At 42.3% G+C, this 57,671-nt stretch carries 54 protein-coding genes and 1 pseudogene (1 of these 55 running past the window's edge); 11 read left to right on the plus strand and 44 right to left on the minus strand.

Features of this window, described 5'->3' with window-relative positions:
• On the plus strand, positions 1 to 467 hold a 467-nt coding region (locus RFK25_RS00640; RefSeq protein WP_332410687.1), incomplete at its 5' end, for an IS3 family transposase.
• Between the two features lie 53 nt (positions 468 to 520).
• Here RFK25_RS00640 and alr read toward each other — a convergent pair.
• The 5 genes from alr to RFK25_RS00665 form a co-directional block, all read right to left on the minus strand.
• Complete coding sequence (gene alr / locus RFK25_RS00645) at positions 521 to 1,624, minus strand: alanine racemase (protein ID WP_332410689.1); 1,104 nt, start codon at positions 1,622 to 1,624, stop codon at positions 521 to 523.
• Entirely contained in the window at positions 1,617 to 1,976 is a 360-nt protein-coding gene (gene acpS, locus RFK25_RS00650) for a holo-ACP synthase (protein ID WP_332410691.1), read from the minus strand. The genes alr and acpS overlap by 8 nt, the downstream gene beginning before the upstream one ends.
• Positions 1,977 to 2,058: 82 nt before the next feature.
• A complete protein-coding gene (gene secA / locus RFK25_RS00655; protein ID WP_332410693.1) occupies positions 2,059 to 4,584 on the minus strand; it encodes a preprotein translocase subunit SecA in 2,526 nt (841 codons plus the stop codon).
• Positions 4,585 to 4,710: 126 nt separating this feature from the next.
• Positions 4,711 to 5,592: a fructokinase ScrK gene (gene scrK / locus RFK25_RS00660; RefSeq protein WP_105118265.1), complete on the minus strand. Its 882-nt coding sequence runs from the start codon at positions 5,590 to 5,592 to the stop codon at positions 4,711 to 4,713.
• Positions 5,593 to 5,785: 193 nt separating this feature from the next.
• Positions 5,786 to 7,675 (minus strand): sucrose-specific PTS transporter subunit IIBC, encoded by a 1,890-nt coding sequence (locus RFK25_RS00665; RefSeq protein WP_332410698.1) that lies wholly within the window; start codon positions 7,673 to 7,675, stop codon positions 5,786 to 5,788.
• 204 nt (positions 7,676 to 7,879) lie between these two features.
• On the opposite strand from RFK25_RS00665, the gene RFK25_RS00670 reads away from it, so the two are divergent.
• Together RFK25_RS00670 and RFK25_RS00675 are read left to right on the plus strand one after the other, a co-directional pair.
• On the plus strand, positions 7,880 to 9,334 hold the full coding sequence (locus RFK25_RS00670) for a sucrose-6-phosphate hydrolase (RefSeq protein WP_332410700.1): 1,455 nt from the start codon (positions 7,880 to 7,882) through the stop codon (positions 9,332 to 9,334).
• Positions 9,315 to 10,280 (plus strand): LacI family DNA-binding transcriptional regulator, encoded by a 966-nt coding sequence (locus tag RFK25_RS00675; protein WP_332410702.1) that lies wholly within the window; start codon positions 9,315 to 9,317, stop codon positions 10,278 to 10,280. Before RFK25_RS00670 ends, RFK25_RS00675 begins: the two co-directional genes overlap by 20 nt.
• Before the next feature lie 66 nt (positions 10,281 to 10,346).
• Here RFK25_RS00675 and nusB read toward each other — a convergent pair whose 3' ends face one another.
• The 6 genes from nusB to uvrA form a co-directional block, all read right to left on the minus strand.
• The gene (nusB, locus tag RFK25_RS00680) at positions 10,347 to 10,766 is read right to left on the minus strand and encodes a transcription antitermination factor NusB (RefSeq protein WP_172028939.1); all 420 of its coding nucleotides are present in this window, start codon (positions 10,764 to 10,766) and stop codon (positions 10,347 to 10,349) included.
• Positions 10,756 to 11,148 (minus strand): Asp23/Gls24 family envelope stress response protein, encoded by a 393-nt coding sequence (locus RFK25_RS00685; protein ID WP_029174634.1) that lies wholly within the window; start codon positions 11,146 to 11,148, stop codon positions 10,756 to 10,758. The genes nusB and RFK25_RS00685 overlap by 11 nt, the downstream gene beginning before the upstream one ends.
• 26 nt (positions 11,149 to 11,174) lie before the next feature.
• Positions 11,175 to 11,732 carry an elongation factor P gene (efp, locus tag RFK25_RS00690; protein WP_332410704.1) on the minus strand — a complete coding sequence of 186 codons (558 nt, stop codon included), beginning with the start codon at positions 11,730 to 11,732 and terminating at the stop codon, positions 11,175 to 11,177.
• A gap of 64 nt (positions 11,733 to 11,796) precedes the next feature.
• Positions 11,797 to 12,858 carry a M24 family metallopeptidase gene (locus RFK25_RS00695; RefSeq protein ID WP_332410705.1) on the minus strand — a complete coding sequence of 354 codons (1,062 nt, stop codon included), beginning with the start codon at positions 12,856 to 12,858 and terminating at the stop codon, positions 11,797 to 11,799.
• Between the two features lie 120 nt (positions 12,859 to 12,978).
• A complete protein-coding gene (locus RFK25_RS00700; RefSeq protein WP_332410706.1) occupies positions 12,979 to 14,325 on the minus strand; it encodes a DUF1266 domain-containing protein in 1,347 nt (448 codons plus the stop codon).
• Between the two features lie 121 nt (positions 14,326 to 14,446).
• Positions 14,447 to 17,272, minus strand: a complete 2,826-nt coding sequence (uvrA, locus tag RFK25_RS00705; protein ID WP_332410708.1) for an excinuclease ABC subunit UvrA — start codon at positions 17,270 to 17,272, stop codon at positions 14,447 to 14,449.
• 772 nt (positions 17,273 to 18,044) lie between these two features.
• On the opposite strand from uvrA, the gene RFK25_RS00710 reads away from it, so the two are divergent.
• Together RFK25_RS00710 and RFK25_RS00715 are read left to right on the plus strand one after the other, a co-directional pair.
• On the plus strand, positions 18,045 to 18,989 hold the full coding sequence (locus RFK25_RS00710) for a magnesium transporter CorA family protein (RefSeq protein ID WP_105118273.1): 945 nt from the start codon (positions 18,045 to 18,047) through the stop codon (positions 18,987 to 18,989).
• Positions 18,990 to 19,004: 15 nt separating this feature from the next.
• Entirely contained in the window at positions 19,005 to 19,661 is a 657-nt protein-coding gene (locus RFK25_RS00715) for a DUF1129 domain-containing protein (RefSeq protein ID WP_332410709.1), read from the plus strand.
• Positions 19,662 to 20,057: 396 nt separating this feature from the next.
• Here the strand turns inward: RFK25_RS00715 and rpsR are convergent, their stop codons facing one another.
• From rpsR to RFK25_RS00735, 4 genes are all read right to left on the minus strand, one after another.
• Entirely contained in the window at positions 20,058 to 20,297 is a 240-nt protein-coding gene (gene rpsR, locus RFK25_RS00720; RefSeq protein WP_002939250.1) for a 30S ribosomal protein S18, read from the minus strand.
• Positions 20,298 to 20,328: 31 nt separating this feature from the next.
• Positions 20,329 to 20,823, minus strand: a complete 495-nt coding sequence (locus tag RFK25_RS00725; protein ID WP_172050674.1) for a single-stranded DNA-binding protein — start codon at positions 20,821 to 20,823, stop codon at positions 20,329 to 20,331.
• 11 nt (positions 20,824 to 20,834) lie between these two features.
• Positions 20,835 to 21,125, minus strand: coding sequence for a 30S ribosomal protein S6 (gene rpsF / locus RFK25_RS00730; RefSeq protein WP_002942403.1), 291 nt, complete (start codon positions 21,123 to 21,125; stop codon positions 20,835 to 20,837).
• 171 nt (positions 21,126 to 21,296) lie between these two features.
• A complete protein-coding gene (locus RFK25_RS00735) occupies positions 21,297 to 22,286 on the minus strand; it encodes a lipoate--protein ligase (RefSeq protein ID WP_014736331.1) in 990 nt (329 codons plus the stop codon).
• A 133-nt stretch (positions 22,287 to 22,419) separates the two neighbouring features.
• On the opposite strand from RFK25_RS00735, the gene RFK25_RS00740 reads away from it, so the two are divergent.
• Together RFK25_RS00740 and RFK25_RS00745 are read left to right on the plus strand one after the other, a co-directional pair.
• Positions 22,420 to 23,580 (plus strand): DUF6688 domain-containing protein, encoded by a 1,161-nt coding sequence (locus RFK25_RS00740; protein WP_332410710.1) that lies wholly within the window; start codon positions 22,420 to 22,422, stop codon positions 23,578 to 23,580.
• A 115-nt stretch (positions 23,581 to 23,695) separates the two neighbouring features.
• Positions 23,696 to 23,921 (plus strand): annotated as a pseudogene (locus RFK25_RS00745) (transposase); the annotation flags it as partial.
• 189 nt (positions 23,922 to 24,110) lie between these two features.
• Here RFK25_RS00745 and RFK25_RS00750 read toward each other — a convergent pair.
• From RFK25_RS00750 to RFK25_RS00770, 5 genes are all read right to left on the minus strand, one after another.
• Positions 24,111 to 24,950 carry an HAD family hydrolase gene (locus RFK25_RS00750; RefSeq protein WP_171999726.1) on the minus strand — a complete coding sequence of 280 codons (840 nt, stop codon included), beginning with the start codon at positions 24,948 to 24,950 and terminating at the stop codon, positions 24,111 to 24,113.
• 138 nt (positions 24,951 to 25,088) lie between these two features.
• Positions 25,089 to 26,849, minus strand: coding sequence for a dihydrolipoyl dehydrogenase (gene lpdA, locus RFK25_RS00755; RefSeq protein WP_332410714.1), 1,761 nt, complete (start codon positions 26,847 to 26,849; stop codon positions 25,089 to 25,091).
• A gap of 190 nt (positions 26,850 to 27,039) precedes the next feature.
• Positions 27,040 to 28,425: a dihydrolipoamide acetyltransferase gene (locus RFK25_RS00760; RefSeq protein ID WP_332410716.1), complete on the minus strand. Its 1,386-nt coding sequence runs from the start codon at positions 28,423 to 28,425 to the stop codon at positions 27,040 to 27,042.
• A gap of 217 nt (positions 28,426 to 28,642) precedes the next feature.
• Positions 28,643 to 29,638: an alpha-ketoacid dehydrogenase subunit beta gene (locus RFK25_RS00765; protein ID WP_014638601.1), complete on the minus strand. Its 996-nt coding sequence runs from the start codon at positions 29,636 to 29,638 to the stop codon at positions 28,643 to 28,645.
• Positions 29,639 to 29,787: 149 nt separating this feature from the next.
• Positions 29,788 to 30,756, minus strand: coding sequence for a thiamine pyrophosphate-dependent dehydrogenase E1 component subunit alpha (locus RFK25_RS00770; RefSeq protein WP_002942391.1), 969 nt, complete (start codon positions 30,754 to 30,756; stop codon positions 29,788 to 29,790).
• Positions 30,757 to 30,989: 233 nt separating this feature from the next.
• On the opposite strand from RFK25_RS00770, the gene RFK25_RS00775 reads away from it, so the two are divergent.
• The gene (locus RFK25_RS00775; RefSeq protein ID WP_105118280.1) at positions 30,990 to 31,649 is read left to right on the plus strand and encodes a trimeric intracellular cation channel family protein; all 660 of its coding nucleotides are present in this window, start codon (positions 30,990 to 30,992) and stop codon (positions 31,647 to 31,649) included.
• A gap of 42 nt (positions 31,650 to 31,691) precedes the next feature.
• On the opposite strand, the gene RFK25_RS00780 is transcribed toward RFK25_RS00775, so the two are convergent.
• The 12 genes from RFK25_RS00780 to RFK25_RS00835 form a co-directional block, all read right to left on the minus strand.
• A complete protein-coding gene (locus RFK25_RS00780) occupies positions 31,692 to 32,837 on the minus strand; it encodes a carbohydrate-binding domain-containing protein (protein ID WP_332410718.1) in 1,146 nt (381 codons plus the stop codon).
• Between the two features lie 164 nt (positions 32,838 to 33,001).
• On the minus strand, positions 33,002 to 33,679 hold the full coding sequence (locus tag RFK25_RS00785) for a colicin lysis protein (RefSeq protein WP_332410720.1): 678 nt from the start codon (positions 33,677 to 33,679) through the stop codon (positions 33,002 to 33,004).
• Positions 33,680 to 33,977: 298 nt separating this feature from the next.
• Positions 33,978 to 34,331 (minus strand): 30S ribosome-binding factor RbfA, encoded by a 354-nt coding sequence (gene rbfA / locus RFK25_RS00790; protein ID WP_332410721.1) that lies wholly within the window; start codon positions 34,329 to 34,331, stop codon positions 33,978 to 33,980.
• Positions 34,332 to 34,452: 121 nt separating this feature from the next.
• A complete protein-coding gene (infB, locus tag RFK25_RS00795) occupies positions 34,453 to 37,251 on the minus strand; it encodes a translation initiation factor IF-2 (RefSeq protein ID WP_332410722.1) in 2,799 nt (932 codons plus the stop codon).
• A gap of 17 nt (positions 37,252 to 37,268) precedes the next feature.
• Positions 37,269 to 37,577: a YlxQ-related RNA-binding protein gene (locus tag RFK25_RS00800; protein ID WP_024418495.1), complete on the minus strand. Its 309-nt coding sequence runs from the start codon at positions 37,575 to 37,577 to the stop codon at positions 37,269 to 37,271.
• Positions 37,564 to 37,860 (minus strand): RNase P modulator RnpM, encoded by a 297-nt coding sequence (gene rnpM / locus RFK25_RS00805; protein ID WP_172022661.1) that lies wholly within the window; start codon positions 37,858 to 37,860, stop codon positions 37,564 to 37,566. The genes RFK25_RS00800 and rnpM overlap by 14 nt, the downstream gene beginning before the upstream one ends.
• 16 nt (positions 37,861 to 37,876) lie before the next feature.
• A complete protein-coding gene (gene nusA / locus RFK25_RS00810) occupies positions 37,877 to 39,031 on the minus strand; it encodes a transcription termination factor NusA (protein ID WP_332410728.1) in 1,155 nt (384 codons plus the stop codon).
• Between the two features lie 39 nt (positions 39,032 to 39,070).
• Positions 39,071 to 39,541, minus strand: a complete 471-nt coding sequence (gene rimP / locus RFK25_RS00815; RefSeq protein WP_172022657.1) for a ribosome maturation factor RimP — start codon at positions 39,539 to 39,541, stop codon at positions 39,071 to 39,073.
• A 214-nt stretch (positions 39,542 to 39,755) separates the two neighbouring features.
• A complete protein-coding gene (trmB, locus tag RFK25_RS00820) occupies positions 39,756 to 40,391 on the minus strand; it encodes a tRNA (guanosine(46)-N7)-methyltransferase TrmB (RefSeq protein ID WP_332410729.1) in 636 nt (211 codons plus the stop codon).
• Positions 40,388 to 41,182: a cell cycle regulator CcrZ gene (ccrZ, locus tag RFK25_RS00825; protein WP_332410730.1), complete on the minus strand. Its 795-nt coding sequence runs from the start codon at positions 41,180 to 41,182 to the stop codon at positions 40,388 to 40,390. The genes trmB and ccrZ overlap by 4 nt, the downstream gene beginning before the upstream one ends.
• 54 nt (positions 41,183 to 41,236) lie before the next feature.
• Positions 41,237 to 42,274 (minus strand): ABC transporter permease, encoded by a 1,038-nt coding sequence (locus RFK25_RS00830; protein ID WP_332410731.1) that lies wholly within the window; start codon positions 42,272 to 42,274, stop codon positions 41,237 to 41,239.
• On the minus strand, positions 42,271 to 43,005 hold the full coding sequence (locus RFK25_RS00835) for an ABC transporter ATP-binding protein (protein WP_332410732.1): 735 nt from the start codon (positions 43,003 to 43,005) through the stop codon (positions 42,271 to 42,273). The genes RFK25_RS00830 and RFK25_RS00835 overlap by 4 nt, the downstream gene beginning before the upstream one ends.
• Positions 43,006 to 43,066: 61 nt before the next feature.
• Here RFK25_RS00835 and RFK25_RS00840 point away from each other — a divergent pair, with 61 nt between their 5' ends.
• Entirely contained in the window at positions 43,067 to 43,480 is a 414-nt protein-coding gene (locus tag RFK25_RS00840; RefSeq protein ID WP_332410734.1) for an HIT family protein, read from the plus strand.
• Between the two features lies 1 nt (position 43,481).
• Positions 43,482 to 43,778, plus strand: a complete 297-nt coding sequence (locus tag RFK25_RS00845; RefSeq protein ID WP_332410736.1) for a chemotaxis protein — start codon at positions 43,482 to 43,484, stop codon at positions 43,776 to 43,778.
• A gap of 37 nt (positions 43,779 to 43,815) precedes the next feature.
• On the opposite strand, the gene RFK25_RS00850 is transcribed toward RFK25_RS00845, so the two are convergent.
• The 10 genes from RFK25_RS00850 to RFK25_RS00895 all read right to left on the minus strand — a co-directional run bounded on the left by RFK25_RS00850 (position 43,816) and on the right by RFK25_RS00895 (position 54,099).
• Positions 43,816 to 45,048 (minus strand): LCP family protein, encoded by a 1,233-nt coding sequence (locus RFK25_RS00850; protein ID WP_332410737.1) that lies wholly within the window; start codon positions 45,046 to 45,048, stop codon positions 43,816 to 43,818.
• Entirely contained in the window at positions 45,048 to 45,572 is a 525-nt protein-coding gene (locus RFK25_RS00855; protein ID WP_332410738.1) for a GNAT family N-acetyltransferase, read from the minus strand. The genes RFK25_RS00850 and RFK25_RS00855 overlap by 1 nt, the downstream gene beginning before the upstream one ends.
• Before the next feature lies 1 nt (position 45,573).
• Positions 45,574 to 46,005 (minus strand): tRNA (adenosine(37)-N6)-threonylcarbamoyltransferase complex ATPase subunit type 1 TsaE, encoded by a 432-nt coding sequence (gene tsaE / locus RFK25_RS00860; protein WP_332410854.1) that lies wholly within the window; start codon positions 46,003 to 46,005, stop codon positions 45,574 to 45,576.
• 102 nt (positions 46,006 to 46,107) lie between these two features.
• Positions 46,108 to 47,772, minus strand: coding sequence for a DAK2 domain-containing protein (locus RFK25_RS00865; protein ID WP_332410739.1), 1,665 nt, complete (start codon positions 47,770 to 47,772; stop codon positions 46,108 to 46,110).
• Between the two features lie 2 nt (positions 47,773 to 47,774).
• Positions 47,775 to 48,140, minus strand: a complete 366-nt coding sequence (locus RFK25_RS00870; RefSeq protein WP_002939192.1) for an Asp23/Gls24 family envelope stress response protein — start codon at positions 48,138 to 48,140, stop codon at positions 47,775 to 47,777.
• A gap of 124 nt (positions 48,141 to 48,264) precedes the next feature.
• Positions 48,265 to 49,167: an ABC transporter permease gene (locus tag RFK25_RS00875; protein WP_105118296.1), complete on the minus strand. Its 903-nt coding sequence runs from the start codon at positions 49,165 to 49,167 to the stop codon at positions 48,265 to 48,267.
• Between the two features lie 13 nt (positions 49,168 to 49,180).
• Positions 49,181 to 50,137, minus strand: a complete 957-nt coding sequence (gene opp4B, locus RFK25_RS00880) for an oligopeptide ABC transporter permease (protein ID WP_332410741.1) — start codon at positions 50,135 to 50,137, stop codon at positions 49,181 to 49,183.
• 1 nt (position 50,138) lies between these two features.
• Positions 50,139 to 51,080, minus strand: a complete 942-nt coding sequence (locus tag RFK25_RS00885; protein ID WP_105118298.1) for an ATP-binding cassette domain-containing protein — start codon at positions 51,078 to 51,080, stop codon at positions 50,139 to 50,141.
• 3 nt (positions 51,081 to 51,083) lie between these two features.
• A complete protein-coding gene (locus RFK25_RS00890; protein WP_105118299.1) occupies positions 51,084 to 52,082 on the minus strand; it encodes an ABC transporter ATP-binding protein in 999 nt (332 codons plus the stop codon).
• A gap of 223 nt (positions 52,083 to 52,305) precedes the next feature.
• Positions 52,306 to 54,099: an oligopeptide ABC transporter substrate-binding protein gene (locus RFK25_RS00895; RefSeq protein ID WP_332410744.1), complete on the minus strand. Its 1,794-nt coding sequence runs from the start codon at positions 54,097 to 54,099 to the stop codon at positions 52,306 to 52,308.
• Between the two features lie 213 nt (positions 54,100 to 54,312).
• Here RFK25_RS00895 and pbp3 point away from each other — a divergent pair, with 213 nt between their 5' ends.
• On the plus strand, positions 54,313 to 55,554 hold the full coding sequence (gene pbp3, locus RFK25_RS00900) for a D-alanyl-D-alanine carboxypeptidase PBP3 (RefSeq protein WP_332410746.1): 1,242 nt from the start codon (positions 54,313 to 54,315) through the stop codon (positions 55,552 to 55,554).
• Between the two features lie 211 nt (positions 55,555 to 55,765).
• Here pbp3 and sufB read toward each other — a convergent pair whose 3' ends face one another.
• Together sufB and sufU are read right to left on the minus strand one after the other, a co-directional pair.
• A complete protein-coding gene (gene sufB, locus RFK25_RS00905; protein ID WP_332410748.1) occupies positions 55,766 to 57,181 on the minus strand; it encodes a Fe-S cluster assembly protein SufB in 1,416 nt (471 codons plus the stop codon).
• Between the two features lie 136 nt (positions 57,182 to 57,317).
• On the minus strand, positions 57,318 to 57,671 hold the 3' portion of the coding sequence (sufU, locus tag RFK25_RS00910; RefSeq protein WP_332410749.1) for a Fe-S cluster assembly sulfur transfer protein SufU. Its footprint extends 87 nt past the window's final position; only the last 354 of its 441 coding nucleotides appear in the window; its start codon lies beyond the right edge, outside the window; it ends in the stop codon at positions 57,318 to 57,320.

The raw sequence follows: 57,671 nt of genomic DNA on the forward strand, positions 1-57,671 counted from the left end.
TGACTGAGTTCGCTCTGCCAAATTGTGCTGAAAAACTCTATCTTTCTCCTGTTCTGGATGGCTATAATAGCGAAATTATTGATTTTACCTTATCCCGCTCTCCAAACCTCATACAAGTCAAGACCATGCTTGAGAAGGTCTTCCCTGAGGAAACTTACCCAAATACCATTCTCCATAGTGACCAAGGTTGGCAATACCAACATGAAGTCTATCACCGTTTTCTTGCAAGTAAAGGCATACGTCCTTCCATGTCTCGCAAGGGAACCAGCACAGATAATGGCATGATGGAGTCCTTCTTTGGCATCTTGAAAACAGAAATGTTTTACGGATTTGAGAAAAATTTCAAGTCTCTGGATCAACTGGAGCAAGCTATCACCAAGTATATTTTTTACTACAACAATAAACGCATTAAAGAAAAACTAAAAGGACTTAGTCCTGTTCAGTACAGAACTAAATCCTTTCAATAATATTTTTTGTCTAACTTTTTGGGGTCAGTACATACTTCCTAGCATGGTTTTTTTTATTCGAAAAAGCGTGGTAAACGGTCAGTTAATAGGCAGACAACCTCATAATTGATAGTACCAATATAGTCTGCCCAATCTTGAACGCTAATGCTATTTTTATTATCTTGCCCGATTAAGGTAACTCTTTCACCGATTGGATAGTAGTCTGGTAAGCGAATGGTAATTTGGTCCATAGAAATCCGCCCTACTATTTCACAAGGTTTGCCATCGACTAAAACATGAAAACCTTGCAAACTTCTTACCATTCCATCCGCATAGCCAATCGGAACGGTGGCAATCCACTCTGTTTCTGAGCTAGTATAAGTAGCTCCATAACCAATTACAGTTCCAGCCTGAACCTGCTTGACATGGACAATTTCCGAAACCAGGGACAAGGCTGGTTCCACCGAAAATGGTAATTCTAGGGTCCTCCCACTTGGGTTCATTCCGTAGAGAATATTGCCCAGACGAACCAGATTAAAGACAGTGTCTGTATGCCAAATGCTGGTCGCAGAATTGCTGGCATGAACCCAGCGTGGCAAACGTGGCAAGAGAGCCAAATAAGCTTTAAAGCTAGACAACTGTTCTTGGAATTGCCTTTCATCTACCTCGTCTGCTGTTGCAAAATGGGTAAAAATACCTTCTAGCTCAAACTCTAAATCATCTAACAAATCCAGAGCCTGTTGCAATTCCTCTTCACTTCGAAAACCAATTCGCCCCATACCCGTATCGATTTTTAAATGAACTGCTAGTCCAGAAAAATCCAAATCTAGCTTAGCTACTTGGGTCAACCATTCTAAACTAGCAACTGTCACGCTAATATTTAACTGATGAGCTAGGTCTAAGAAGTTCGGAGGCACAATACCTAAAATCAAAATAGGATCTTCAATACCTGCCCTACGCAATTCTAAAGCCTCGTCCAAGTTAGATACGCAAAAACCAGTTACCTTACTGGATAATTTCCTTGCTACTGCAACTGCCCCATGGCCGTAAGCATTAGCCTTAACAACCGCGAAGGCAGCGGTCTTATTTGGCAAACCACCCATCACTTTTTCCAGATTAGCGACGATAGCATCTAAATGAATACCTACTTGCGTGGGGCGATGTTCACTCTCAATCATCTTTCTCCTCCAAAATAACACTAGCCTGGGCAAAATTTCCTGAATGACTAATGCTTAACCATACTTTCCCTGAAAAATGTCTAGAAACTAAGCAAGGGACACCGTTACTAGCATTTGAAATCTCAATATCTCGAAAAGTAACCTTGCCAATCCCAGTACCTAAAGCCTTAACGAAAGCTTCTTTAGCGGCCCAACGGCCCGCCAGATATTCCAGCTGGCGACGACCTTGTAACCCTTGATACCGTTCAAATTCTCTTTCTGTTAAAATCCGTTTGGGAAAATCACTATGTTTCTTTCTAGCACGCTCAATCGCCTCTATTTCTTGAAGGTCAATACCATGCCCAACTATCATTGAAACCTCGCCTCATTTTCACATTTCATCCTTTGGAACAATTGAAAAGGAACTGGACAGCCGTCCAGTCCCTTGTTCTTTGCTATTTACGGCCGTGACAATTTTTAAATTTCTTACCAGACTGACATGGGCATGGTGCATTTCGATCTACGCCTTCGAAAGATACTTGTTCTTTCACCATGGCAGACTGCGCCGGAATAATATTTTTCACTGCTGTTGTATGAGATTCTTGTCTTGCACGCTCACGCTCAATATTATCGTGGATTTGAGCCTTCATCATTAAACGAGTGACCTCAAACTCAATGGCACCAATCATATCATTAAACATGGTAAAAGCTTCTGATTGGTATTCAACAATTGGATTGTTTTGAGCATAACCACGCAAACTAACAGCATTACGCAACTGATCCAAGGAATCAATATGATCTGTCCATTTGCTATCTACTACACGGAGAATAAGGACCTTTTGGAACTCACGAACCCGCTCTTCATCACGTAATTTTTCAACCTGTGAAGCATAAACTGACAAGGCACGTTCATAGAGTTCATCAATAATTTCCTGCTTACTTAAATCCTCCAGATAAGCCAGACTTAAACTACCTTCCTCAACCAGATTAGCATGTGCAAATTGAGCAATCGCTACCACTGCTTCTTCTTTAGAATTCAAGAAATGACCTTCCACCTGGCGCTCAATGGTACGCTTGATCATGGCTTTAATTTCTGGAGCTAGATCTCGATCAGCTGTAATGACATCGTGACGTTGACTGTATATAATCTCACGTTGTTCACGCATGACATCATCGTATTGAAGAACTTGTTTACGGGAATCATAGTTATTTCCTTCAACACGTTTTTGGGCTGCTTCAACTTGTCTCGTCAACATCTTAGACTTAATAACAGATTCTTCCTCAGTCAAGTTCATACGTTCCATAAAGGCCTTAATTCGTTCCGAACCAAAACGCTTCATCAAATCGTCTTCCAATGAGAGATAGAATTGAGACTCACCCTTGTCCCCTTGACGTCCTGCACGTCCACGGAGCTGGTTATCAATACGTCGACTTTCATGTCGCTCTGTTCCGATAACACATAGACCACCCAAATCCAATACGCCAGGACCTAACTTGATATCTGTACCACGTCCCGCCATGTTGGTCGCAATGGTAACAGCTCCACGCTGACCGGCATTCATGATAATTTGAGCTTCACGGTAGTGGTTTTTGGCATTCAACACTTCGTGTGGCACACCTGCAGCAACCAATTTTTGCGAAATTAAATCAGAAGTCTCAACCGCAACTGTACCTACAAGCACTGGTTGACCTTTTTCATAACGACGTTTGACATCCGCAACCACCGCATTGAACTTATACTCCAAACTTGGGTAAAGTAAATCTTCGTGGTCAATACGTTGAATTGGGCGGTTTGTTGGGATTGGAATAATGCGAATGTTATAAATTTCGCGGAATTCTTCCTCTTCAGTCTTACCAGTACCAGTCATACCCGAGAGCTTTTTATACATACGGAATAGGTTCTGGTAGGTAATGGAAGCACTGGTCTTGGATTCATTTTGAACCGGAACACCTTCCTTGGCTTCAATGGCTTGGTGAAGTCCATCAGAATAACGACGACCTTCCATGGTACGACCCGTAAACGGATCGATAATCATAACCTCTTGCTCTTCATTCACAAGATAATCTACATCGTAGGTCATGATGTAGTTGGCACGAAGGGCATTGTCCAAGAAGTGAGTAATAGCTACATTTTCTATATCATACAAGTTATCTAACTTGAAGAATTTCTCAGCCTTGTCAATCCCTGAGTCTGACAGACCAATCGTTTTAGATGGTACATCAATGATATAGTCTTCGGTATTTAAGGATTTGACCAACTTATCTGCTAAGAAGTAAAGTTGATTGGTTTCTGAACCCTGAGGACCAGATACAATCAAAGGTGTACGCGCTTCATCAATCAGGATAGAATCGACCTCATCAACCAAGGCATAGTTGAGCGGACGTTGTACCATATCTTCCGCACGCACAACCATGTTATCACGAAGATAGTCAAAACCGATCTCAGAGTTGGTCGAATAGGTAATGTCACAGTTATAGGCTTCTCGTTTTTCAAAAGGTGACTTAGCCGCGAGGTTAATCCCCACAGACAAGCCTAGCCAAGAATAAAGCTCACCCATCTCTGTTGCATCACGAGTTGATAAGTATTCGTTTACCGTTACAACGTGTACTCCTTCGCCTGAAAGAGCATTGAGATAAACTGGCATGGTCGCAGTAAGGGTTTTTCCTTCACCTGTACGCATCTCTGGCACATCACCATTATGGAGAACAATTCCCCCCATAACCTGCACCTTATAGGGATAAAGCCCCAAGACACGTTTCGCAGCCTCTCGCACAACCGCATAGGCTTCATACAGTAAATCATCTAGTGACTCACCATTTGCATAACGTTCCTTAAATTCTATCGTCTTTGCTTGTAATTGCTCATCCGTTAAAGCGGCCATCTCGTCTGCATAAGAGAAAACCTTATCCGCCATTCTTTCAAGTTTTCTTTGTTCTCCCTTGTCATTTTCGATAAGAGAACGAAGTTTGTTTGCTAACATATATTTCATCCTATTTCAAGTTTTAATCAATAATCTATTGTAGCAAAAAAATAGTTAATTTTCAAGATTTCCCCTCTTGTATCCAAGAAAGGCGCACAAAAAAATCCGAACAAGTCGGATTTTTCATTATTTTTCAGATACTTGTTTGGCCAAGGCAAAGTTTCCAAGTGTAGCTGAACCATTTTCAGCAACTGCAGGGGTTACAATGTACTCTTTGACATCTGGTGTTGGAAGGTAATCATTCATCAAACCAACAAATTTCTCACGTACACGGTTGAGCATGTGCTCTTGCGCCATAACCCCACCACCAAATACAATGACTTGCGGACGGTATAGCAGAGTTGCCTGAACAGCTGCTTGAGCGATGTAATAGGCTTGAACATCCCAGACATCTGAGTTAAGTTCGATCAATTCACCACGGATGCCAGTACGGCCCTCAAGTGAAGGACCTGCCGCCAATCCTTCCAAACAGCCATTGTGGAATGGACATACGCCGTTGAACTCATGCTTAACATCATAAGGGTGCAGAGCAACATAAGTATGACCTGCTTCTGTATGGCCCAAACCACCGATAAACTCACCGTTTTGGATAGCACCTGCACCGATACCTGTACCGATTGTGTAATAAACCAAGCTCTTAACACCCTTACGAACCAAGGTTTCACCATAGGCAGATGAGTTAACATCTGTTGTAAAGTAGAATGGAATGTTAAATTCTTTAGCAATCAAACCAAGCAAATCAATGTTTGACCAATGTGGCTTAGGAGTTGATGTAATATAGCCATATGTTTGTGAGTTTTGGTCAATATCAATTGGACCGAATGAACCAATGGCAATACCTGCCAAACGATCCTCATAACGCTTGAAAAATTCAACTGTACGTTCAATAGTTTCATAAGGCGTTGTCGTTGGAAATTGTGTTTTTTCAATTACTTGAAAGTTCTCATCACCAACCGCACAAACAAACTTCGTTCCACCAGCTTCAAGGCTTCCGTATAATTTTGTCATGAATTTTCTCCCTTTTTGTTTTTTTCATTATACCATAGATAGAAATAGAAGAAAAAGGCTTACCGCCTTTTTCCTAGATATATTATTTCTAGGCTCTCATCTTACTTTCAGTACTAGGCAACGAGCCGCAGGCATAACTGAAGTTAGGCAAGGCGAGTTAACGAAGTAATGAAAGCAAAGAGGAGGTCTAGAATTATTTTGCAACTTTCAAGAAGTCTTCCCCGTGAGCGATTGTTCCCTCAGCAAGTGGTGAAACTTCTGTGAAGTCTGCTGTATTTGTCACGATGATCATAGTTGTATCATCAAGACCAGCTTCTGCAATTTTCGCTGCATCGAATTTAGCAAGTGGCGTACCAGCTTTCACCTTGTCGCCAGCTGCAACCAATTTCTCAAATCCATTACCGTTCATTGATACAGTATCAATACCGATGTGAATTAAAAGTTCAGCACCAGACGCTGTTTTCAATCCGTAAGCATGGCCTGTTTCAAAAGCAATTGTTACTTCTGCATCTGCTGGAGCGTAAACAACACCCTCAGATGGTTTAACAGCCAATCCTTTACCCATAACTCCTGATGAGAAGACTGGGTCATTAACATTTTCAAGGGCAACAACGTCACCTGAAAGTGGAGATACAAGAGTTTCTTCAGCTACAAGTCCTGTTTCTGCTTCTTCAAGCGTTTCAGCTGTTTCTTGTGCTGAAGCACTAGGCTTTTTTACATCTTTCTCCTCATCTTCATAACCGAAGAAGTAAGTAAGAGCAAAACCAAGAGCAAATGATACGGCAACCATAAGGATGTATGGAAGAATTTGACCATTACCTGCGTAAAGTGTCAAACCTGGGATGATAGTAACACCCATACCTGTACCGGCAAGACCAAGAAGAGATGCTACAGCACCACCGATGGCACCCGCAACCAATGAAAGAAGAAATGGTTTGCGGAAACGCAAGTTAACACCGAAGATAGCTGGCTCAGTAATACCAAGGAAGGCAGAAAGAGCTGCTGGGAAAGCAAGAGCTTTCAATTTAGGATTCTTAGTTTTCACACCAACCGCTACTGTAGCAGCACCTTGTGCTGTCATAGCTGCAGTGATGATAGCGTTGAATGGGTTAGCACCAGTGTTTGCTACCAATTGAGCTTCCAAGAAGTTGAAGATATGGTGAACACCTGATACAACGATAACTTGATGAACACCACCGATAAGGAGACCACCAAGACCCATTGGCAAGTTCAAGATAGCTTGTGTACCAGCCAAGATGTAGTTTTCAACCACGTGGAAGACTGGACCAATCACAAAGAGACCAAGGATTGACATAACAAACAAGGTAATGAATGGTGTTACCAAGAGATCAAGAACTTCTGGAACTACCTTGCGGACTGCTTTCTCAAATTTAGCACCAATCAAACCGATGATGAAGGCTGGCAATACTGAACCTTGCAAACCTACAACTGGGATGAAACCGAAGAAGATAGTTGGTTTCACATCGCCACCTGATGCTACAACCCAAGCGTTTGGCAACTGACCCGCAATAAGCATCATACCAAGAACGATACCGATTGTTTGGTTACCACCGAATACACGGAATGTTGACCATACCACCAAGGCTGGCAATACGATGAAGGCTGTATCAGTCAAGATTTGTGAGTAAACGTTCAAATCTTCTGGAAGAGTATAACCGAGTGCTCCAAGAAGTCCACGAAGACCCATGAAAAGACCAGTTGCTACGATCGCAGGGATGATTGGAACGAATACGTCACCGAAGGTACGGATAGCACGTTGGAAAGCATTGCCTTGCTTAGCAGCTTCTGCTTTCTGCTCACCAGTAGTCGCTGTTGGTAACCCAAGGGCAACGACTTCATCGTAGATCTTGTTTACTGTACCAGTACCAAAGATGATTTGGTATTGACCAGAGTTGAAGAAAGCACCTTGTACTTTTTCGATATTTTCGACTGTATCCTTGTCGATTTTCCCTTCATCAACGACCATGACACGAAGGCGAGTCGCACAGTGGGCAACACTACGTACGTTCTCACGTCCACCCAGGGCGTCAATGACTTTTTTTGCAATTTCAGTATTGTTCATCTTGCAAAAATCTCCTTAAATTATTTTTTGTTTTTTGAAAGTGTTTTCACACTTTCGATGGTTTTATTATATCACTTTTACAAAATATGTCAAACGTTTTGCAGAATTTTTTAAAAAATTCCAATAATCATTGTAAAAAGCTTGATTTTTCACAAGAAAACGTTTACTATAATAATTGAAATATTAGATAAAATTGGAGATAGTATGGCCTTTACTACTGAAGAACGTTACAGAGCTTATGCTGACTGGACGCCAGAATACATTGAAAAAATCAAAAAGAATACGGAGAGTTCCCCTTGGAGAACTAATTTCCACATTGAAACTCCACACGGTCTTTTGAATGACCCGAATGGATTTTCTTATTTTAATGGAAAATGGACCCTCTTTTACCAATACTTCCCATTTGGTGCAGCACATGGCTTAAAATCATGGGTTCATACAGAGTCCACTGACCTTATTCACTTTGAAGAAACGGGTGCAGTCATGTATCCCGATACGCCACTGGATAGCCACGGTGCCTACTCTGGTTCTGCTATGGAATTCGGCGATAAACTCTTTTTATTCTATACAGGAAATGTCCGCGATGAAAATTGGGTCCGCCATCCTTATCAAATTGGTGCCTTGATGGACAAGGACGGCAAGATTGAAAAAATTGATAAGATTTTGATTGACCAACCAGAGGATACAACCGACCACTTCCGTGATCCACAAATCTTCAACTACAAGGGACAATATTACGCCATCGTTGGTGGACAAAACTTAGACAAGAAAGGTATTGTTAAACTCTATAAGGCTGAAAACAATGACTACCTCAACTGGACCTTGGTTGGTGACCTGGATTTTGCTAATGATATGACTGCCTACATGATGGAATGTCCAAATATCGCCTTTGTCGGTGAGCAACCAATTCTTCTTTATTGCCCTCAAGGTTTGGATAAAGAAGTCTTGGACTATGGTAACATCTATCCAAATATGTACAAGATTGGTCAGAGTTTCGATCCAGAAACAGCAACTATTGTAGAGCCTAGCGAACTCATCAATCTGGACTATGGTTTCGAGTGCTACGCAACCCAGGCCTTCAACGCTCCTGATGGTCGCACCCTTTCTGTCAGCTGGTTGGCCCTTCCTGATGTAGAATACCCAACTGATGCTTATGATTATCAAGGTTGCTTGTCATTGGTCAAAGAATTGTCTATCAGGGACGGCAAACTTTACCAATACCCAGTTGAAGCTATTACCAGTCTTCGTCAAGAATCTCAGCCATTTTCAAACCAAAAAGAAACCAACAATGTTTATGAGCTGGAAATTGAATTTGCTGCTGGAAGCAAGCATGAAATCGTGCTATTTGCAAACCAAGACAATAAAGGTCTAGTCTTGACTGTTGACACAGAAAATGGACAGATTACATTGGATCGCGAACATTGTGGTCAGCCATTTGCTCTTGATTTTGGCACAAGTCGCGCTTGTGATATTGAGCCTGGAGCGCTTACTACCAATATTTTCATCGACAAGTCTGTCTTTGAAATTTTCATCAATAAAGGAGAAAAAGTATTTTCTGGTCGCGTTTTCCCTGATGCAGATCAAAATGGTATTGCCATCGCTGCTGGAAACCCTACTGGAACTTACTATCATTTAGATTATGGTTGCAAAACTAACTGATGTCGCCCAGTTAGCCGGAGTTAGTCCGACAACGGTTTCTCGTGTCATCAATAAAAAAGGCTACTTATCAAAAAAAACGGTCCGCAAGGTTGAGGAAGCTATGCGAGAATTAGGTTACAAGCCCAATAATTTAGCTCGTAGCTTACAAGGAAAGTCAGCTAAACTGGTTGGCTTGATTTTCCCAACTATCAATAATATCTTTTATGCCGAATTGATCAGTCATCTCGAAAGCCAGCTCTTTAATCGTGGTTACAAGACGATTATTTGCAATAGCCAACACGAATCTGAGAAGGAAAGAGAATATCTGGAAATGTTGGCAGCCAACCAGGTAGATGGCATTATCTCTGGTAGTCATAACCTGGGTATCAAGGATTATGATCGAGTGTCTGCTCCCATCATAGCCTTCGACCGCAACCTGTCACCGTCAATCCCAGTGGTATCTTCTGATAACCATGCTGGAGGTGTACTTGCTGCCAAAACATTGAAAAAGGCTGGTTGCCAGCGACCTATTATGATTTCTGGTAATGACGATTCAAATTCCCCAACTGGACTTCGTCAATTAGGCTTTCTCTCCATCTTACCAGATACCATAGTCTACCACGTTTCCAGTGATTTCTCTCCCGTTAGAAAAGAAATGGAAATCCGTACGATTATTGAAAAACATCAACCAGATGGTATTTTCGTGTCTGGTGATGCTACTGCTATGTTGGTCTGGAATGTGGCACGTTCGCTCAACCTGTCCATTCCACAAGATCTTAAACTGATTGGCTATGATGGAACCCACTTTATTGAAAACTACTATCCTCAACTGACAACGATTAAGCAACCCTTAGATGATATCGCAAAACTAATGGTTGATTTATTGATTGAGAAAATTGAGGGTAAGGAATTAAGCAAACATAATTATATCTTGCCAGTTTCCCTACTTGCAGGGGCTAGTATATAAAATGAACTGTACCTGATATCAATCTGGTACAGTTTTTTGTTGGTCAAAAATAAAAAAAGAAACCACTTAGGCTTCTTCTTTTACAAATTTGCTCAAAACACCATTGATAAATTTGGCTGAGGATTCATCTGAGAATTCTTTGGCTAGTTCGATAGCCTCATTGACAGCTACACGGTCTGGTGTTTCTTCGAAATGCAAGATTTCAAATAGACCTAAACGCATGATATTCTTATCAATCAAGGTCAATCGGTCCAAGGTCCAACCTGCTTTTAGTCGGCTAGATAATTCCTTGTCCAAATCCTCACGATAATCTGCCACACCATTGACAAGATTTAGAAGGAAAAGCGGAATTTCAACACCTTCATGCTCTTCTTCTTGGTCGTAAAGATAGGAGAATTGGGCTGCCTGTACAGGTTCTTGACCAAATTCCAGTGATACGATTGCCTGCAAAGCACACTTACGCAGGGCGTGTCTGTTATTCTTCATCAAGGAAATCCTCTCCGAACAAATCTTTCAAGGCTGGTTTTGGTGTTTTATCTGGAACAATGCCATTGACATGAATATTGACAGCAGTCACTTCAACTTCTGCGTAGTTATAAATAGCTGTTTTAACTGCACGTTGAATATCCATAGATACAGCTGGAACATTGACACCGTATTCTAGGTAAACATAGATGTCTGCTGTTACTTTTCCTTCGTCGTCAGTTTGAAGGTAAACACCTTTATTTAAGGAAGATTTTGACCAAGTATCTGCCACACGTTTGTTATGAAGAGAATGTACCCCTTCCACTTTGGCTGCCGCAATACCTGTAATCACTTCAAGAACGCGTGGTGCAATGACGATTTCACCTTGGTATTCTGTTGTCATAAGCTCTCCTTTCTAGGAGGAAACCCTTAAGCGCGTGATACGTAAGTTCCCTCTGCTGTGTTGATAACCAGTTTTTGACCTGCTTCGATGAAGTCTGGCACGTTGACCACCAAACCTGTTTCCATAGTAGCAGGTTTACCTGAACCAGTTACAGTTGCACCTTTGATAGATGGCTGTGTTTCTGCTACAACCAATTCAACAGTTGTTGGTACAGTCACACCGATTACTTCAGTTCCGTAGAACTGGATTTTCACATCTGAGTTTTCCAAGATGTAAAGCAATTCTTCTTTGATAGTTGCTACTGGAATTTCATACTGGTCATAGGTTTCAGTATTCATGAAGAAAGCTGTATCTTCCATTTGATATAGGTATTGTGCTGGAACTGTTTCGATAATGGCTTGTTCAAATTTTTCATCTGGACGGTAAGTTGTATCGAAGGTTGAACCTGTACGTACATCACGCAATTTCATACGCATGATAGTGTTCCCCTTACCTGGCTTGTGGTGGCTAGCTTCCAAGACCTTAATCAATTTACCTTCAGCTTCGAAGGTCATACCTGCTCTAAGTTTACTTGCTTCAATCATTGTATTGAATACCTCTTCAAAATTTTATTTATTCGTTTTATTTTACCATAAACTGTCAAATTTCTCAAATGACAATCAACTCTTTTGGAGCTAAGGTTAAGACTTCGCAACCTGTTTCCGTAATCAAGAGGTCATCTTCGATACGGACACCATATTTGTCATCCAGATAGATGCCGGGCTCATCCGTCAAGACCATACCAACCTTGATTGGCTCGTCAGATTTTCCAAAGTAAGGATATTCATGAATGTCCAAACCAATCCCGTGCCCAATCCCGTGCGTGAAGTTGGCTCCATAACCAGCCGCATTGATAATCTCACGAGGAATAGCGTCAAACTCGCGGTAGGTGACACCTTCCTTGGCCTGGTCAATTAAAGCCTTGTTGGCACGCAAAACCACATCGTAAATCTCACGTTCTTGGTCTGTCACATGACCGATATGGATGGTCCGTGTCATATCGCTGACATAATGTTGGTAGTAGCAGCCAAAGTCCAAGGTCAGCGTTTCACCAGTCTGGATAAGCTTTTCTGAGGCTCTTCCATGGGGCATGGCAGAGCGGTAGCCAGATGCCACAATGAACTCAAATGATGCCCCTTCGGCACCGAGTTGACGCATGCGGTGGTCAAGGAAATGATTGACGTCCATTTCAGTCGTCTGACCTGGTTTGATAAAGTCAAGAACATCAATAAAAGCCTGATCCGAAATTTGACAAGCACGGCGAATGGTCGCAATTTCCTTCTCGTCCTTAATCATGCGCAAGTCTTCTATAAAATTGGACATAACAACCAACTGATACCCCTCAAAAATGCTGGTCAGATGTTGATAGAAACCATAGGTCACCTCGCTATCAAAACCAATGGTTTCAAGACCATCTTCCTTTATCACCTTTGAAATCTCTTCAAGGGCAAAACGGCTATCAATAATATCAAAGCCCTGCACTGTAGCCTTGGCAATCAAGGTATAGCGTGCATCGGTCACAAACAAGCGACGTTTGCCACTGATGAAAACAGTCGCCTCAGTTCCCCAAAAACCTGTTAGATAATAAATATTATTCTGTCCAGTCACCAAGATGCCGTCCACATCTGATTGGGCTAATTTTGCTTCGAATTTTTCAAGTCTTTTTTGCATTCTATTCCTCCAAAGATTTTGTAACTATTATAGCAGAAATGCACAGAATTACCAATAAACTTCCAATAAACAAGAAAAAGCCGCTTGGCGACTTTTCAAAACAGCATTAAGAGTTTCTTCTCATTTCCCTTTAAATTCACGAATCCGTTGAGGAATACCCTCTAAAAATTGATTCATTTTTTGTTGCCATTCATTTTCAAGAGCTTTCCTTTCTTGAGAATCTAGGTCGTCAATAGCCTTACTATTTAGGCCGATTTCGCTTAAAACTGGACTGACATTAGAGATTGTCTTTTTGCCAAAATGAATTTTACTTTCTTCCATCCATAAATTAAGTGAGGAGCTTAACTCAACTTGTTCCCAAGGGATTCTGACAAGTGCTGGTTTGCCGAATAATTTCTTCTTAAAGGTGTAGACAGCTTCCTCTGTAAAGATAAGATTTAAACTTAGAGTTCCTTCAAACATGGCAAAAATATGTTCTTCATGCAACTCCTTGTAGCTTGGATAATGATACCAAAATACTCTAGCCGAATAAAGACTTGCATACTCCTTTGGTAAAAGAATTGTATCTTGTTCTTGCAAGTTTTTTTCTGCAATCATCCATTCAAGATTATTCTCAATAAGGGGAGTCCAAAAAACGTAATCTGCAAGTTCGCTCAGGTACTGATAGCGTTCATAATCGATAAAAGTTGGGTCTATAGAGGTTCCTTCTAGGGAAGCAAGCAAATCATTTGAAGGCGCAGTAAGTCCTGGAATCTCACCCTTATAATCCACACGATTTTGCCTTGGTTTTAACTCTTTAACAATTTCTTCAGGTAAGAGGTTTTCTAACAATGCTGTCAAGTTGGTTAACTCATGATTTCCCCAAAAAGTACCATAAGAAAAGACATTCGTCGGTGCAATACAAAAAGAATAAACATCTACCACATATTCCTCAACGCTTGTAATCGTTTCTGAGCTAGGAACAAACTGAAGTAATTTTCCCAGTACACAAGATGCTAGGTATTGTTCCCAAGTCTGATAACTATTTTTGATACGCTCTGTTTGCTTGGTAAACAGTTCCTCAAATTCTTCTTTAGTAATCAAGCGAGCAGCATACGATTTCGTCAAGACATCAATTATTCGGCAGTCATCAAACCCTTGAATGGTTCGAGAACCTGTTAGTGAATTTAAAGAGAGGTAAAAGTCTTTTACATCAGGAGTGCCTATTCCATCAATAAAAGACGAAACATCTTCTAAAGCATGATAACGACCATCTTCCAGTTTATCAATTTCTTCTTTTAAACTTGAATAATCTGTAATTCCATAGTTTGTTTCTAACATGGTTCGCAACAGACCTCTGGTCATCATATTGACACCTGGCATGACGACACTCATTAGTTCTTTTTCGATAAATTGTCTATTGACTGAATTGGCAAAAACTAAACTGTATCTGTATGGACTGCACAATAAAACGTATTCCGATTGCATGGAGGTCTCCTTGTTAAGAATCTTATTTTTTACATTATATCTGATTTGTACTAGCTTATCAAGCGTAGAAAAAATCGGTGTAAGCTCCAAAAAAAAGAGCCAACGACTCTTTTTAAAATGCTTATTTCAACTTAGTTTTCAAATACTGGCCTGTAAAGCTGGCTGGGTTAGCTGCTACTTCTTCTGGTGTTCCTGTTGCAACAACGGTACCGCCACCAATACCGCCTTCTGGCCCCATGTCGATAATGTGGTCAGCTGTCTTGATAACATCCAGATTGTGTTCGATGACTAGCACGGTATTGCCATCATCAACAAAGCGAGCCAAGACCTTGAGCAACTGGGCAATGTCCTCCGTATGCAAGCCTGTCGTCGGCTCATCCAAGATATACAAGGATTTCCCAGTCGACCGCTTGTGGAGTTCAGAAGCCAACTTCATCCGCTGGGCTTCCCCACCTGATAGAGTGGTTGCAGGTTGTCCCAAAGTCACATAGCCCAAGCCTACATCTTGAATGGTACGAAGTTTCCGCTCAATCTTTGGAATATGTTTGAAGAACTCGACCGCATCATTGACCGTCATATCAAGGACTTGGGCGATATTTTTCTCCTTGTAGTGTACTTCCAAGGTTTCCGAGTTGTAGCGGTGTCCATGACAGACTTCACAGGGAACAAAGACATCTGGCAGGAAATGCATTTCAATCTTGATAATCCCGTCACCAGAACAAGCTTCACACCGTCCACCTTTGACGTTAAAGGAGAAACGTCCCTTCTTGTAGCCACGGATTTTAGCTTCATTGGTCTGGGCAAAGAGGTCACGAATATCGTCAAAGACACCTGTGTAGGTAGCTGGGTTGGAACGCGGTGTTCGTCCAATCGGGCTTTGGTCAATATCAATCAGGCGGTCCAAGTGTTCAATTCCTGAAATGGACTTGAACTTGCCTGGCTTGTCCGAATTGCGATTGAGTTTCTGGGCGATAGCTTTTTTCAAAATGGAGTTGACCAGAGTTGACTTACCAGAGCCAGACACCCCTGTTACCGCTACAAATTTCCCAAGTGGGAAACGAACAGTCACATCTTGCAGGTTGTTTTCCTTGGCACCGGTCACCTCTAAGAATCGACCATTTCCAACACGACGTTCCAAAGGAACTGGAATTTCACGTTTGCCAGACAGGTACTGGCCTGTAATGGATTTTTTATTTTTAGCTACTTGGGCAGGCGTTCCAGAGGCCACGATTTCTCCGCCAAAGACACCCGCACCTGGACCGATGTCAATCAACCAGTCCGCCTCCCGCATGGTGTCCTCATCATGCTCAACAACAATCAGGGTATTGCCCAAATCACGCATCTTTTTCAGGCTGGCAATGAGACGATCATTGTCCCGCTGGTGCAGGCCAATCGACGGCTCGTCCAAAATATAGAGGACACCTGACAGGTTGGAGCCAATCTGGGTCGCCAAACGAATCCGCTGGCTCTCACCACCAGACAATGTCCCCGCAGCTCGTGAAAGCGTTAGGTAATTTAGACCAACGTTGTTAAGGAAGGACAGGCGATCCTTGATTTCCTTGACAATAGGCGTCGCAATAGTTGCTTCATTTTCAGACAAGGTCAGATTTTCAATCACTTGCAAATGATCCGCCACGGACAAGTCTGATAATTGTCCGATATGCAGTCCCTTTTCGCCACCAACTTTGACAGACAGGGCTTGGTCATTGAGGCGATAGCCGTGGCAGGTTCCACAGGTCAGCTCATTCATGTAAGCCTTCATGACCGTCCGCGTATAGTCACTATTGGTTTCACGGTAGCGACGGTTAATATTGGTAATCAAGCCTTCAAATGGAATATCAATATCACGCACCCCACCGAATTCATTTTCATAGTGGAAATGGAATTCTTTGCCGTCCGATCCGTTGAAAATCAGGTTCTTCTCCTCTTCCGTCAATTCCTCGAAAGGCTTATCCATGTCCACACCAAAGTGGTTCATAGCCTGTTCCAACATCTGTGGATAGTAGTTGGATGAGATTGGATTCCACGGAGCCAAGGCACCGTCACGCAAGGTCTTGCTGACATCTGGGACAATCAAATCCGTATCCACTTCCAGCTTCATCCCCAAACCGTCACAATCGCTACAAGACCCAAAAGGAGCATTGAAAGAGAAAAGACGAGGCTCCAACTCGGGCACTGTAAAACCACAAACTGGGCAGGCATAGTACTCAGAGAAGAGCAGTTCCTTCTCATCCATGGTATCGATGATGACATAGCCGTCCGCAATCCGCAGGGCCGCTTCGATAGAATCGAAAAGTCGCGAGCGAATGCCTTCTTTTATCACAATTCGATCGACAACGACTTCAATATTATGAGCCTTGCTCTTGGACAACTCTGGTACTTCCGACACATCATAGACATCACCATTGACCCGCACCCGAACGTAGCCGTCCTTCTGGATTTTCTCAAAAATAGTCTTGTGTTGCCCCTTTTTCTTACGAACAATCGGAGCTAGAATTTGTAAACGCTGGCGTTCTGGCAATTCCAAAACCTCATCGACGATCTGCTCCACCGAAGATGCAGCAATCGCTCCATGCCCGTTGATACAGTACGGCACCCCGACCCGAGCATAAAGCAAGCGGAGATAGTCATTGATTTCTGTTGCCGTTCCGACTGTCGAACGCGGATTCCGCGATGTCGTTTTTTGGTCAATGGAAATAGCAGGGCTGAGACCCTCTATAGAATCCACATCTGGCTTGTCCATGTTGCCCAAGAACTGACGAGCGTAGGCAGACAAAGACTCCACATAGCGACGTTGGCCTTCGGCATACAGAGTATCAAAAGCCAAACTCGACTTACCAGACCCCGACAAACCAGTCACCACCACCAACTTCTCACGCGGAATGGTCACATCAATATTTTTCAAATTATGGGCACGCGCCCCATGAATCACAATATTTTCTTGCATAATTTAAGATACAGGGCCCGTAAAACGCACGGTGAAAATAGGCGGTAAGTCCGAAATCTGTGATTTCGAAGTCGCACCCCCGTCAAGACAACTAGTGCTTTCACAGGTCAAAAACCGAAGAAAGCACAGATGTCTACGACGCAGAAGCCAGTTCCACACGCTTAAACATGAAGAAACCAGCAATTTTTCACACAGCGTTTAGGGCGTGTTCAATTCCTTTCTAGATATAAGTGCGTTAAGAAAGCGAGAAGAAAATAGGAAAATGTGACGTCACATCAGTGACCAAGCATTTTATACTTTACAGTATCCACAGCTGTAATCAACTAAAGTTGAAACATCTATGTATCTTTTTCTCGATGCTTTTAGCACGCATTCAAATCCTTTCTAAGATACAAAGGGCGTCAAATGCATAGTCAAAATAGGCGGTAAGTCTGAAATCTGTGATTTCGAAGTCGCACCCCCGTCAAGACAACTAGTGCTTTCTTCGGTTTTCAACCTGTGAAAGCACTAGTTGTCTTGACGCAGAAGCCAGTTCCACATGCTTAAACATGAAGAAAACAGCAATTTTTGACACTACATTTAGCCCGTGTTCAATTCCTTTCTTAAGAGGCTCTAGCTGTACAATGAGAGATGAGAAAAAGTCCGTACAACTTACTCACTTAAATGTCTTCATATTATATCACAATTCTGCATAAAAGCTTTCCGTAACGACACATTTTTTGGTATAATAGAGGTTGCGTTAACAAAACAATTACAAAAAGGAGGGCGTCATATGAAGCAGATTTTTCTATCAACCATGACAGATTTAGAAGAAATCCAAACCTTTGAACCTGGGGCTTGGATTAATTTGGTCAACCCCTCCCAGAGCGAGTCAATGGAAGTAGCTGAACACTATAAGATTGACATTGCTGACCTCCGGGCACCTCTCGATGCGGAAGAGTCTTCTCGTATTACGGTTGAAGATGACTATACACTAATCTTGGTGGACGTTCCAATTCTGGAGGAGCGCAATAACAAGACCTACTATATCACCATTCCGCTTGGTATTGTATTGACTGAGGATGCGATTATCACAACTTGCTTAGAGCCATTACCACTCTTTGACCAATTTATCCACCGTCGTTTGCGGAATTTCTTTACCTTTATGAAATCCCGCTTCGTTTTCCAAATCCTCTACCGCAATGCCCAGCTCTATCTTTCTGCCCTACGGACCATTGACAGAAAGAGCGAGGAGATTGAGAAACAACTCCACGAAGCAACGCGAAACGAAGAATTGATTGTTCTCATGGAATTGGAAAAAACCATTGTCTATTTCAAGGCTTCCCTGAAAACTAACGAGCGGTTGGTCAAGAAACTAGCTTCTTCTTCTCGCCTATTACGAAAATACGAAGAAGACGAAGATTTGTTGGAAGACACCCTGGTCGAAACCCAACAGGCTATTGAGATGGCAGACATCTATGGTTCCATCCTGAATTCGATGACCCATGCCTTTGCATCCATCATTTCCAACAACCAGAATACCATCATGAAAACCTTGGCCCTCATGACCATTGTCATGTCCATTCCAACCATGGTCTTCTCTGCCTATGGTATGAACTTTAAGGATAACATTATTCCCTTCAACGATATTCCCTATGCATTTTGGTGGATTATCCTCTTCGCCTTTGCCATCAGCTTATCATTAACCTTCTACTTCATTCGTAAGAGATGGTTCTAACATTAGGAGATTACAATGTCATTTACAGAATTTAAAGAATTAACCAAGAAAAACCAGGAATTCATCCACATTGCCACCAACCAGCTCATCAAAGATGGTAAGTCTGATAGCGAAATTAAGGAACTGTTGGAAGAAATCTTGCCGACTATTATCGAGAAACAAAAAACTGGCGTAACAGCTCGCAATCTCTATGGAGCACCGAGTGAATGGGCGGCCAGCAAAACTATTTCTGAACAAGAAAAGAAAGACCAAGTTGAATACAACGAAAATCCTTGGTTGATGTGGCTGGATTCTAGTCTCTTCATGCTGGCTATTATTGCAGGTATCAATGGATTGATGAACTTATTGGGACAAGGTGCCCAGTACGGCTTGTTCACTCTATTGGTCATTGGTTTTGGTGTCGGCGCAGGTATGTACTTCATGTACCACTTCGTTTACAGAGAGCAAATTAAAACTGGTCAACGTCCTAAATTATTAAAAGCAATCCTCTTCCTCGGACTTGCGACCTTGGCTTGGTCACTTGTTTTCCTCTTGGCAGCACTTATCCCTACAAGCCTAAACCCTGTCCTACCTCCGATTGTTACTATTCTAATTGGCGCTGCGGCTTTTGGTGCCCGCTATCTTTTGAAAAAGAAATACAACATCCGTAACGCAATGTCACCTGTACAATAATCAACAAAAGGCGAATGGTCCATCCAGTCGCCTTTGTCTATTATTAACGCACTCCTTTCATCCTACGGGATGCCCATCTACATCCAACAAGAGCAAATCTTTTTTTGTCAAAATGAGTATGATATATAACGTTCCTGCACTTTATCATTTTTTAGAATGTAAGCTAAAAACACCCATTCAAGGACTTCATTCGCTCTCGTATTTCGAGCTCATGATAAAATAACACGTTTGGGGCATTACTCGCTTTCGTTAATTTCGAGCTCATGATAAAACAGTCCATTCAAGGACCTTAATTCGCTTTCGTATTTTCAAGCTCATGAAAAAATGGTCCATACTGTTATTGCGCTTTTCGCATTTCTAGAGCGCAAGCTAAAAAGACCCGTTGGGGTCTTTTTACTAATCTTCGTTTACGAATGGTAGCAATGCCATTACGCGAGCACGTTTGATAGCTGTTGTTACTTTACGTTGGTTTTTAGCTGAAGTTCCAGTTACACGGCGTGGAAGGATTTTTCCACGTTCAGAAATGAAACGGCTAAGAAGCTCAGTATCTTTGTAATCAACATATTCAATTTTGTTAGCTGCGATATAGTCAACTTTTTTACGGCGTTTGAAACCGCCACGACGTTGTTGAGCCATGTGTGTTCTCCTTTATATTATTATTTCAGACCTAGAATGGTAGGTCATCGTCTGATATATCCATTGGATTACTAGCTCCAAATGGACTTTCTTCTCTAGCGAAGTTAGGTGTAGATTGTGCAGGTGCTTGATAAGGTGAGTTATAGTCATTCCCAGCGGCAAATGAATTACCCGCTGAATAAGCACCACCTTGACCTTCACGAGCAGTACGGCTTTCCAAGAGTTGGAAACTATCCGCAAGCACCTCAGTCACGTAGACACGTTGTCCCTGTTGGTTATCATAGCTACGAGTCTGAATACGACCAGTAATACCAATCAGAGCACCTTTCTTAGCCCAATTCGCCAAATTCTCAGCTTGTTGACGCCAAATGACTACGTTGATAAAATCCGTTTCACGCTCACCGTTTTGATTTTTAAAATTGCGGTTAACTGCCAGAGTAAAAGTCGCAACAGCCTGGTTAGACGGAGTATAACGAAGTTCTGCATCACGGGTCATACGACCAACCAATACTACATTATTTATCATAATCTACCTTCTTACGCGTCAAGTTTGACAATCATGTGACGAAGAATGTCGCCGTTGATTTTTGACAAACGGTCAAACTCTTTAAGAGCTTCATCGTTGTTAGCTTCAACGTTAACGATGTGGTACAAACCTTCGCGGAAATCTTTGATTTCGTATGCAAGGCGACGTTTTTCCCATGCTTTTGATTCAACGATAGTTGCACCGTTGTCAGTCAAGATAGAGTCAAAGCGTGCTACCAAAGCGTTTTTAGCTTCTTCTTCAATGTTTGGACGAATAATATAAAGAATTTCGTATTTAGCCATTGATATGTTCCTCCTTTTGGTCTAATGACTCATGGTCTAGCCACGAGTAAGTGAGGGATACTCACAGAAAATAATTATACCATAATATAGAAAATGTGCAAGTGAAAATAGCTTACTGAAAACAATTTCACGAAAGAAAAGACTATCCAAGTTCATGGACAGTCAAATAGATTATGCCACAATCGCTTTTGCCACTTCTTCTGTTGTCATGCGAGAGAAATAGTGTGTCGTGTCGATTTCTTGCAATTTTGCAAGCACATCCGCATACTCGTAGCGAGTACCGACCAACAAATCTTCGATGTCCGATACATCACCAATTCCGAAGAAATCACCATAAATCTTGATGGACTCGATTACTGATTTCTCAGCCTTGATGTAGGTTGTGATCTTACCAGCTGGGTAACGGACGCTGCGCTCCACAGTGTATTCTGGTGTTTGACCGTAGGTCCAATCCCAAGTCGCAAACTGGGTATCACGGATTTCTTGGATACGGGCCAAGTCATCTTCTGACAAGACATACTCATCCATGTCTGGATATTCTTGCTTCATCTGGTTGAGAATGGCATCCTTGAACTCCAGAACGGTCATCTTCTCTGGCAATTCGTTGTTGATATTGGTCACACGGGCACGGACTGACTTGACACCCTTGGACTCAATCTTGTCCTTGCTGACCTTGAGGGCACTTGCGAGGACTGACATATCCACATCAAATAGCAAGCATCCGTGGTGCATCATGCGGCCTTTAGCGTAGGCTTGGGCATTACCACAGATTTTCTTACCGTCGATTTCCAGGTCATTACGGCCGGTGAAATTGGCCTCTACACCCAGTGTTGCAAGAGTATCAATCACAGGTTTGGAGAAGGTTTTGAAGTCAAAAGCTCCCTCGTCTGCCTTATTTGAAATAATGGTATAGTTTAGGTTATTGAGGTCATGATAAACTGCGCCACCACCTGACAGACGGCGAACAACATGGATGCCCTTTTCGTCTGTGAATTCCTTGTTGATTTCTTCAATAGCATTCTGGTGCTTACCGATAATGATGGCAGGCTCATTGATCCAGAGAATAAAAATTTCATCGATATCTGTTAATTCCTTGAAGGCATAGGCTTCGAGGGCGATGTTGTAAGCTGGGTCATTGCTATTGTTTACGATGTATTTCATGCGAAACTCCTTTATTGTTAACTAATTTTTATTATAGTGGAAACGATAACAAAAGGCAAGTGTTGGAACCTTACTTTTCTGACCTGCCTTGCTTTTTCTATAAATTGATGGTAGGCTAGAGAAGGAGGAAGTCATGAAAAAACAGTTAAACACATTTTGGAAAATTTATATTATCTCAAGCATCTTTGTTCCTTTTATGTGGGTAATCAATATCCCTATCATCTGCTTGATCCTTCCTCTTCATCTGACCTGGAAAAACCTCCGCTATTTTATTGCACTCTTGAAGAACCAATTAAAAGAGTATAGTTTTTGGGTCAATGATGGGCTCATTTTCTTTCTAGGGACAGGGCTAAGTTGGTTGGCTCTTGAAATGGCTCAAGTTGTTTACGTCGATTGGCCAGAAACCCTTGTGAACATCCAACTTCACAGCCCAATACAGACAGAAGCCTGGTCGGGACAGTTCTTCCTTCTTCTTATGGGGGTTTTAGCTTATTTGGTGCTAAACATCTTCCAAACCAGGCTCCTCCCCCCTCTCCTAACCGTCCTACTCATCAGCTGCCTGTATCCAAGTTTTGTCTTTGCTGTTTTGTGGACCATACAACTTTCTACTTTGATTGAAACAGATTTCTTCACCTACTGCTACCTGTGTTTGGTTCCTTTTAATATTTGTCTCATTTACAGTCGGACCATTTTACAAACCATTCAACTGTGGCAAGCAGAATTAGCCAAGCAGAGCAACCCACGCTTTCCCAGACTTTATGCTCTCCTGCAAAGAAGTCTTTCTCTGCCCATCTGGCTCCTCTTCTTCAGTCTGCCCTATCTTGCAACTCTTGGCTCTTATCTCATTCTCTTTGGTCAAAAACCTGACCAGCTGCTTCAGATGTGGACGGAAACCAGTGATTGGGCCTTATCGGAAAAGATCTCCCCACCAAATGCCTTCTATGATGAACACTATCTTTGTACAGTGGGGGCTGCTGGACACCGTAAACTGGTCAAACCCATTCGTATGGGAGAACGCCATGGACATCGTGTGGTGGTCAATCGTCAGCTACAAATTGCCAATGCTTTTGAACAGATTTTAGAAGAAAGATGTCCACGCTTGCATGGCCGCATTCGTTCCATCTACGACCGGTATGGCTATCCCATTTCCAAACATATTCGCAAAGCCTGGCAGGCAGATCTGATTTACCTGATCATGAAACCAACCGAATGGCTCTTCCTCTTCGTCATCTATCTACATGATTGTCAGCCAGAAAATCGCATTGCAGTTCAGTATTTGCCAATAAAAAAATAAGAAGCTGGACCCCCCAGCTTCTTTTGTGTACACATTACTCCACATCCGCTCCGTTTGTAGCGATGACATTTTAAGGCTCTATAAGACTGTAGTGGGTAAATCCACTATGGAAATTAAGGTTTTAAACGCCATGGAATTACCTTATTCCAACGCCAAACTGGAAGCTACCAACAATCTCATCAAAGTCATTAAGAGAAATGCCTTTGGTTTCAGGAAGATGAAAACTTTAAAAAACGCACTTTGATTGCTTTGAACAGTGAAAAGGACTGGGAAGAGTCCTTTTCAGCTTATCCCCTAAAAACAAGAAAGAGAGAACGAATTTCGTCCTCTCTAGGTGTTAGCTTTTCGTCTACCCACTACAGTTGACAAGGATCCTAAAAGAACCCAAATCCACACCAAAGAAGACTGTCGCCAGATTTCTTACTATGAATTTAGGTTTTGCCTGCTGTTCAGTAACAATCCTACTCTTATCTTATCAAATTGTTAGCGGTTTTGCAATACCTTTAAACACTCGTTCTCAAACTAGTGACTCACAACAAACCCAATTTTTCAAAGGCATTGTAGAGGCCGTTTTCTTCGACATCGTCAGTAATCATATCTGCCATAGCCAAGATTTCTGCTCCGCCATTTCCCATAGCAACACCAGTAGCACAATAGTTCAGCATGGGAATATCAATTTTAGCATCCCCAAAAGCGATGGTATCCACTTGGTTTGCACCTATGTGATCCAACAAAACTGAGATGGCGTGGGCTTTGTTGATGTCTTTGACACCTAAATCACCAAATAGTGCTGTCTCGCCACGGCCTCCCCAGGTGTTTGCAACCAGTTGCGGAAAGGCTTCTTTGGAGTCCAAATGATCCTGGTAGGAGTCGAGTAGAAAACTGACTTTATTCAAATCATCTCGATACAATTCTCCATCAAACACTATCCCGTGTATGACATCTTCTACTTCTTGATTGGCAACCTCTTCGGCAGTTTTCCCTTTGTTCATGGAATATATCCGCAGGGTTTCACGAGCACGTTCACGGAAATTCTCACTGGCAAAGAGCCCGTTGTTGCTTTCCAGATAAAATTCCAAACCACGTTCGTGAAGCCAGTCTACAATCGCTCGGCTATCATCTTTTGAAATAACCTGATGCATGACCACCTGTCCTTGATGCTCGACATAAGAGCCGTTGCCACCAATCATTCCGTCAAGACCAATCTCCCATAGTTCTGGTTGCATTTCCGCCCGACTTCGACCTGTACAGACATAAACCAAGTGCCCATTCTCTCTGGCCTGTCGAATGGCACGAATGGCAGATTCTGGAATCCGATTATGATAGTCAACCAAGGTTCCATCCACATCTAAAAAAATTATCTTGCGCACACTATATTCTCCTTACTATTTTTCTACTACAAGTATAGTCTGTTTTTCTATCAAAAAACAGTCGAAAACTGCGAAAGAATGATACTATCCTATGAACATGCTAAAGAAAGCCAATCGACTTTCTTTTTGCTTATCTGATTATTTGCGTTTTGGTGGGTTGTGGATTGCAACACCAAGCACATCGAGGAAGGCTTCATACATAACTTCTGAGAAGGTTGGGTGACCGTGGATAGATGCTGCCACATCGTCAACTGTCAACTCAGACTCCATGATAGTTGCTGCTTCGTTGATCATTTCAGCTGCCACTGGACCGATGATGTGAACACCAAGAATTTCATGGTATTTCTTCTCAGCGATAACTTTTACAAAACCATGTGCTTCGTTAGAAGCGATGGCACGACCGTTACCAGTGAAGCTGTTGCGACCGATAAGGATGTTTTCTTTACCATATTTCTCGATAGCTTGGTCTTCTGTCAAACCAACCATCGCTATTTCTGGGTGTGTGTAAACCGCTGCTGGTGTGAAGTCCAATTTAGCTTTGTGGTGGTTACCGTGGATCGCATTTTCAGCTGCCACTTCACCCATGCGGTAAGCAGCGTGTGCCAACATCTTAGTACCGTTGACATCACCTGGTGCGTAGATACCAGGGATAGATGTTTCTTGGTATTCGTTAACCTTGATACGACCGCGGTCCAATTCAAGGTTAAGATTTTCAAGACCAGCCAATTGTGGTACACGTCCGATTGAAAGAAGGGCTTTTTCAGAAACGATTTCTGAGCCGTCGTTCAACTTGATGGTCAACTGGTTGTTGGCTTCTACAATTTCAGATACACCAACAGAGGTCAAGAATTTCATACCTTTCTTAGAAAGGACTTTTTGCAATTCAACAGACACTTCGCGGTCCATACCTGGAATGATACGGTCTGCCATCTCAACAACTGTTACTTCTGTACCGTATGATGCGTAAACCAAACCAAGTTCTACACCGACTACGCCACCACCCATAACAGTGAGTGACTTAGGAATTTCACGCAAGTCAAGAATATCATCAGACGTCAATACCAACTTAGAATCGATACCTGGGATGTTGATGCGGGATACTTTCGAACCTGTCGCAAGAACGATGCTGCGACCTTTGATAACCTTGTCGCCGATAACAACAGTCTTGTCAGGGTTTACTTGACCAAGGCCGTTGAAGATGGTTACTTTGTTAGCTTTCAAGAGACCTGCTACACCGCCTGTCAAGGTCTTCACAACCTTGTTCTTGAAGTCAACAGTCTTGTCCATATCAACTGTGTAGTTGGTTGAAGCAAGGTTGATACCACGCTCAGCCGCAATCTTCAAGCCGTCAAGAATTTCAGCGTTTTTAAGGTAGGTCTTAGTTGGGATACAACCCTTGTTCAAGCAGGTACCGCCAAATTCTGATTTCTCAACGATAGCGATTTTACCGCCTAATTGAGCACCGCGAATGGCAGCGTAGTAACCAGCAGGACCACCACCGACAACAACCATGTCATACTCGTCAGCCGCCAATTCAGCCTTAGGAGCTTGTGGAGCTGCTGCAGGAGCTGCAGGTACTTCCAAACCAGCTGCTTTCAAATCAGCAGTTGCTTGAGCAACTTCAGCTGGAGCAGGTGCGCTACCTACTTCAACTGTTTCACCTTCTGCTCCAAGGTAAGCAATGACTTCTGTTACAGGAACTGTTGCACCGTTACCGTGAACGATTTTCAAGAGAACACCTGACTCTTCCGCTTCCAATTCCATACTTGTCTTATCTGACATCATCTCCAAGATAACATCACCTTCGTTGACAAAATCACCCTCTTGTTTTTTCCACTCGATGATTTCGCCTTCTTGCATATCTACACCAAGTTTCGGCATAATAATTTCAATTGCCATAGTTATGATACAAAGAACGTCAAATGCGACAGAATTTTAGGAGTCCAACACAGGATGCTTGCATCCAAGGCGGACTATCTAAATTCCGAAGCATTTAGTTCGTGTTCAAATGTCACGAACTCGTTCTACATCCTTTCTTTATTTTCTATTCAGAAATCTAATTCTCTAGTTTAAACCAATGGAAACCTTATCAGATCAACAATTCCAATGGGTTTTCCAGCAAGTTCTTCAAGTCAACCATGAACTTAGCACCATTCATACCGTCAACGATACGGTGGTCAATGGTCAAGCAGAGTGCCATGATTGGACGGATCTTGATCTCACCGTCAATAACAACTGGTGTTTGAACAGTAGCTGCAACACCAAGGATGGCTGAGTTTGGTTGGTTGATGATTGGGTTAAAGGTTTTAGTACCAAACATACCCAAGTTGGTGATAGAGAAGGTAGAACCTGACATTTCAGCCCCCTTCAACTTACCAGATTGAGCCTTCTTGATGACATCTTTTGAAGCCACCACGAAGTCAGACAAGCTCATCTTATCGGCACCATGAACAACTGGTACCACCAAGCCTTCATCCAAACCTACCGCGATACCGAGGTTGACAAACTTGTGCAACTCGATTTCTTGTGCATCGTTAATTAAAGATGCATTCATATAGCGGTGTTCTTCCTTCATCAAGGTACGAACCACTGCAAGACCGATCAAGTCAGTAAATGTTACTTTCAAACCAGTCTTGTTCATGATTGGTTCAAGGACTTGCTTACGAAGTGCCATGAGGTTGGTCATGTCGATATCGTAGTTAAGCGTAAAGGTTGGAGCTGTCAAGTAAGAGTTGACCATACCTTTTGAAATCGCCTTACGCATTGGGCTCATCTTGATGATTTCAACGCCTTCTGGCAATTCTTTAGCTGGTTTCTCTTCAGCCTTCGGTGCTGGAGCAGCAGTTTCTACAGCTGCAGGAGCAAGTACTGCCAGAACGTCGTCCTTGACAATCTTACCATTGACACCTGAACCTGTAAGGGTTGACAAATCAACACCTTGGTCTGCTGCAATACGGGCTGCAAGCGGACTTGCTTTTGGAGCTGCTCCCTTGAAGTCTTCAACGTCAGCCTTGTGGACACGGCCATTTGCACCAGTTCCTGGCACAAGTCCTAAGTCAATACCAAGCTCACGCGCCAATTTACGTGCTGCTGGAGTCGCACGAACCTTGCCACCACCTTGTGGTTTGGCAGCAGCTGCCGGAGCAACAATAACAGGCGTGCGACCTGCAGGTACTTCTTCGATGGCTGCAGCTGGAGTAACTGGAGCAGATGAAGCTCCTGCTTCAACCGTTTCGCCTTCAGCACCCAAGTAAGCAATGACTTCAGTAACAGGGACGGTAGCACCGTTTCCATGAACAATTTTTAATAGGACGCCTGACTCTTCTGCTTCTAGCTCCATGCTGGTCTTGTCAGACATCATTTCCAAGATGACATCGCCTTCGTTGACGAAATCGCCCTCTTGTTTTTTCCACTCGATGATTTCACCTTCTTGCATGTCCACACCGAGCTTAGGCATAATGATTTCAATAGCCATTTTTAAGATACCAAGTCCGAACAGAAAACGATTGAAAAATAGAAAATCCTGATTTCTTAGCGATTTATCTTTTCTCCTAGTTTTCCGGACGGGGTCAATTCCTTTCTTTCAGTTTCTTACATAACCACTAAACCAGACTTATTCACTAAGTCGGCTCAATTCTAGGTTACATTCTTTCAAACAGGGCTAGGACGGTTACCCGTCCTTCCATTCTTTCTTAACCCTTGTTTACTTGCTTATAGATTGCCGCTTTGATTTTCTCTACGTTTGGCAATACTGCGTTTTCAAGAATGTTTGCGTAAGGAACTGGTACATCGTCTGAAGCGATACGGATGATTGGTGCATCCAAGTAATCAAAGGCTTCGCTTTCTGTGATGATTGATGCGATTTCACCGATGAAACCACCTGTTTTGTAAGCATCGTTGACCAAGATAACCTTACCAGTTTTCTTAACAGATTCGATGATCAATTCTTTATCCAATGGGATAAGGGTACGTGGGTCAACTACTTCTACGCTGATACCTTCAGCAGCTACTTCTTCAGCAGCTTTCAAGGCACGTTCCAACATACGACCGTATGAAATAATGGTTACATCTGTACCTTCACGTTTGATTTCACCTTTACCAAGTGGAATGTAGAAATCTGGGTCCAAGTTCACTTCTTCTTTTTTACCGTAAAGAGCTTTTGGCTCCAAGAAGATAACTGGGTTGTTATCAAGGATAGATGATTTCAAAAGACCTTTTGCATCGTTAGCTGTACCAGGTGCGACAACCTTGATACCTGGGATGTGGGTCAACCATGCTTCAAGTGATTGTGAGTGCTGGGCAGCAGAACCGATACCAGAACCTGATGCTACACGGAAGGTTACAGGTGTCTTCAAACCACCACCAAACATGTAGTTAGTTTTGGCAGCTTGGTTAACAATCGCGTCAAGTGCAATTGTCACGAAGTCCATGAAGGTCAAGTCAACGATTGGACGAAGGCCAGTTTGAGCCGCACCAACCGCAGAACCAGCGATTGCAGCCTCAGAGATAGGCGTGTCGCGAACGCGTTTTGGACCAAATTCATCCAACATACCAACAGATGTACCGAAGTCTCCGCCGTAGATACCGACGTCTTCACCCATCAAGAATACTTTTTCATCCTTACGCATTTCTTCGCTTTGAGCCAAGTTAATCGCTTCACGCAAGGCCATTACTTTTGTTTCAGCCATTTTTTACTCCTAATTTATATCAATTTATCTTTACTGTAACAAGTAAAATATAGAAAACAATCAATTACTTCATTAGTAATCAAACGTCATAGCTACTCGAGCTACCCTAGTTTGACTTGCTTCTTTAGAGCTTAGTCAAACTTCTTACGTTAGTCTACAAACACGTCTTCGTAAGCTACTGAGATGTCTGGATCTGGGCTTTCTTGTGCGAATTTCACAGATGCTTCTACTTGTTCTGCAACTTGTGCTTCGATAGCATCCAATTCTTCATCAGTCGCAATCTTGTTCTCTGTCAAGTATTTGCGGTATTTCTTAAGTGGGTCTTTTGCTTTCCACTCGTTTACCTCTTCTTTTGTACGGTAAACACCTGCGTCAGCAGTTGAGTGACCAAACCAGCGGTATGATTCAACTTCGACCATGGCTGGTCCGTTACCTGCACGAACATACTCAATAACTTCTTGCATTTTCTCATAAACGGCAATAACGTCGTTTCCATCTTCAACATAGTGACCTGGCATACCGTATGCAGCAGCACGTTGGTAGAGGTGAGGAATCTTAGTAGAATAAGAAATGTCAGTTGAAATACCGTAACGGTTGTTAGTGATAAAGAAGATAACTGGCAAATTCCAAACAGCTGCCAAGTTCATTGACTCATGGAAGGAACCTTCGTTAGTAGCTGAATCACCTGAGAAGGCGATAACGATATTATCTGTACCGAGGTATTGTTGCGTAAGGGCTGCACCTACTGCAAGGGCATAACCACCACCTACGATACCGTTTGAACCAAAGTTTCCTTTTTCAACGTTGGCCAAGTGCATAGAACCACCACGGCCTTTAGATGTACCTGTTGCTTTACCAGCAAGCTCTGCCATCATACCGTTGATATCAATACCTTTTGCAATAACGTGACCGTGACCACGGTGGTGTGAGAAGATGATGTCTTGCTCTGTCAAACCAGCGATTGGTCCAACGGCCGCAGCTTCTTCACCAACTGAGAAGTGAGTCATACCTTGTACGAAGCCACGACGCACCAATTTATTCAATTTCATGTCAACATCACGGATTTGTTGCATTTTTAGAAACATATCCAAGTGTTGTTCTTTTGAGATAGATACCATAATTTCCTCCAAAGGTTTTTTCTCTTTCTGTACTATGATAGACCAATATTTCACAAATGGCAAGTATTTGAACCGTTTTCTTATTTACCGAAAATTTCGTGAAAACACTGATTTTCCTGCTATTTTTTACTACTGCTTCACTTTTTGTTTTTTCATTTGTTTTTTATTTCACAAACTTTTGAACAGACTTGTCAGCCTTTTTTCTTTTTGTTATTATATAGATGGAGGTGCCTATGGAATTTGATTTATTTCTTATCATTTGCAACTATATCGGTACAATCGCTTTCGCTGTTTCAGGTGCTGTCAAGGGATTCAATAAGAAACTAGATATTTTTGGTATCTGTCTACTCAGTATCATCACAGCTGTGGGCGGCGGTATCATTCGTGATACCATGGCCAATCATATCCCAGCTGCCTTAACAGATCCCAAGGCTATCTACCTTTCTATCGGTGTAGCCATTATCATGTATGTGATTGTCATCAATATGAAGCAAGACCAGCCACTGGATAAAAAAATGATTATTTTACTTTCCCAGACCAATCTGGTCTTTGATGCCATCGGACTAGCCATCTTTGCCCTTATCGGTGCCAATACTGGAGTTGATCTTCAACTAAACGCCATGACAACTGGCATCTTGGCCGCTCTAACAGGTGTAGGAGGGGGGATTGCCCGCGATTTACTGGTTAATGAAACACCCATCGTTCTGAAAGAAGATGTATATGCTGTGCTAGCCTTCTTTTCTGGCCTTCTCTACCACCTTTGTATTGTCGATTGGCAATTACCACAAATTCCCATTTTTATTAGTATTTTTTCTATTAGTCTGATTATTCGACTCTTGGTCATCAAGTATAAGATTAACCTCCCAAATATGGATAGAAAACGAAAGGTCTGAGTTGCTCAACTCAGACCTTTTTCTTATCCTATATTCAGTTTTTTACCAGCCACCGCCAGGACCAGTTGCTACAATCTGGCTAATTTGTTGGCCATTAACAGTTACTGTACCACCTGTCAATTCAGCAGTTCCGTCAAAGTCAAAGGCTGATGTTGGAGCTGTCACATCAACGGTACCACCTGATACATAGATATCACCATTGGCATCAAAAGCATCAGTATCTCCACTACCTACTGCAACTTTCAAATCACCACCAGTCACTTTGATAAAGATGTCAGATGAAATTGTACTTGCCGCATTGATAGCATCATCTGAACCGTAGACATCTAATGTCCCACCATTGATGGTAATATTCGTTCCTTCCATAGCTTCTGCTGATTCTGGAACAGTAATCGTGCCTCCATCAATTGTCAGTGCGGTTTCTGCTTTGATGGCATCATCACCTGCCTTCACAGTGATAGCACCACCAGTAATCGTTGTATAACCTTTTGTTGTATCCGTGTCGTTTGTTGACTTGATACCATCACCACCTGCAGTTACATCAATGGCTCCACCATTGACAGTCATCGAATCTTTCCCTCGTATACCGTCATCAACTGCTGTTACTTTGATATTGCCTGCATTGACAACCATGTCATCCGTTGAAACAATACCGTCTTGGAAGTTTGCTTCAACTGTTAGACTTCCATTACCAGTAATAGTCAAATCTGCTTCAACATGGATAGCACCTTCAATGTTTGTATCTGAGTGGTTGCTAGTATCTTTTACAGTATTACTAGTTCCGTCTTTGATTTCCAATTCAACACTACCAGCCTGAATGACATTGATAGCAGCAGTATCTGAACTTGAGATTTCTGCACCTGCTAAAACGATACGGACATTGGCATCTGTTTCAACTGTCACACCTGCGGTAGTTGACCCGGTTAGGATATATGTACCACCTTCTGTAATGTTCAAACCATCATTTGAGAGTGTTACTTCTTTTGTTGGAAGGGCTGACCAGTCAATTGAAGAAGTACTCGAAGTCGATGAGTTTCCGTTGCTTGTGGTTGAAGCGACATTTGTTTGACTAGTTGTTGCTGAACTTGATGTTGTTGTAGAACTTGAAGCTGTCGAACAAGCGGCCAAGACACCTAAACTCATAAGAGTGACACCAGAGTAAAGAAGTTTTTTAAGATTTGTTTTCATAATGTAAATTCCTTTTCTTTCTTTAGGAAGTTCGCTTGCCTTCCTGATATGCTCTTAGTTTACTCCTCATTCCTAAAAGAAAGATTAAAGATAGCCAAAAGAAAACTTAAAGTATTTTTTCAGAAAATCAGCAAAAAGGACTGGTAATCCAGCCCTGAAAACTATTATTTTTCCAATTTGGTCCAAGTTAAGCTTGTCAAATCAAGTAAAGTAGCAGTTTCCGGCCTGCTAGTATCCTCTGAAATCCTCTTCAATCCTGGAATCATAGTCTGATACTGATAGATTCGGAAAACACCCTCTGCTTCAAAAAGATAAGTCCCATCCTGCAAGGGATAGAGGCGAGCATCTGGACCAATCTCAAACCCAATGTTTCGGAAATTGTCCACCAAGCGCAAGTCTTCACCAGCAAGCTGAGTATAAAGATCAATTAAGACATACTCTCCTGACTTGTCCAAAGCCAAGAGCAGCTCCTCTGCTCCATCATGATTGATATCATACAAACTATAAAATAGTCCGCTATATTCATAAGTTTGATTTGTCAACAAGGTTAGATGACTGCTAACTTCATCTTGAGAAAGAACTTCAGCGGTCTGGCCTAGACTATCCTTGTAGCGCTCGAGAATAGATTGGTAGGCAATTGGCATGCTTATCTCAGTCGTCGAAATCTCTTGCTTACTTGAACTAGAGAAAGTGGCTACAGAAGATGATGGGCTAGAACTGGTCGCAATCTGATTAGAGGAAGTAGAGCTAGGACTACTCACTTTTGGCACCTGACCGCCTTGACATGCTACCAGCAAACATACAGTAGAAAGAAGCAACAACCTAGTCAAATATGTTTTCATGATATTCTCCTTTTGAAATTCTGTTAAAGCAAATAAAAAATTTTTAGCATAACTGACATCGATACGATATCATTATACCATATTTGTAGTTCTGCCGTTCATTTTTATTAAGGTCTTTTACTACTAGGCAACGATAGCAGACATAACTGGTTAGACAAGGAAACAGTAAATGAAAAACTAAGGTAAGATACTTAGACGTATGAATAACTCCATTTCCCTATTCCCAAAATAGTTTGAGCAGGCTACACAAAAACTTTCCAACGTAAAAAGCCGAATGTTGCCATCCGACTTTCCTATCTTAATCTTTTTGCTCAAGGGCACGCAACATTTGGTCAATTTTGTTGCCGTACTCAATGGATTGGTCTTTTTCAAAGACCAAATCAGGAATTTTATAGAGGGTCAGCTTGCGACCTAGTTCTCTCTTAATGGTTCCTGTTGCTTTTTCAAGACCTGTTTGAGCTTTTTGGTTGTCAGAAGCCAGGTTACTCATAATCGTATAGTAAACCTTTGCCATAGACAAATCTCCGACCATCTGTACATCAGTGATGGTCACACCTTGTACACGGGGATCGCGAATTTTCTTTTGCAAAATCTCATTGACTTCACGCTTGATTTCCATCCCAACACGGTCTGTTCGAAAATGGTTTGCCATATTATCTCCTTTCTCGAATGATAGAAAAGCTGAGTTTCCTCAGCTTAACATTGTTTCATAAGAGGGCTTCGGTAGAACAAATATCTCAGTTCCCTTGACACCCTTGCTTTTTAAAGAGCTGTTATTTCTTAATTTCTTCCATGATGTAGGCTTCGATGGTATCATCTACACGGATGTCGTTGTAGTTTTCAATCATCAAACCACCTTCTTGGGCGTTACCGACTTCTTTCACGTCATCCTTATAGCGCTTCAAGCTTCCCAATTTACCATCGAAGATAACAACGCCATCACGAATAACACGAACACTTGAATCACGGGTAACCTTACCACGTACGACCATGAAACCACCGATTGTTCCGACTTTAGACACCTTGAAGGTTTCACGGATGATCGCTTCACCGATGATTTTTTCTTCGTACTCAGGATCCAACATCCCTTTCATGGCATCTTCCATCTCTTCAATCACCTTGTAGATGATGCTATGGAGGCGAACTTCTACATCATCTGCTTCTGCTTGATTACGAGCCTCAGCAGTTGGACGTACGTTGAAACCAATTACAAGGGCATTTGATGCTTCTGCAAGTGTAATATCAGACTCGTTGATAGCACCTACTGCAGAGTGAACGATATTGACGCGCACGCCTTCCACTTCAATTTTTTGAAGGGATGAAGCAAGTGCTTCAACAGAACCCTGTACGTCAGCCTTAATGATCACATTAACTGACTTAACTTCACCTGCTTTAAGAGTATCAAAGAGGTTTTCAAGGCTAACTCGTTGCGTTGCTTGACGCTGTCTAAGAAGGGCACGTTTGGCACGCTCTTCACCAGCTGCACGCGCAGATTTTTCATCCTCATAAACTGCGAAATGGTCACCCGCCATCGGAGCTTCATTCAAACCTGTGATAGAAATAGGGGTTGATGGACCAGCCACCTTGACACGACGACCAAGGTCATTTGTCATGGCACGAACACGACCAAAGGTATTTCCGACAACGATTGGGTCTTGAACATTGAGCGTACCTTGTTGAACAAGGAGGGTCGCAACCGCACCTTTACCTTTGTCCAAGTGAGCTTCGATAACCGTACCGATTGCACGTACAGTTGGGTCTGCCTTGAGTTCTTGAATTTCAGCTACAAGAAGGACTGTTTCCAATAATTCATCGATATTTTGGTTGAATTTAGCAGAAATTTCTACGAATTCAGACTCACCACCCCAAGCAGTTGAGATAACGCCATGTTCAGCCAACTCACCGATGACACGTTCTGGGTTTGCACCTGGTTTGTCAATCTTGTTGATAGCAACAATGATTGGCACATTAGCTGCTTTGGAGTGGTTGATTGCTTCAATAGTCTGTGGCATAACACCATCATCTGCTGCAACGACCAGGATCGTCAAGTCGGTCACAGAAGCACCACGGGCACGCATGGATGTAAAGGCCGCGTGTCCAGGCGTATCCAAGAAGGTAATCTTCTTTCCATTTTCTTCGATTTGGTAGGCACCAATATGCTGAGTGATACCACCCGCTTCGCCTGTTGCAACACGCGAGTTACGAAGAGTATCCAAAAGGGTTGTCTTACCGTGGTCAACGTGTCCCATGATGGTCACAACAGGTGGACGCTCAACCATTTCTTCTTCATTGAGGTAGCCCTCTTCTACAAAGAAACGTTCGATATCTGCGTTATCAACCTCTACTTTTTCCTTGGCTTCAATACCATAATCAACCATAAGGAGTTCGATGGTGTCGCCATCTAGAGATTGGTTCTGAGTTGCCATAACTCCCATGAGAAAGAGTTTCTTGACGATTTCAGCAGGCTCACGCTTGATCCGTTTTGCAATTTCTGCAACGGTCATGCCAGCTGTGTATTCAAATTCTGTTGGCAATTCGTGGAACTTGCGTTCAGTTGCTGGCTTGACAGGTTGGTTACTCTTGCCTTTTTTGTTTTTCTTGTTGTTATTCCAGTTACTATTTCTTTGATTTCTCACTTGATTTTGACTATTTCGATTTCTTTGTTGTTTCCGTGGACCATCTTCTTCGTCACTATTAAAGTCACGTTTCTTGTCTGGTCGAGCTTGTTTCTTACGACGGGTATCTACAGAGGTTTCTGAGACCTTTTCAGGTACTGTTGCAACAGGTGTTGATGTCGCAAGTGGCTTGCTTTCAATCACCGGTTCTTCAAACTTGATTTCCTTTGGTTTTTTCGGTTGCTTTTTCGCTTCTTGTGCCTGACGGAATCGTTCCTCGCTATTGCGAGCATATTCTGCATTTTGCTCTGCTTTTAAGGCTGCTGCACGCGCTTTGAAGTCAATCTTAGGAGCTGCTGGTTTTGCAACCTCTTTTTGCTCAAAACGTGCTGATTGAGCAGGTCGATTGTCTTGACGACGACTATCACGATTGTCGCGACGGTCGCCAAAACGATTATCCTTGCGTTTATCTACACCTTGTTCACGTCGGTTGTCACGACGATCATTTCGTTCGTTAGTTGGACGGCCTTGGCCTTGCTGTCGGTTTTCACGACGGTCTTGACCATGTTTATTTTGTCCACCTTTACCTTGAGCACGTTTGGCTGCCTGCTCCTTGGCACGTGCTTCCCGTTCTGCCTTAAAGTTACGGCTCTGAGGGCGGTGTGGTGCTGCTGGAGCAACTGCCTTCGGTTCTTCCTTGGTAGCTGGAGCAGGAACTTCTTCCTTCACCACTGGAGCCTTGCTTTCAGTCGGTTTCTCAACAGACTGAACCTTCTCTACTGGTTTTGGAACTTCTGCTTTCTTAGCAAAGCTATCAGCCAAGCGTTTAGCACTTGCTTCATCTACACTTGAAGCATGGCTTTTGACTTCAAAACCCAATTCTTGAGCCTTAGCAACAACTTCCTTGCTGCTTACGCCTAATTCTCGGGCAATTTCATTCAATCTCTTCTTAGACAATGCCTTGTCCTCCTGTTCTATTCCATAATAGACCTCATCTTCTTTGTAAATCCAGCGTCTGTCACTGCAAGAACCTTTCTAGCCTTGCCGACAGCTGCACTCAATTCCAGTGTTGAAAACACTGTTACAACTTCTACTTGATAGGTATGACTTTTATCTGTTACTTTTTTACTTAAATTTCCAGCAGCGTCATCAGCCAAAAAAACCAATTTCGCCTGCCCTTTTTGAATAGCTTCAACAACCAGATCCTCACCTGAAACCAAGCGACCTGCCCGTTGAGCCAACCCCAATAAATTTAAGATTTTCTGTTTCTTATTCCAGTCCAAGTTCTCTCCTCTTGACCTTGTGATCAACATAGGCAATCAATTCATCGTAGAACTCTTCAGCTACTTCCATGCTAAATGAACGGTCAAAGACACGACGCTTTTTAGCTTGAGCAGCTTCAACATTATCTAGCTTGATATAAGCTCCGCGACCATTTGCCTTGCCTGTTGGATCGATAAATACTTGACCTTCTTTATTTTTTACAATACGGAGCAAATCCCGTTTGTCGATGATTTCACCGGACACCACAGACTTGCGCAAGGGTATTTTTCTAGCTTTTGCCATGGTTGCTCCTTTTGTTCTATTCTTGTTCTTCTGTAAATTCTTCCGCGACTTCTTCTACAAGCTCTTCTGTTGCATATTGCTCAGCTTCAAATGCTTCGTATTCTGATGCTGACTTGATATCGATACGGAATCCTGTCAAATGGGCTGCCAAACGAACGTTCTGACCACGACGACCGATTGCCAAGGACAATTTATCATCTGGCACAACAACAGTGGCATGCTTGCCATCTTCTGTGTCAAACAACACTTGGTCAACTTCAGCAGGTGCAAGGGCATTGTAGATAAATTCCGCTTCATCTGCTACCCACTCGATGACATCGATATTCTCCTCAGTCGGAATCATGCGGTCATTTTTAGCATCGTAACGAGCTGGGTGGAACTTGCTAGTGATTTTCTTGATATTTGAACCACCACGGCCAACGATTGTACCGATGGCATCTACGTTTGGATTATGACTACGGACAGCCACTTTCGTACGATCACCAGCTTCACGGGCAACACTCATGATTTCAACAGTTCCATCATATACTTCAGGAATTTCCTGTTCCATGAGACGTTTGATCATTTCTGGATGGCTACGGCTGACAAATACGTTCACCCCACGACCATTGTCTTCTACCTTGTAAACATAGACTTCAATACGATCATGTGATTGGAAAACCTCACCAGGAATTTGATCCTGTTTTGACAATTGTGCTTCAATCGTACCAAGGTTGACATAGATAAAGCGATTATCAAAACGCTCTACCGTACCTGACATAATCTCATTTTCATGTTGCTTGTAGGTATTGAAGGTAATGGCACGCTTTTGTTTGCGCATCTTTTCCATGATGGTTTGCTTAGCTGATTGGGCAGCTACGCGACCAAATTCTGCCGGATCTTCTGGGAATTTGATTTTATCACCCATTTCATAAGCAGTTGAGATGGCCAAGGCATCCTTGAGGCTGATTTCCAAACGGCTATCAAAGACCTCATCCACTACTTCACGGACAGTATATACGTGGAAATCAGCCTTCTTCTCATCAAACTCGATAACTGCTGACTCAGCTTGTCCATAGCGGCGCTTATAAGCAGAACGAAGTGATTCTGTCACTGCATCGATAATATCCGCCTTGTTAATACCCATGTCTTCCTCTAAAATACGGAAGGCTTCTAGCATTTCTCTACTCATTTTGATTTCCTTTTGATGTCAAAAGGTCCTTTCTTACACTTAAATTTTAACGGCCAAACGTGCCTTAGCTACTGTTGAATATGGAATGGTCACTTCTTTTTTACGGGTCTTATCCATGTACTCCATAACCAAGTCTGTTCCATCAAATGACAGAAGAGTTCCTTCAAAAATCTTGACTTTGTCAATAGCCTGATAGAGCTTGACATGGATGTATTTCCCAACAGCCTGGGTAACTGCATCCGCTGTCTTCAAGGGACGTTCCAAACCTGGACTGGTCACTTCAAGCATATACTGCTCTGGGAAGGGATCCGGCTGAATGGTATCCAAAAGCGGACTAATGACTTCTGATAAATCTGCCGTATCTTGAAGGGAAATCCCCCCTTCTTTATCAATAAAAATAGACAGGACATAGTCACCACCCATTTTGCCATATTCCACATCTACCAACTCATAGGGAGCCTGGATAGCTGGTGCAATGGTAGCCGTGACTAAATCAACAATTGATGACATAGGCACCTCCTTTTACAATTCTAACCTGCTGCAATCTGCATACAGGGAAAGGGTTGACTGATGTCAACCCCCTTTTCTCTTTATTTCTACTCAGTATTCTATCATAATTTCGAACACCTGTAAAGGAAAACGATAAGGATAGAAATTGTAAACGTTACCTATCTCATCACATAAAAATAAGGAGTCCATCTGGATTCCTTATTTGCTTATCTTATTAAAATCTTGCTTCCACACGATAGACGACCTGACCCTTGTTTGAGAATTTCTCCTCATACTCTGTCATAACGTTACCTTCTAAACCATCTGCATGAAGGTCTAACCAGACCTGCTTCAAGACCATACCGTATTGTGAAAAGCTAGCCAGACTGTATTCAAACAACCCACGGTTGTCCGTCTTAAAATGAATTTCCCCATTATCAGGCAAGATTTCCTTGTAGGTATCCAAGAAAGACTTATAAGTCAACCGGCGTTTTTCATGGCGTTTTTTTGGCCATGGATCAGAAAAATTTAGATAGAGCTGATCAATTTCCGCTGGGGCAAAATAGTTGGTCAAGCTAGATCCATCAACCTGCAAGAGTTTAATGTTTGGTAGACCTGCTTCAAGCACTCGGTCCAGGGCATAGCTCAAAACCGTCATCTGAATATCAATACCGATGTAGTTAATATCCGGATTTTGTGCTGCCATGCCTGTCACAAATCGACCTTTACCAGACCCAACCTCAATATGAATGGGATTATCATTCCCGAAAATTTCTGCCCATTTCCCCTTACACTCCTCTGGATTGGAGATAACATACTGAGGATTGTTTGCTAGGAGCTCACCGGCCCCCTTACGATTTCTAACTCTCATACTTCCCTATAAAAACTCTGACGGAATTGACGCAGAGCGTAAATTTCTCTATTAGCTGCCAAGGTGTTGTAACTTTCAACATGCTTGGCAATTTGATTGAGGTAGGCCAATTGACCATACCAATAAATCTTATTCAAGACGGTTTGATTATACTTATACCCGTAATCACGGAGCCATTCTTCCCAAGCCTGACGTGGAATATAGTGGGTCAAAATATAGGCCACATCAACCATACGATCGGTCACACAGGCTGTTTCCCAATCCGTCAAATAAATGAAACCTGAAGTTGTTTCAACCCAGTTGCTATGGTGCAAATCACCATGTACAAAGGTTGCTAGCTCCTGACGGAACCTTGGCAGATTGTTCAACAAATCCTGACAAACCGATTGTAAGTAAGAATTTTGAAGTAAAATAGGTGGTACTTCATCCTGCCAACGACGGACCAAATCCTTAGGCTCTAGATAGGTATAATTCATTTGCAAGGCCTGATTGAGCAAGATGCGCGAAAAATGCATCCGCACTAAAATTTGGCGAACCTGCTTACTGGTCATATCCTGACGCTCCAAGGTACGACCATTGAGCCATTCCTGCTCCACACGGTGACCCATTCCTACCTCCCGATTTGCCGACAAAACAGGCGGTGTAATTTGTTCGCGAGCCAGTGCAGACACGATAGGAGGCATTTCATACTTTACAAAGACTTGCGTTCCGTCTGACCGTAGGCCCTTAAACGCTTTGCCACTATTTCCTGCAATAGACTGTAACTGTAGCCCACTGGTATCAAACTGCATGCCTTACCTCCTTTAAAAAATTCCCTACTATTTTACTAATTTTCAGCTATTTAGTCAATCAATTTTTTTCAATTTTATCGGTAAATAAACTTCATGTAGAAAAATAGATACGATTGGTAAAATGGCTACCATGATTTTTTCTTGGATAAATAGCAGAGCGACTACCGTTTCCACGACTAAGAGCCCATATAAAATAACCCGAAGCAAGTGCTGAAAATCTTTCACTTTAGCTTTTATATCCAAAGGATAAAGCTGAGTTAGGTACTGGTAATCATAGTGCTTATAGAGCCCCAACAGCTGAAAGAGGAGCAAATAATGAAATACTAAAACCAGACCAAGAGAGAGCCAAGCCTCTTCAATAGCAATCAAGGATAGAAGGGCCAAAAAGACTAAACGCAGGGTCAAACCCAAATAATCCCCTGCCCGTAAAAATGCCCGCAAATACAAGTTAAACCAAGTCTGACGAGAAGTGACCAACCGCAAAATACCATCCAAATACCTTCTTGGCTTGACGGTCGCACTAATTCCTTTCACGGTCGTAAAGAGTGCAAAGAAGCGCAGGATAGTTTGCTTTCTCTTCTGCTCATCCTGAATGGCTGTTGACCAGTTCAAAACACCTTGTTGCTGGTAGGTTGCTAGCTGGTATTTTACTAGAAAATACTTGGCAACAAGCAAGACCACTATATATACAACCACCATCCAGATTTCCAAACCCAGCTTCAGATAAATGGGTAAGAGCAGAAGCTGGACCAAGACCTGCAAGCTAGACCAAAGCATGAATGAACGACGACTTGCAGCTACCAATTCTTCTAAAACTTCCTTCTCCCTAGTTAATAGGAAAATTTGGTCAGCTTCCTCCAAATAAGTCGCCATTCTACCTGAAAACAAAATCAAGAAACTGACCGCAAGGACAATTAAAGTAATCGGCCAGGAATTTTTGGGAAAAGTTATCAAGAGTTGTCGATACTGCAAACTCAAAAATCCCAGAAAAACCATGAGCACCAAGACAAAATGATCATTCAAGACATAGCGCAGATACTTGGAACACCGTTCTAGAAAATCTCGTCTGCGTTTTTGAAACAAAGCTCTCATCCGACCGCTCCTTCTTGGGTCAAGGCTAGGTAAATATCATTCAGACTAGCACCTTCCATACCAAATTGGGACTGCAAATCTGCTAAGTTTCCACTTGCCCTCACCTGTCCTTGATGCAACATCACAAAGGAATCACACATCTTTTCAGCCGAGTCCAAAACGTGAGTGGACATAAGGATAGAAGTCCCCTTTGCCCTTTCCTCTTCCAAGAGAGCAATCAAATCTGCAATGGCAACTGGGTCCAAACCCAAAAATGGCTCATCAACAATTAACAAGCTCGGCTCTACCAGGAAGGCACAGATAATCATGACCTTTTGTTTCATGCCCTTGGAAAAGTTGACCGGATACCAGTCTAACTTTTCTTCCAAACGAAAGATTTTCAGCAATCTCTCTGCTCTCTCCCAAGCCTCTTCCCATGGCAAATCGTAAGCCATTGCCACCACTTCCAAGTGCTCTTTTAGCGTCAACTCCTCGTATAAACTAGGTGTTTCAGGGATAAAACCAATCTTCTTCCGATAAATTTCAGGAGCCTGAGCTAGCCCTTGGCCATCAATCAAAATTTGCCCCTGATAAGGCGTTAAGAGGCCGATGATTTCCTTGATAGTCGTTGATTTCCCAGCACCATTTAGACCAATCAAGCCGACCAATTGACCATTTTCAACCGTGAAGGTAACATCTTTCAAGACAGGGATATTGACATAGCCCCCTGTGACATTTTTAACTTCTAACATACATTTATTCCTATAATTTGATATAATTATTATAACAGAAATCCTAGAAAGAGGGCGTATTATGTCAGATTGTATTTTTTGTAAAATTGTAGCTGGAGAAATCCCAGCTTCCAAGGTCTATGAAGATGACCAAGTTCTTGCCTTTTTAGACATTACTCAGGTCACCAAGGGACATACCCTGGTCATTCCAAAAAAACACTATCGTAATGTCTTAAATATGGACGCCGAGGCAGCTGGACAACTCTTTACTGCCGTTCCAGCTATTGCCCGTCAACTGAAGGAAAAATTGGGCGCTAGCGGTTTAAATATTGTCAACAACAATGAAGAAGCAGCTGGACAAACAGTTTTTCACACTCATATCCATCTCCTGCCTCGCTTTGACAAGAACGATGGTCTGGACATTCAATTTAAGGTCAATGAACCTGATTTTCCTGCCCTAGCCAATTTGGCTCAAGAAGTCTATCTAGGAGAATAAGATGAAACTTCGCAACCTCCTCTTAGCCCTATCTGCCGCTAGTGCTACCTATCTGGCCATCTCCAACCGAGAAAAAATTGCTAAAGAAGTCAAGGATACCAAGCAAATTATGACTGATATGGAAGCAAGCAAAAGCAATATCCAGGAACAACTTGCCATTATCCAAAGTTTCAAAGAGCCACTAGAGAGCCTAGCAAATGATTTACAATACAAAAGCCGCGTCTATCAGCAAAGTATCACAGGAAATCTGGAAGAAATCCAAAAAGTAATGGCAAAATATAACAAAGAAGAAAAATAGGACAAAGAAAATGAGATTGGAAATCCAACCTCATTTTTTATTGTCCTTCTTCTGTTTGTATTTCTATTCCAACTTCAGTCGTTTCAGTTTCTTCTAGTTCAGAAGAATTTGATGGTAGGTTTGGCGAACTTGCAGTCCCTTCTGGCAAATCGCTGGCAGATGTCCCTGTAAAAGCCTCTATATCAATCGCTTCTGCCAATGGATTTGCTTCAATCTCTAAAAGTTCGGTGAAAGCATTATACACATCGATGGTGCTAGGTAGACCGACCTGTCCCTCATATACCTTGACATTGGTTGTAAGATCTGTCTTAGCATCCAAACCAATAGATGTTCTCAAGACATTTTGCATTTCCAATAAATGCTGGGTCGGAGGCAACTGGTAGTAAACCTCCTCAACTAGCTCATCCAGACCTCTCAATTGATAGGAATGTAAATTCCTAATCGAATCCTTATAACCCAACAACTCTGGAATGGTTGCCGTGCTGATTTCAATATTGGTCCGCATATTGTTGGAAATAGCTGTTAAAATCTTCTTGTACTGAGTAAAACCATCTAGTTGCAAGAGTTTCTTTACAATAGCTGTAATGACCTCACGCTGACGGCGTTGACGACCAATATCTCCTTCTGGATCGTCGTAACGCATCCGTGCATAGACCAGAGCCTGATCACCATTTACCAGACGTTTACCAGTTGGTACAATGGATGTATAAGCGGGTTCATACTCTGAAATGGAAATCGGGAAACCTAGTGTATTATTGACTTCAATCCCACCTACTGCATCAACTAGCTCGACTAGACCATCCATATTGATTTCAATGTAACGATCAATGTTGATATCCATCATTTTTTCAATAGTAGCAATAGCCATAGGAGCCTGCCCGTAGCTATAGGAGTGGTTAAGTTTTTCTACCGTTCCTGTCGATTCCCCATTGGCTTCAGCAATTTCCACCATAATGTCTCGAGTCAAACTCATCATAGTGGTTTCTTTTGTCTGCGGATTTACCGTGACCAAGATCATCGAATCACTCCGCCCTTCTTCCCAAGCTCCACCACGTGTTGCTTGGTCCATATCCACCCCCATCAAGAGAATAGTAAGAGGCTCCGTTGCATCAATAGGCGTAATTTCCTCTTCTCCATCTAACTGCCTAAAGGTTTTTGAAATCGCATCTGTCGAAAAGTTTAACAAACTAATCCCATAGGCAAATCCAGCTCCAAGTGTCAGAACTATAATCGCCAAAGACATTAAGACTATTTTTTTTCCAATTGTCATCATTCACCAATTAGCCTACCCATATAGTAAAGGTCAAGCCATTCTCCTTTATCTGTTCTAGCTCCTCTTACTTGAGTACCTTCAATTCTAAAGCCAAGTTTCTGGTATAAATGAACTGCTGCTTGATTGCGGACCTGAACTGTCAATTCCAGACGCTTGAGGACCTCCATTTCCTGAGCCCACTCGATAACCTCATTCAGTAGAATGGTCCCCAAACCATGTCCCCAGTAATCTTTTTTTATCGCAATGAAAATATTCCCGATATGGCTGATCCGAAACTGCCTAGAAGACTTAACTGAGATGGCACCGATAACCTCCGAACCAACTTTTGCCAGCAAGCACAGTTCACCAGGATTTTCAATACTCGCTTCAAAAATCCTTTCCATTTCTTCAGGAGTAAAGCGAAACCCTGTCTCATCCATAACCAGATAATCCGTTTCGCTAGCCACTTGGTTCATAAAATCAATAAAGGCTACCGCATCAGTTGGCTCAGCCTCGCTAAAATACACTTCTTTTTCAGCCATTCTATATTTCCTCAGACAATACTTGACTTTTAGCCCCATGAGCCTTAAAAGTCAGACGACGACCGTCTTCTTCCTTCTCGATACGAACGAGCAAATAGTCATCTAATAGGCTTGCATCCAACAATTCACCCCATTCGATAACCGTCACACCACCACCATAGAGAAAATCATCTAAATCAATAGAATCCGGATCGTCACCGATCCGATAGACATCTAGATGGTAGAGAGGCATTCGACCTTCATACTCACGAACAATGGTATAAGTCGGACTTTTAATCATCTGGTCAATGTCCAAACCCTTAGCCAAACCCTTGGTTAAAGTGGTCTTTCCTGCACCTAAATCGCCCGACAGGACTAGCACTTGATTGGCTTTACAAGCCCTACCAATTCGCTCACCAATTGCAATCAATTCATTTTCATTTTGACTATACATACCTGATATTATACCATAGCCAATCGGCTTTGTCATAGGTCTACTGGAAATTATAGACAAATCGACAGAAAAAAATCGCAAGCCTAGGCCTGCGATTTTCGTTTATTCTACGCTGAAAAGATATGGATAAACCGGTTGATTTCCTTGATGGATTTCAACCTCGACATCTTCAAATTGTTCCTCTAGCTGTTCAGCAAGAGTTTGAGCGAGTTCCTCATCACCATCTTCACCGATATATATAGTTACGATTTCGCTATCTTCGTCCAACATTTTCTCAAAGGTAGCAACAAGTGTTTCCATCATATCTGGATTGGACACTACAATCTTGCCATCAACCATACCAAGGTTGTCATTTTCATGGATTTCAAGACCATCGATGGTTGTGTCACGGACTGCAGTTGTCACGCTACCGCTTTTCACCTCTGCAAGAGATGCCGTCATCGCTTCAAAGTTACTTTCCAAATCATGACTTGGATCAAAGGCAAGCAAGCTAGTAAAACCTTGTGGCAGAGTCTTGGTTTCCACAACCTTAACTGCAACTTCTGCAACTTCAGCAGCCGTCTGAGCAGCCATCAAGATATTTTTGTTGTTTGGCAACAAGATGACATTGCGGGCATTGACCAATTCAATAGCATTGACAAAATCTTCTGTTGATGGGTTCATAGTCTGACCACCTGAAATCACATAGTCAACACCTTGTGACTTAAAGATTTCAGTCAATCCCTCACCTGCTGCAACAGCGATAATGCCATATTCTTTTTGTTCAGCTGGTTTTTGGAAAGCTTCTTCTTTTTCAACCTGCGCTTCATGTTGTTCACGCATGTTGTCCACTTTTACCTTGACCAAACTACCATATTGAAGACCCGCCTGCATGACCAAACCTGGATCTTCCGTATGGACATGGACTTTAACGATTTCATCATCGTTGACAACTAGGAGAGAATCCCCAAGATCGTTGAGGTAGTTACGGAATTCTTCATAATCAAAATCCTTAACATAAGTAGGACCTTGACGAAGAGCTACCATGATTTCGGTACAATAACCAAAGGTAATATCTTCAGTCGCTACATGCCCTGCAACTGACTTGTGGTGCTCAGCGTTGATCATTTCAGACATAACAGCTGGTGTCGCTTCAAAATCCTCCGACGCAATGTACTCACCTGTCAAAGCTGACAAGAAGCCTTCGTAGATGTACACCAGACCTTGGCCACCTGAATCGACAACTCCAACCTCTTTCAAGACTGGCAACATTTCAGGAGTTTTCTTGAGGGCACGGTTGGCACCTTCAAGGGTTGCGCGCATAACTTCTACCGCATCATCAGTTTCTTCTGCTTTTTTAAGGGCCGCCGTTGCAGCTCCACGAGAAACTGTCAAGATAGTTCCTTCAACTGGTTTCATTACAGCCTTATAGGCCACTTCTACACCATGTTGGAAGGCCTGTGCCAAGTCCTTACCGTCCAATTCAACCTTGCCCTTGACAGACTGACCGAAGCCACGGAACAATTGTGACGTAATAACACCAGAGTTTCCGCGAGCACCCATAAGCAAACCTTTTGACAAGATTTGAGCGACTTCACCAACCGTATTTGCTGGCTTATCCGCCACTTCTTTGGCACCATTTGTAATGGTCATCCCCATGTTGGTCCCCGTATCTCCATCTGGAACAGGAAAGACGTTTAATGAGTTCACATATTCGGCTTGTTTATTCAGACGAGTAGATGCTGCCTGCACCATTTCTTGAAATAAACTTGTTGTAATTTTAGACACAATTATTCTCCTACGACTTTAATATTTTGGATAAAAACATTAACGGCATCAACAGAGATACCCAATTGATTTTCCAAGTTGAATTTCACACGTTCTTGGATATTGCGAGATACTTCACTGATTTTCACACCGTAACTCATAACAGTGTAAACATCGACTGCAATGCGACCATCTTCCAAGGTCTTAATAACAACACCTTTGGAGTAATTTTCCTTGCGTAAAAGGGCCTGAAAATTATCCTTAATCGCAGACTTACTAGCCATACCAACAACACCGAAAATCTCAGTCGTAGCACCACCGACAACTGTGGCAATCACGTCATCAGTCAATTCAATCTGGCCGTCTTTTGTATTGATTTTTACAGTCATAATTCCTTACCTCAAATAGTTTTATCACTCCATTTTACCACATTTTCTGTATTCTGTAAAAGACAAGCTTGTGACAGCTGAAAGGAAGAGAAAAAGAGTTCCCGAAGGAACCCTTATATGTTTGTTAACCCAAACGTTGTTTTGCATCGGCAGCACGTTGGAAGGCTTGACCGACATAGTTGATACAAAGCATCATAACAAGGATAAAGATAGCTGCTGGCAACCAAATCCAAGTCTTGTTTTCCAAGATGTCTGCATTACGGGCATTTGAAATCAAGGTACCCAAACTTGGAACTGTCGACGGAAGACCGAAGCCTAGATAAGTCAATGATGTTTCGATACCAATATTTCCTGCAAAGTTGAGGGTCAAGTTGACAATAATCAAAGAACTCAAGTTTGGCAAGATTTCACGGAACATGATCATAAAGTCGCTTGTTCCAAGTGTTTTGGATGCATTGACATAATCCAAGCTCGCCTCTGACAAGGTTCTTGTACGGAAAAGGCGGGCCTTAGCTGTCCAATAGAAGGCACTCATGATTAGGATAAAGTGATAAATGGTATAGTTTTTGATAACCGTTACGAAAACGATAATGAGCATAGTAACAGGTAGAATCATAATGAAGTCTACAATCCGCATCAAGAAACCATCCAAACGACCTCCATAATAGCCTGAAATCAATCCGACCGAGATACCAACAATACTTGTAATAATGGTAATAGTAAAACCGATAACAATGGAGTTTCGAGCACCAATAATCAACTGACCAAAGATATCTTTACCACCTTCATCCGTTCCCAAGATATAACCATCAACTCCAGGTTCCAAGTAACGTCCCAAAAGATTGACTTTCATCACTTGCTCTTGATCCAAGACCAGGGCACCGATGAAAACAGTCAAAAGAACTGTCACCAAAATGACCAAGGAAGCTAAAGCTAATCTATCCTTCAAGAACTCCCGCGCGATGACGCGAAAACCACCTGGAGGAGTTGAAGCTGATTGTACTTGTTTTTTATTTTCTTTACTCACCTTACTCCTCCTTCTATTTCACACGGATACGTGGATCTACAATACTCATGATAATATCTGAAATCAAGGTTCCCAAGAGAGTTCCCATACCAAATATCAACAAGAGGGCCAAGATAACACTATAATCACGACTAGAAATCGAGTTAAAGAACAACTGACCTATACCTGGATAGGTAAAAATATTCTCGATAAAGATAGAACCGCCGATCAAACCTGTCAATTCATATCCCAAGAAGGATGCAATTGGCAAAATTGAGTTACGGAAGATATGACGGTTGTAAACCACGCGCTCAGGAACACCCTTAGCACGCGCCGTACGGACATAATCTTGGCTCTTAGCATCAATAATCCCTGTACGGAGGTACTGGATGGTTACAGTTGTAGATAAGATGGCCATGGTAATCGCCGGTAAAATCATGTGATGAAGACGGCTGAGTACTGCTGCAAAACCTTCAACGCCACCCCCGATTGAACCACGAGTTGGGAACCAGCCCAAGCTAAAACCAAACAACCACAACATAAGAATCGCAAAAACGAAGGTTGGTGTTGAGAAGGTCAGGAAGTTGTAAACCCCAATCACCTTATCAGCTAGAGAGTTTTGGTAACGACCAGCAATCATCCCCAAAGGAAGAGCGATAGCATAGGTCAAAATCATGGTCAAGAGCGACAACCAAATAGTGTTGTTCAAGCGTTGCATGATAACATCCAAAACAGGTTGCTTAAAGAGGAAACTTTGACCAAAATCACCCTGCAAGAGATTACCAACCCAGCGGAAGTATTGAATATGAATTGGGTCATAGTACCCTGCTGCAATCCGTTTTTGTTCGATAATGGCTGGATCGATATTGGGATCAATCATACCTGTAAAGGGATCCCCCGGCATCATCTTAGCCACGAAGAAAGCGATGACACTCAAAATGATAATTTGAGGAATCATCATGAGCAAGCGACGTAAAACTGTTTTCCACATCTTAGTTCTGACCTCCTTTTGGAAGGGCTACCTGATGAGTTGCTGAGAAGGTTTGTAAATCGTAAACTCGACCCTTTTCATCATAGTATTGACCTTGTTTTTCTTGATACTCTTTTTCAGCAACCAAGCGTTTTTCCTTGTTCTTCAAACGATTAACTGGATCAATCGATGGAATAGCCGACAAAAGTCGTTTGGTATAGATATGCTGTGGATTGTTATAGATGTCCTGCTTGTTACCCGTTTCTACGAAGCGACCACGGTACATGATAAACAATTCGTCACACATATGTTGCACAACACCAAGATCATGAGAAATAAAGAGGTAGCTGAGTTTAAACTCATCTTGGATACGTTTCATATAGTTCAAAACCTGAGCTTGAACAGACAAGTCCAAGGCAGAAACAGGCTCATCGGCAATAATGAGACGCGGATTACTTGCTAGGGCACGGGCAACGCCGATACGTTGACGCTGACCACCCGAAAATTCATGTGGATACTTGATCAAGGCTTCTTCGTTCAGACCGATGGTATCCAAGAGTTGAAGAACCTTTTTCTTCTCCTCATCTGGAGATAGACGGTCAAAGTTACGAATAGGCTCAGCAATAATGTCTAAAATACGTTTTTTAGGGTTGAAACTAGAAAGCGAATCTTGGAAAATCATTTGGACATCACGATTAAAGTTACCTTTTTTACTGCGTGATTTGTTGGTCACATCCTGACCCTCATAGATGATTTGACCAGATGTAGCCCGCTCCAAACCAATAATTGCCTTACCAATTGTTGACTTACCAGAACCTGACTCGCCTACCAAACCATAGGTTTTTCCCTCTTCAAACTCGAGATTGACACCATCCACGGCATAAACATGGTCTGTGACACGGTTAAAGAAGCCACTTCGAATTGGATAATGGACTTTTAAATCTTTTACTTCAATAAATCCCACTATTTAGGCCTCCTCTTCAAAATAGAATGTTTCGTGACAAGTACAACGCACAAAGTGATTTGGTCCTACTTCGTGCATACCTGGATTTTCCTCGTGAGCACTTGCTTCAATCCAAGGAATACGTGGTGCAAAACGGCAACCTTGACGCAACATTTTGGTAATCGGTGGTACGATACCTTCGATAACGTGAAGATCCCCACCTTCGCCACCTGATTGCGGATTTGACTTCAAGAGCGAACGTGTATATGGATGTTTTGGATTGGTAAAGAGTTCCTCAACAGGAGCCACCTCAACAAACTGACCACCATACATAACGGCTACACGATCAGCCGTTTCTGCCACTACACCCAAGTCGTGGGTAATCAAAATAATACCAGAACCTGTTTCTGCTTGAATGTCGTTCAAAAGATCCAAGATTTGGGCCTGGATGGTCACATCCAAGGCTGTTGTAGGCTCATCGGCAATAATGATTGGTGGCTTACAAGAAAGGGCCATGGCAATAATGATACGCTGACGCATACCACCTGACAATTCATGTGGATACTGTTTAAAAGTCCGCTTAGGATTTGGAATACCAACTTGAGCCAGCAACTCCAAAACACGCTCCGTACGAGCAGTCGCATCCAAGTCCGTGTGATAGAAGAGGGCTTCATCAATCTGCGCTCCAATGGTCATCAAGGGGTTGAGGGAAGCCAAGGGATCTTGGAAAATCATCCCAATATCATTTCCGCGCACAGTATTGTACTTAGCTTCATCCATCCCAATTAACTCCATATCATTGTACTGGATACTTCCTGTTATTTTTGTGTTTAATGGATTGTGCAAGCCCATAATGGTCGTTGCCAAAGTAGATTTACCACATCCTGATTCTCCAACGATTGCAAGAATCTCATTCTTTTGCAATGAAATATCAACGCCATCAACAGCATCAAAATAATCATCAGCAATACGGAATCCGACGTGTAAATCTTTAATATCTAAAAGCGGTTTTTCAGTAGCCACGCTTCGTCCTCCTTTGTCTATCGGCTAATCAAGCTCAATCATTTCGAACTCTATAATATCAACATCATCCAGTCTTTGACTAACCAATTCATATATTAAAAAGTAAATTACTCTTTTTTTGTGTACTGGTTCTACTATACCATAATTATCTGAAAATTCCAATAGCCATCTGAAAAAAGCCAAGCAAGTTGGCTTTTTCAGATACTATTTGGATGAAATAGGATTATTCTGCTGCTACACCTTTGTCAGCTGTCAATTCGATATTTTCAAGCGCAATACCTTTGCCTGAAGCTGAACCGTAGTTAGAATCGTAGTTCTTCACACGTTTGTTAAGTGCTGTAATTTCTTCAGATTCAAATGTTGGAATAGCAAATGCTTGCTCATAAGCATATTTTTGCCAAGCCTTGTAGTTTTCAAGGTTTGTTTTCTCATCGAATGAATCAGTAGAGCTAATAGCATCCAACAATTTTGTATTTTCTTCAGATACGAAACGTGACATGTTGAAGGCTGCGATTGGACCCCAAAGTCCTGTTGGGTTTGGATCGTAACCTGTAGACCAACCACCAGCATACATATCAATTGCAGGGTCGTTTGCTTGAAGTGCATCGTAGAATGAGTTAACTTCAACTGTACGGCCTGTGTACAATTCAACGTTCAAGCCGACTTCTTTCCACCAAGCAATGTATTGTTGTACAAGTGCTTCGTTTGCTTCTGTACGTTTGCGAGCTGCAAAGGTAATCTTAAATTCTTTGCCGTCTTTACCTTCACGGATACCGTCGCCATCTACATCTTTGTAGCCAGCTTCATCCAAGAGTTTTTTAGCTTTTTCTGGATCATATGTGTATCCTTCCAATTCAGAATCATGAATATCGCCGAAGAATGAGATAATCAATGATTTTGCAGGGTGGTAAAGTCCATTGTACAATGACTCACCAGCAGTTTTGGTGTCAATTGCATAGGCAATCGCTTGACGAAGATTCACATCATTCATCTTAGCGTTCTCATCCATAACGTTCTTGCCAGCAGCTTCGTCATATTTACCAAAGTTGAATGAAATATATTCGTAAGCTGAATTCAAAGATCCAACGATGTTCAAGTTAGAAGCATCTTTATATGAATCCAATTGGTCAACAGGCATTTCTGCGATATCGTAGTTACCAGCTTTCATCTCAGAAACGATTGTATCAGGTGATACGATATCGATTTTCAATGAACTTGTTTTTGGAGTTGTTCCCTTGAAGAAGTGTTCGTTTGGAACGTAAGTGATAGACTCACCGTTAACAATTTCTTTAATCTTCCATGGACCCATACCTACAAGTTTAGCAGTACGAGAGTACTCGCTCTTTTCCCAATCAGCCACAGGAATATCTTTGTAGATGTGTTCTGGTTGGATATAGGCAGGTACATCACCGCCAGCATACATCATAGAAGGTGACATTTCTTTCACTGTCAATTCTACTGTGTAGTCGTCAACTTTCTTAATACCAGAGATGTCTGATGCTGTTCCAGCCACAAATTCTTCCATACCCACGATGTTCAAGAATTTATCATCAAAACGCACACCTGTGTAGTCTTTGCTTGCCAATGACTTGATTGTGAAGATATAGTCGTTGATTGTGAATGGCTCACCATCTGACCACTTGTAGTCTTTACCAGTCAAGCTAACAGTGATTTTTTTGCCTTCCACATCAAATTCAGCTTTAGCAAGACCTGAATCGTCCAACTTACGATCTCCATCGTAACCAAACATTGAAATATCAACCATTCCACCAAATGTTGAGTCAGTTGTATTTTCAGTCAGCTCGTCAATCAAAAGACCTGAAGAAGTTGTAGGAGATACCCAAGCATAATTTAATTGAGCACCAGAAACAGCTGTTCCATCTTGAGAAACATCTGATGGGAATGACAAGTTTTGTTCTGATGAACTTGATGACGACTTAGCACCACAAGCTGCTAAAACAGATGCAGATAAGAGTGTGATGCCTGCTAAGGCAAAGAGTTTTGTTGTCTTTTTCATAAAACACCTCTGTTTTTCTTTTTCTATGACATATAATCTAATGTCATTATGAAATTTATTATATCATAAAATTTTCTTAAATAAAGTCTTTTTGTCAGAAAATTTTGTAAAAACATAAATTTTCATTATTTTCTATCATTTTTCATGTTTTTTCCTTATTTTTCTTACAATCCATGTGATATAATGGAAGAAATATCAGATAAAGGAATGTTTATGCGTAAGTTAATACTTCTATTATTGGCAACCTTTAGTTTTCTTATCGGAGGCCCCGCTGTCCTAGCGGACGATTTCTCGGTAGCAGCTAAACACGCTATCGCGGTTGAGGTTGATTCAGGAAAAATCCTTTTTCAACAAGATGCTGAAACCAAAGCCAGTGTCGCCTCCATCAGTAAGCTCTTAAGTGTCTACATGGTCTACGAAGCCTTGGAAAAAGGAGAAATCAACTTGGATACCATGGTGGACATTTCAGACTACTCCTATAGCTTGACTGCCAATATCGAACTCAGTAACGTCAACTTGGATGAGCGCACTTATTCTGTCCGTGATCTATTGAATGCCTCTCTCATCACTTCATCCAACAGCGCCATCATTGCTCTGGCTGAAAAAATAGCGGGTAGCGAAGCTGCATTTGTGGACCGAATGAAGGCAAAAGTTCAGGAATGGGGCATTACAGATGCTAAAATCGTTAACGTTTCTGGATTGGATAATGCTGATTTAGGAGGAAATATCTATCCTGGTTCCAGTACTGAAGATGCCAATCACTTTTCAGCACTCGATATGGCTATTATTGCACGTCGGCTCATTCTTGACTATCCGCAAGTCCTAGAGATTACCTCACTCAACGCCTATGACTTTGGTGGCTATACCTACTATAGCACCAACCAAATGCTGAGTGACGGAACCCATGCTCGTGGGGGAGTGGACGGTTTAAAAACAGGGACTTCAAACTCTGCTGGTTCAGGTTTCTTGGCCACAACCCAACAAGCTGGTATGCGTATCATTACAGTAGTCCTCAATGCCACGGACGGTTTGGCTATGCCTGATAATCGTTTTGTTGCAACCAATGATTTGATGAACTATGTCTATGCCAATTTTTCACGGGTTGCAATTGCCGAAAAAGGAAAAACCTACAACAATAGTAAAATTAAGGTCTTTAACGGAGAAAAGGAAACCAGTCCCGTCGTTGCTGCTGCAGACTTATACGTCGTTCAGCGCAACCAGACAGAATTGACTGCGTCTGCAAACTTTATCCCTACTACAAATGAAATCGATGCCCCCTTGACTGCTGGTAGCGTTGTTGGAAAACTACAATTAAAAGACCAAGACTTGATTGGAAAAGGTTATATTGGAGAGCAAGCCAGTGTGGAAATGGTCCTCCCAAATGATATGGAAAAAGCTCCTTGGCCAGTTTCCTGGTGGAATAACTTCGTTCGATATGTGAACGAGAAATTATAACAAAAAATACTATGCCAGATAAGCACTCGGCATAGTATTTTTATGTTATAGGTTTGTAGAGTTCCTGCAGGGAGCGATGTCAGTAGGGTAATCTAGTCTCCCAGACTATGTTATTTATAGAGAAGAGCGATTTCCATCGCTCCTTATTTCCAACCTCGGTTGGAGATTTTTAGGCTTTTAGCAAACTCATGTTTGCTAAATTGCCAAAAATCTAACCAACCGAGCCCTCCATCTCATAGGCAATCAGTCTGTTGAGTTCGACTGCATATTCCATTGGGAGTTCTTTGGTGAATGGTTCGACAAAGCCCATGACAATCATCTCTGTGGCTTCGGATTCGGATAGGCCACGGCTCATGAGGTAGTAGAGTTGTTCTTCTGAGATTTTTGATACTTTGGCTTCGTGTTCCAATGCCACTTGTGAGTTGTGGATTTCATTAAATGGAATGGTATCTGACTTGGAAATATCATCCATGATAATGGTGTCACACTCGATGTGGCTAATCGACTTGGCTGAGTTTTTAGCAAAAGTCACTTGACCACGGTAGTTAACTTCTCCACCGCCACGGGCAATAGATTTGGATACGATAGAAGATGAAGTCCGTGGTGCATTGTGAATCATCTTGGCACCGGTGTCTTGGACCTGACCCTTGTTGGCAAAGGCAATGGACAACATAGTACCACGGGCTCCTTCGCCTTCCAAGTAAACTGCAGGGTATTTCATGGTCGTCTTGGCACCAAGGTTTCCGTCAATCCACTCGACTGTGGCATTTTTCTCAGCACGAGCACGCTTGGTTACCAAGTTATAAACGTTGTCAGACCAGTTTTGAATGGTCGTGTAACGCATATAGGCACCTTCGTGGGCAATGATTTCCACAATAGCAGCGTGGAGGCTGGCCGTTGAGTAAGTCGGAGCGGTACAGCCTTCTACATAGTGAACACTTGCTCCTTCATCCACGACGATGAGGGTGCGTTCAAACTGCCCTGTTCCTTCATTGTTGATACGGAAGTAGGTTTGCAACGGAATATCCAGCTTTACACCTTTGGGTACATAGATGAAGGTTCCACCTGACCAAACCGCTGAGTTGAGGGCAGCTAGTTTATTGTCTGACGGCGGAACAAGTTTTCCAAAGTATTTTTTGAAGAGTTCTGGATGTTCCTTGAGGGCCGTGTCGGTATCTGTAAAGATAATGCCGTGCTTATCGTACTCTTCCTTCATGTTGTGGTAAACAACTTCTGATTCGTACTGGGCAGAAGCACCTGCTAGATAGGCACGCTCAGCTTCTGGAATACCGATGCGCTCAAAGGTTTCCTTGATTTTGTCTGGCACATCATCCCAGCTGCGTGCTGGCTTATCCGACGGTTTTTGATAGTAAACAATATCGTCAAAATCCAGTTCAGACAGGTCAGCTCCCCAAGTCTGCATAGGCATTTTCTTGAAGGTTTGGTAGGATTTCAAACGGAATTCCAACATCCATTCTGGCTCACCTTTGATACGGGACATTTCACGAATCACTTCTTCGCTCAATCCCTTACCTGTCGAAGCCACCAGTTCCACATTTTCATCATGGAAACCGAATTTATATTCCCCAAGGTCAATCGGGGTTGGTTCAATTCTTTCTTCTGACATAATATAAGATACTAAGCCCAAAAAGTATGAGATTGGCAGTTTCGCTCACTTCAATGCTTACTGGGCCTGTTCAATTCCAATCAGAAACTGAACAATCCTTTCTATATAATTTTCATTTTTGTTTATTCGATGATGCTCAGTAAGCACCTTCACTTCGTTCGATTGCTTTCTTAATGGCGTTCCACGGTAATGTGGCACATTTGATTCGTTGGGGGAATTTGGCAACCCCTGCGAGGAGGGAGGCGTCCCCCAGTTCCTTCTGGCGTGGGTCTTCTTGGCCTTGGACCATTTGTGAGAAAATTTCTGCTAGTTCTTGAATCTGACTGATTTCTTTGCCAAGTACTGCTTCAGTCATCATAGAAGCCGATGCGGTTGAAATGGTACACCCAACTCCGTCAAAAGCAATATCGGTAATCACATCTTTTTCAATCTTGACTGATAGTTCAATCACGTCACCACAGGTTGGGTTGTGGAGCTCTAACTTTTCCAC

This window comes from Streptococcus sp. SS-4456 (genome assembly GCF_036680365.1).
Taxonomy (GTDB): Bacteria; Bacillota; Bacilli; order Lactobacillales; family Streptococcaceae; genus Streptococcus.

What these genes read in the sequence shown, in the direction of transcription:
- alr (WP_332410689.1), bottom strand. Translation starts at nt 1,624, where the DNA reads ATGATTGAGAGTGAACATCGCCCCACGCAAGTAGGTATTCATTTAGAT.
- acpS (WP_332410691.1), bottom strand. Translation starts at nt 1,976, where the DNA reads ATGATAGTTGGGCATGGTATTGACCTTCAAGAAATAGAGGCGATTGAG.
- secA (WP_332410693.1), bottom strand. Translation starts at nt 4,584, where the DNA reads ATGTTAGCAAACAAACTTCGTTCTCTTATCGAAAATGACAAGGGAGAA.
- scrK (WP_105118265.1), bottom strand. Translation starts at nt 5,592, where the DNA reads ATGACAAAATTATACGGAAGCCTTGAAGCTGGTGGAACGAAGTTTGTT.
- RFK25_RS00665 (WP_332410698.1), bottom strand. Translation starts at nt 7,675, where the DNA reads ATGAACAATACTGAAATTGCAAAAAAAGTCATTGACGCCCTGGGTGGA.
- RFK25_RS00670 (WP_332410700.1), top strand. Translation starts at nt 7,880, where the DNA reads ATGGCCTTTACTACTGAAGAACGTTACAGAGCTTATGCTGACTGGACG.
- RFK25_RS00675 (WP_332410702.1), top strand. Translation starts at nt 9,315, where the DNA reads ATGGTTGCAAAACTAACTGATGTCGCCCAGTTAGCCGGAGTTAGTCCG.
- nusB (WP_172028939.1), bottom strand. Translation starts at nt 10,766, where the DNA reads ATGAAGAATAACAGACACGCCCTGCGTAAGTGTGCTTTGCAGGCAATC.
- RFK25_RS00685 (WP_029174634.1), bottom strand. Translation starts at nt 11,148, where the DNA reads ATGACAACAGAATACCAAGGTGAAATCGTCATTGCACCACGCGTTCTT.
- efp (WP_332410704.1), bottom strand. Translation starts at nt 11,732, where the DNA reads ATGATTGAAGCAAGTAAACTTAGAGCAGGTATGACCTTCGAAGCTGAA.
- RFK25_RS00695 (WP_332410705.1), bottom strand. Translation starts at nt 12,858, where the DNA reads ATGCAAAAAAGACTTGAAAAATTCGAAGCAAAATTAGCCCAATCAGAT.
- RFK25_RS00700 (WP_332410706.1), bottom strand. Translation starts at nt 14,325, where the DNA reads ATGCAATCGGAATACGTTTTATTGTGCAGTCCATACAGATACAGTTTA.
- uvrA (WP_332410708.1), bottom strand. Translation starts at nt 17,272, where the DNA reads ATGCAAGAAAATATTGTGATTCATGGGGCGCGTGCCCATAATTTGAAA.
- RFK25_RS00710 (WP_105118273.1), top strand. Translation starts at nt 18,045, where the DNA reads ATGAAGCAGATTTTTCTATCAACCATGACAGATTTAGAAGAAATCCAA.
- RFK25_RS00715 (WP_332410709.1), top strand. Translation starts at nt 19,005, where the DNA reads ATGTCATTTACAGAATTTAAAGAATTAACCAAGAAAAACCAGGAATTC.
- rpsR (WP_002939250.1), bottom strand. Translation starts at nt 20,297, where the DNA reads ATGGCTCAACAACGTCGTGGCGGTTTCAAACGCCGTAAAAAAGTTGAC.
- RFK25_RS00725 (WP_172050674.1), bottom strand. Translation starts at nt 20,823, where the DNA reads ATGATAAATAATGTAGTATTGGTTGGTCGTATGACCCGTGATGCAGAA.
- rpsF (WP_002942403.1), bottom strand. Translation starts at nt 21,125, where the DNA reads ATGGCTAAATACGAAATTCTTTATATTATTCGTCCAAACATTGAAGAA.
- RFK25_RS00735 (WP_014736331.1), bottom strand. Translation starts at nt 22,286, where the DNA reads ATGAAATACATCGTAAACAATAGCAATGACCCAGCTTACAACATCGCC.
- RFK25_RS00740 (WP_332410710.1), top strand. Translation starts at nt 22,420, where the DNA reads ATGAAAAAACAGTTAAACACATTTTGGAAAATTTATATTATCTCAAGC.
- lpdA (WP_332410714.1), bottom strand. Translation starts at nt 26,849, where the DNA reads ATGGCAATTGAAATTATTATGCCGAAACTTGGTGTAGATATGCAAGAA.
- RFK25_RS00760 (WP_332410716.1), bottom strand. Translation starts at nt 28,425, where the DNA reads ATGGCTATTGAAATCATTATGCCTAAGCTCGGTGTGGACATGCAAGAA.
- RFK25_RS00765 (WP_014638601.1), bottom strand. Translation starts at nt 29,638, where the DNA reads ATGGCTGAAACAAAAGTAATGGCCTTGCGTGAAGCGATTAACTTGGCT.
- RFK25_RS00770 (WP_002942391.1), bottom strand. Translation starts at nt 30,756, where the DNA reads ATGGTATCTATCTCAAAAGAACAACACTTGGATATGTTTCTAAAAATG.
- RFK25_RS00775 (WP_105118280.1), top strand. Translation starts at nt 30,990, where the DNA reads ATGGAATTTGATTTATTTCTTATCATTTGCAACTATATCGGTACAATC.
- RFK25_RS00780 (WP_332410718.1), bottom strand. Translation starts at nt 32,837, where the DNA reads ATGAAAACAAATCTTAAAAAACTTCTTTACTCTGGTGTCACTCTTATG.
- RFK25_RS00785 (WP_332410720.1), bottom strand. Translation starts at nt 33,679, where the DNA reads ATGAAAACATATTTGACTAGGTTGTTGCTTCTTTCTACTGTATGTTTG.
- rbfA (WP_332410721.1), bottom strand. Translation starts at nt 34,331, where the DNA reads ATGGCAAACCATTTTCGAACAGACCGTGTTGGGATGGAAATCAAGCGT.
- rnpM (WP_172022661.1), bottom strand. Translation starts at nt 37,860, where the DNA reads ATGGCAAAAGCTAGAAAAATACCCTTGCGCAAGTCTGTGGTGTCCGGT.
- nusA (WP_332410728.1), bottom strand. Translation starts at nt 39,031, where the DNA reads ATGAGTAGAGAAATGCTAGAAGCCTTCCGTATTTTAGAGGAAGACATG.
- rimP (WP_172022657.1), bottom strand. Translation starts at nt 39,541, where the DNA reads ATGTCATCAATTGTTGATTTAGTCACGGCTACCATTGCACCAGCTATC.
- trmB (WP_332410729.1), bottom strand. Translation starts at nt 40,391, where the DNA reads ATGAGAGTTAGAAATCGTAAGGGGGCCGGTGAGCTCCTAGCAAACAAT.
- ccrZ (WP_332410730.1), bottom strand. Translation starts at nt 41,182, where the DNA reads ATGCAGTTTGATACCAGTGGGCTACAGTTACAGTCTATTGCAGGAAAT.
- RFK25_RS00830 (WP_332410731.1), bottom strand. Translation starts at nt 42,274, where the DNA reads ATGAGAGCTTTGTTTCAAAAACGCAGACGAGATTTTCTAGAACGGTGT.
- RFK25_RS00835 (WP_332410732.1), bottom strand. Translation starts at nt 43,005, where the DNA reads ATGTTAGAAGTTAAAAATGTCACAGGGGGCTATGTCAATATCCCTGTC.
- RFK25_RS00840 (WP_332410734.1), top strand. Translation starts at nt 43,067, where the DNA reads ATGTCAGATTGTATTTTTTGTAAAATTGTAGCTGGAGAAATCCCAGCT.
- RFK25_RS00845 (WP_332410736.1), top strand. Translation starts at nt 43,482, where the DNA reads ATGAAACTTCGCAACCTCCTCTTAGCCCTATCTGCCGCTAGTGCTACC.
- RFK25_RS00850 (WP_332410737.1), bottom strand. Translation starts at nt 45,048, where the DNA reads ATGACAATTGGAAAAAAAATAGTCTTAATGTCTTTGGCGATTATAGTT.
- RFK25_RS00855 (WP_332410738.1), bottom strand. Translation starts at nt 45,572, where the DNA reads ATGGCTGAAAAAGAAGTGTATTTTAGCGAGGCTGAGCCAACTGATGCG.
- tsaE (WP_332410854.1), bottom strand. Translation starts at nt 46,005, where the DNA reads ATGTATAGTCAAAATGAAAATGAATTGATTGCAATTGGTGAGCGAATT.
- RFK25_RS00870 (WP_002939192.1), bottom strand. Translation starts at nt 48,140, where the DNA reads ATGACTGTAAAAATCAATACAAAAGACGGCCAGATTGAATTGACTGAT.
- opp4B (WP_332410741.1), bottom strand. Translation starts at nt 50,137, where the DNA reads ATGTGGAAAACAGTTTTACGTCGCTTGCTCATGATGATTCCTCAAATT.
- RFK25_RS00895 (WP_332410744.1), bottom strand. Translation starts at nt 54,099, where the DNA reads ATGAAAAAGACAACAAAACTCTTTGCCTTAGCAGGCATCACACTCTTA.
- pbp3 (WP_332410746.1), top strand. Translation starts at nt 54,313, where the DNA reads ATGCGTAAGTTAATACTTCTATTATTGGCAACCTTTAGTTTTCTTATC.
- sufB (WP_332410748.1), bottom strand. Translation starts at nt 57,181, where the DNA reads ATGTCAGAAGAAAGAATTGAACCAACCCCGATTGACCTTGGGGAATAT.